The organism is Clostridium puniceum (assembly GCF_002006345.1).
In the GTDB taxonomy this organism is placed as follows: Bacteria; Bacillota; Clostridia; order Clostridiales; family Clostridiaceae; genus Clostridium; species Clostridium puniceum.
Genome location: NZ_LZZM01000153.1, coordinates 57,672 through 115,342, shown reverse-complemented (window position 1 = coordinate 115,342; position 57,671 = coordinate 57,672). Strand labels below are relative to the sequence as shown.

Sequence of the window (57,671 nt, the reverse complement as noted above, 5' to 3'; positions counted from 1 at the left end):
CAGATGGCTCACGAACCATTGCTCGTCCTAAAGCCACACGTTGTCTTTGTCCTCCTGAGAGTTCTTTAGGTTTACGATTTAATAAATGCTCAATATCTAAAATTTTAGCAACTTCTTTAGTTTTTTGATCTATCACTTTTTTATCTATTTTACGTAAATTCAATCCAAAACCTATATTTTTATATACAGTCATATGAGGGTATAGTGCATAATTTTGAAAAACCATTGCAATATCTCTATCCTTGGGTGAAACTTCGTTAACTAATCTGTCTCCAATATATAGTTCTCCACCAGTTATATCTTCCAGACCTGCTATCATTCTTAAAGTAGTAGATTTACCACATCCTGATGGTCCTACAAGAACAACAAACTCCTTATCCTCAATCTCTAAATCCAATCCTTTTACAACGGTTACATCTCCAGGATAAGTTTTTACTATATTTTTAAGTGAAATACCAGCCATAATAAGCCTCCTTATATTTAATATCATGTTTTTAGGTTAAAATATACTTGTCCTTCGTTATTTTTTAGGTTAACGTTAATCTTTACTCATATATAGAATATCATTTTTTATTAATAGTTACAATATTAAACAAAGAATTTATATTAAAACTTATCTATTTTTATATAAATATTCTCTTGATATTTTGCTATTATATGTATATTATTAATAATTTTATTTAAATTATTGTTTTATGGAAATTTTCACTTTAATTAATATTCTAAATTAATCATTACTTTTAAATTATTTCAATCTTTTAAAAGGTAACAAATTTTTAGTAACTTTAATATAATTCTGCTTAAACTTATATATTACAAATAATAAAAATACAAAAGGCAGAAAATCCTTTTGCTAATCCACAAAATTATTTTCTGCCTTTAAGTAGAATAAATTGCATTCTCTATTTTTTGTTTATCATAATCCAATATTTTAATGTAGCTTACATATAACTTATTTAATACCTAATTATATTTCATGTATAATGTTCTTACTTTTTAGTAATTTTATCGTATCTTGATTTAACAAAAATTGCAGCTGCTATACCAATTACAAAAATAATCATCATAAAATAAAATACATGTAAAATATCAGAATATCTCAGTATCAAACCTGTGAATGCTGGAATAACTGCTGATGCTATACCTCCTGCTGTTGAAACCATTGCCATTGTTGCACCTTTATTTTTCCAAAATAGCTCTCCCATTGCAGTTTGAGCCATTTGTAATACTCCTGCTGATGATAATCCTATAAAAATGAAACCTATTGTTGCAGCTGTTTCTGTCTTTAATAATAATAATAACACAAGAGAAATTATTCCTATTATCGGATAGATAACTAAAACTAATACAGGTTTTACGGTTTTTTGTAAAAGCTTTGCTAATATGAATACTGAAACAAGCGCTCCTATACTATAATAAGTTATTAATTTTAAAGAACTTATTTGAGTCATTCCTACAATTTTTTGGCCAAAAGTGGGCATCCATATTTGAAATCCAGTAAATATAGCATTAGATGTAAATCCTATTATTATAAGCGCTAAACCTTCTTTTATCAATACTGGTTCCACATTAAATTCTGTTCTAGTTATTTGCTTTCCATCATCAGATACTTCTATTTGATTTGCTTTAGGAAATTTTCTAGTAAGTAAAAACATACCATTTACCAAGTATATTGCAGCAACTAAGAAAAATGTATATCCATAAAACATTCCTCTATTCACAAAAAATCCTATTATTAATGGTAGTGTTATACCACCAATTGCTATGAATGCCTTTATTACAACAGTTGCTGTTCCTGGTGTTTTGGGAAAACACTCTATTAATGAAGGATAACTAGCTGAATCCACAAACGCATGAGATAAACCTGCAAATACTGATAATAGAATTGCAATTCCATAACCTGGTGCAAAAGGTATACCAATTAAAAATATTACTTCAAAAAATGGTGATAAGCATAGAATTGGTTTTCTTCCCAATCTGTCTGATAACCATCCACTAATATATACTGTTGCTGAACGCGTTAAACCTTCTATAGAAATTAAAAAAGTAATACCTGCTATATCTGTATTAAATTGTGTTGTTACAAAGCCCATATTTGATGAAAGTAAAATAAGAACCATTCCTAGCATCCAATAATTTATGTATATTCCTATTGCAGTTTTAAAGTAGTCATTCTTGAACATTTTACACTCCCCTAAATATATATTTTGATTAAAAAGTTTGCATATAACTGACTTATTTTTTTAACAGCAACTTTATTTCAATTAAAGTTTGTTTATTTATTAACATTCTTTTAAGTTATTATATCAAAAATTGTCGCTTTTAACCAATAGATTGTTTCTATTAATTCATTCATTTGTTCTATGCATTATAATAAAATTATATATTTTCTTAAAATTCAATATAATATAATTAATTTGCAAAACAAAAGAGTATCGAATTTTTTTAATCAATACTCTTTCATTACAAGATTTCTTCATTCTTTTATTAATTGTTATATATATTATTCCAGCCTTAAATTAAGGCTAGATTCAAATATTAGACTTTAAATTTATCAACTTCTTCAATCATTTCATTCATCATACTATTAAGTATTTGTGCTGCTGATGCTACTTCTTCTGTTGAAGCATTCATTTCTTCTGACGATGCTGAAATTTCCTCCGCTGATGCTGAAACTTCAACTGAAATAGAAGATAATCCATCTATTTTTGTCACAATAGAATTTTTATCACTTTCTATATTCTCTGCTGAATTTTTAACAATTTCAATTTTAGGAATTACTTCATCAACTGCTTCTATAATTTTTTTAAAAGATATTATTGAATTTTCTATAACATTAACTTGATTTATTAATTCTTGGTCCATATTAACAGAATCTTCAACTATAATATCAGTTTCTTTAGATATTCCACTTATTAGTTCACTAATATTTTCCGATGACTCTTTTGATTGTTCAGCAAGCTGCCTAATTTCATCTGCAACTACTGCAAAACCTTTTCCTGCTTCTCCTGCTCTTGCTGCTTCTATAGCTGCATTTAAGGCTAATAAATTTGTTTGATCTGCTACATCATTTATTAAATTAGTAATTTCATTTATTTTATTTACATTCTTTCCAAGTGCATTGATTTTACTATAAAATAATTTAAATGACTTACTCACATTTGTTACTGATTGATTTAATCCATTCATTTCGCTACTGCTTCCATTTGCCATTATACTTATCTCTCTAGAATTCGAATCTACTGCTTGTATTTCTTTAACCATTTTTGATAACTTATCACTAAATTCATTAAGAATTTCTGCTATATGTATTAACTCTTCTGATTGATCGCTTGTCCCTCTTGCAATTTCAGATATTGCTTCGGTAACATTTTGTGATACACTTGCTATTTCTTCTGATATAGTTGATAAATTCTCTGATTGCGTATTAATATTTGAAGAATTTTCTTTTACCCGCTTTATCATTGTTCCCAATGATTGCTGCATTAATTTCATTGAATTAGTCATTTCTCCAACTTCATCTTTTTGATTCAAGTATTTAATTGGAACTTCCTCACTCAAGTTTCCTTCTGCCAACAATTTCAAATGTTTTGAAGTTAATTTTACACCATTAGATATATTATTAGCAATTATATATACCATCCCACTTCCAATTAATATAAATATTATAGAAGATATTATAACTGAAAATTTTAAACTAGATAGTTCTGATAATATTTCACCTTGTGTTACTATAACACCTACAGACCATTCAGTTCCACCAACAGGTGCATAACCTACGTATTTGTCCACTCCACCAAAAGTATATTTACCTATTCCTGTTTCACCAGCTCCCATTTTTATTTCAATATCTGCTAACTCCTGTAATCTAGGATCTTTTTTAACTTCTTCAACTGGATTATACATATCAATAACCTTGCTCTTATCAGTGCTAGCAATATTTGTACCATCTTTTCTAATCATAAATGCATAACCAGTTTGTCCAACTTTAAGTTGATTGGTTAATTCACTTAAATAATTACCATCTCTCGTCTCTATCAATGCACCTATAATTTGATTATCATATTTGACGGGAACTGCATATACAACTACTAAATCTCCGCCAGTGTTACTTACTATTGGGTCAGATACATTACTTTTTCCCAACAATGCATTTTTTAAATACGCTCTTTCTTTAACATTAGCAATGGATCCATCGGTTTTTTTAATATCTCCGTTTAAATCTACAAATTCTAATCTAATACTTCCCATTCTTTTTGCTTCATTTGAAAGAATTGGTATCTTGCTTTCTGTTGCAATATTAGGATCACTTATTTCTGGTCTTTCTGCAATAGTTTCTAATGATTTTAACTGACCTTCAAGTCTTCCCGAAACATTGCTTGCAGTTTGTTCTGCAATCTTTGGTAAAGTCTTTCCTAAATTTGATCTTAATGCATTTGATGAATTCACAAATGAAATTACACCTAATCCTATACATATAATTCCTAATAATAAGCCTAAAAACACTATTAATTTTGTTTTTATACTTTTCATAATTTTCCCCCTATCACTATTTGCTACTCTCATAGTTCCTATAATTCTTTATTTTACTAAATTGTGATTTTTAAGTATTTTTTAATTTTTTTAATCTATTCATATCTTTTAAATTTTCTTATAAATAATCAGGAAATTTAGAAATGTATAGTGAAATTCATTATTTGAATAAAGTGTTTTATAAATCAGAATTTCTAACTTTAAATAAATAAAATATTATTTCTGCAATTCAACTTTCCTTAGTAACAAAAAAGTGCCCATATGATTATGGACACCAAAACAAAACACAAAATTTATTATAAATACATTCTGGCAACCTGACAATCATAGAAAATAAGATTTTCCTTAGACTCATAGCTTTGCGACCTTATCTTTCAATAAGTGTGCTATTAACATTATATTTTTACTTCTATTCTATCATTACATTTTTTTACAACATATTTAACACACTAGTATCCTAAGACTTAGTTCCACACACCTAAAATATATACTTTTAGCACATAAAAATATTGAATTTGTCTCAAAACAAGTGAATACTTAATTATGCCTTTAGCTAATAGATTTGCATTAAAGTTTCACAACATATACATTATTAAAATAATTGATATATTAATTATGCATAAATCAAAGAAAATATCAATTATTTAACACTATTGTGTAAAATATTAAGTACTGTACGTAAATCAGTCACTGCTATTTGTCCAGGTGCTGAGGCCTTATTAGCTGCTCCAAATGTTAATGCTGAACCAAATACTTCACCTGCTAAACGGCTTATAACCCCAGTACCAGCCATAGACATTGTAATTATTGGACCTTCAGCATAATTTTGAACCATTTCATTTGTAGCCGAAAGTAAAACTAATACATCACTTTGATTTTGAGGCATTACTGCAATTTTAGGTAAATCAGCTTTTAATTCTTGCATTTTTCTTAAACGTGATACAATTTCTTCTTGAGTTGGAGTTTTAAAGAAATCATGATTTGACATTATAACCTTAACTCCAGAAGCTCGTGCAGAAGCAACTATATCTTTAACCACTTCATCACCAGTGAAAAGTTCCACATCAATTAAATCAACTAATGTAGTTGATGCAATTTCTTTGTTTAATTGTGCATAATAGTCCACAGATACTTCTTTTTCTCCACCTTCTTTTTTACTACGGAATGTAAATAATATAGGTGTATTTAAAAGAAGTCTTCTTAAATCTTCAAGTACTTCTTTAACTCTTTCTATCTCTTCTACATTTTCATAAAAATCAACACGCCATTCAACAACATCTAAACTAATATTTTTTAATGAATTAACTTCTTCCATAAGTTCTTCCTTTGTTCTTCCAACTATTGGAACACAAATTTTAGGAATTCCTTCTCCAATTATAATATCTCTAACTTTTACTGTTTTTTTCATGATTATCCTCCTAATGTTTCTAAATATGCACATGCAAGTATTATAATTATGTATTAATTTTATAAATAACTCTAGTTTTTATAGCAACAAATAAATAAGAAATTAGTAGAATTTCTATTAATTCACTGTTTCATAATTTTTGTCAGCAACAAATATGTCAATAATAAATGACAATTTTTTATTATAAAATCTGATAATAAATCCAGAAATTATAGCTGTAATAATTGTTCCTTCTCGTACTCCTACAACTTTGTGAAAAAATACCAAAGATGCAATCATTGATAAAACAACAAGCAAAATATCAAATACAACTTTTATAGAACTAAAATCTTTTCCAGTCTTAATTGCAATTGCTTGTACAAATGCTTCACCAGAATTCATAATAACATCCGCTAAAACCGTAAAGCTTACACCCAATGCTAGTACGAAACATCCTAAAAACAATAATATAATACAAGATATATAGCTATATACCGAAATACCACTTAGAATATATCTTGTAAAATCAACAAAACTTCCAAATATGAATGATAAAGGAATCTGTAAAAGTTGAAATATTTGAAACTTTTTCCGTAAAATAAGTATTTGAGAAACTATTAAAATCATATTCCATAAAATAGTAAATACTCCCAAGGAAATATCTGTAAACTTTAAGTTTACTATATAAGGCATTGAGGATATTGGAGATGTTCCAAGTTGTGCTTTTACCATAAGGGTAATCCCCATTGCCATAATAAATAATCCTACAGTAAACAAAATATAACGTTTTATCAATTCTTTTCTAGACAAAATTATACACTTCCTATCTATTAGCAGTACCATTTCATATTGTGTACATTAAAACAAGTTTTATATGTCTTTCCATACAAATACTTTAAAATAACAAATTTTAAAACTTTACATGTTATATAAGCTGCAATAAATATTTTATTACTATATTATAATTCTAACTTAATTCCACTGCAATATAGCTTGATTATCGCAACTTATATGAGCTTTATTTATTTTATAAATCTGCTTTAAATATTATTTAATGTTTAAAAATTCTTTCATATGTTCTATAGGCATTTCTTTTCCAGTAAATAATTTAAACGCTTCTGCTCCTTGGTATAACATCATACCATCACCATTAATCCATTTACACCCTACTTTATCAGCTGTTTCTAATAATTTAGTTACGTGTGGTATATAAACTGTATCAGCTACAATTAAGTCAGGACGTAGATATGTTTCATCTGGAATTACCATTTGTCCTTCTAATGGTTTCATTCCAACTCCTGTAGCATTAACAAAAAGGTAACTTGATTCTATTTCTTTTCTTAAAGCATCAGTATCTGCTAAATCAAATAACTTAACTTTACAATTTGTTTTTTCATTTAATTTTTTAACTGTTTCTTCTGCTCTATCCCAGAATTTATCTTTTACATTGAATATAGACATTTCAACTACACCATCTAAAGCTGCTTGAACTTGAATTGCTGTTGCAGCTCCACCAGCTCCACCTATAGTCATCTTTTTACCAATAACATCAATACCGCTATCCTTTAATGAAGTCATAAATCCAATTCCATCTGTGATATGTCCAGTTAAAACACCATCATCATTAACAACAGTATTAACTGCACCTGCAAGTTCTGCTGCTGGAGAAAGCTTATCTAAATATTTGTGAATAACTGTTTTATTAGGCATTGAAACATTGCATCCACGTGCTTTTATAGCTTTTAATCCATTTACTGCTGTTTCTAGTTCATCATTTCCCACTTCAAAAGCAAGATATGCGTAATCAAGTCCTAAATATGAAAATGCTTCATTATGCATTTTAGGTGAATTAGTATGTTTTATGGGAGTTGCTAACAACCCTATTAATGTAGTATATCCTGTAATACGTCTTTCCATTTTTCATCTCTCCTTAAAATTCAAAATCTTATATATTTAATAAATTTATATTTATAATAATATCTGCATAATTATATAATATGTCTATTCATAACAATATTCCAATTAATTATTTTATTATTATCAATAGATATATTCTATGAATAAGTTATTCACAATTATGTAGCTTTAAAACATAAGTTAAATTAGTCAGAAATTTCAATGCGCTTAGGTTTTCCAATAATAAATATGTAGGAAAAAGCTCCTAAAATACCCATAGCAGAAACAAACACCAATGCTGAAGCATAGGACCCAGTTTTAGCAATTAAATAACCAACTATAGCAGGAGATAAGGCTCCTCCCATATTAGCCACAAAGTTATAAACCGAACCACATAATCCAACTAATTGTTTAGGCATTATTTCAGACAACAATGCCCAAGAGATAGTTGATGCCATTCCTTGTCCAAAGAAGGCTATACACATAAATACGATAACAAGTGCAATATCATCAGTATAGTTAGCAGCCATAATAACAGCAGACAGTAACAAACCAATAATAACAGGAAGTTTACGTGACATTCCCATTCCATATTCTTTAGAAATCATCCAATCCGACCATCTACCAGCGAATAAAACTCCCGCAATTGCTGCCATATATGGCAATGCTCCGTAAATTCCCATTTTTAACATAGCCATGTGTTTTTCTGTAACAAGATAAGATGGAAACCATGTCATAAAAAAGAATAATATAGCTGTATTAGCAAATCCACCTATATACATTCCCCATAACTGGCGGCTTGTAAAAAGGTATTTCACTTGACTCCATTTAACTTTATTTTTTTCTGCAATCGTATCAGAAAGACCACCACCATCTTTAATTAGATCAATCTCTGCTTGATTAACACCCTTTGATTTAGCTGGATCATTATAATGAGTAATCCAAAAAAATGTAAATACAATACCTATTAAACCAGTAGCTATAAAAATATATTTCCATCCAAAAGTTACTAGAAGCCATGTCAAAATCGGAGTACATAATGCAAGTCCTACATACTCAGCTCCAGTATAGGCACCAATTGCTAATCCACGTTCTTTAGACGGAAACCATGCAGTAACAATACGACCATTTGCCGGAAAAGCTGGAGCTTCAAAAAAACCAAGTCCAAGACGACAAAAAATCATACTGGCAAAATTATAGGTAAGAGACATAGCTCCTGTAAATGCAGACCATCCAAAAAGAGCAATTCCATATACTATTCTAGGTCCCAAACGCTCAAGAATCCAGCCACAAGGGATTTGAACGCAAGTATATGTCCAACTCATAGCTGAAAATATTAATCCCATTTTAGCAGCATCAAATCCTAAATCCTTAGATATGAATGGTGCAGCCACAGAAATATTAGCTCTATCTAAATAATTTATAAAAGTTATTATACAAACTAAAAATAATACAAACCATCGTCTGTTTGTTGGTTTATCTTCTAATTTACTTATGCTTGTTTGTTCCATTATTCTCCCCCCAATTTTAATTAAATCTATATTACCTTACTAATTTAAGATTTTGCGTTTATTGTAATATTTGGGCAATATTTTTTTACATCATATCTACTTTGTAATACGATTAAAACTGAAATATGATAAAGGTTAAATATTAATCTTTTAATCCCCTCTACATTTCTTCGCATAATCCTCGCATTATAATTAGATAATGGATTGTTCTTACTTCTTATCCATAATTAAAATATGAAAGCTTTTTACTCAAACCTTTGATAATTGAATTTCCAAATAATTTTTCTATTTTATGAAAATATTTAATATATGCAACAACTAGTCTGCAACTTAACATTTCTCTTTCAACCTTAAACTAAAAACAATTATCATTAAATTCAATTAAATTTATTTGAAGGATTATTTTATTATTATTGTATTGCTTCTTTTGTGAATTGTTTGTTCACAAACACTGCAAGTAAAATACCAATGACAGTAATTCCTACATTCAATAAAAGTACATATTTTGGTCCTTGTACCCCACCACTTTTTGTAAGCACGCTAGCAATATTTAAAATAACATAGTTTGCTACACTAGATGAAATCATAACTATAGAAGTAATCTTACCTTTATTTGTTGGGAATATAGCGTTTGCTGTTGCTGTTGCTAACTGAAGTACACCACCTGCTGCTGCGAATCCAAGTACAAATCCACCTACTAAAACCATTGTTGGCGATTGTACAAAATATAAAACTAATAACATAAGTGTAGAAATCGCAGGATAAATAACAAGAATTTTAACTGGTTTAATAAAGTTTTTAATAAGCGGTGCTGTTACTAATACTGCAGCCATTGATCCTATTGCATAATATGATTGAATTTGGCTTGGATTAGCTACACCGTATAATTTACCTAATTCTTGATTACAGTTTAACCATAATTGGAATGTAGATGTACATGTAAATCCGATAAGTATAATAGCAATACTTGTTGCTGTAAACTTCATTTTCTCTTGCTTGATTTCAGCCCCATTATTTCCATTCTTAGCTCCGCTGTTCATTTGTGGGAATGGCATAATTGCAATTAGAACAGCAGTTATAATAAGCAATACAGCAGTTACAAAGAAAATAGTTTTATATGACATCTGATTTGCTGCAACAAAACCTATCATAAATGGAAGTAAAAATTGCCCTACTGATATTGAAAATTTTGTAAACATAGTAGCTGCATTACCAGATTCCACAAAAATTTCTAAACATGATGGAACAATACATACATCTATAAATGAGTTCGCTGCTCCACCAAGTAGTGCAAATGCATAAGCAACATACATATTTGGCGCTAACGCAATACCTACAAAATATGCTACATAAAAAGCTATACCTATTAATCCAGAAATTCTTCTTCCGAATTTATCTGAAATAGGTCCTGAAAAAGGAAGTGTAATTAAACGACCTAATCCTAAGGCTGCAGTAACTGCAAGCACCATACTTACATCAAAACTACCATTAGCTAATTTGTCTGCACCCCATGCACCTGCAAAATTTTGTTTGTATTGTCCAAGGATAGATACACCAATACCGTGTATAAAGTATGTAAAATATAAAGCTAGGGCCGTTGGATAATATTTTTTATTATTCATTTCTTTTCTCCTCCCAATTTTTCATTTGATGAACATGTTTTATTAATTAACTCTAGATTTTATATATCTAGACAATAAACCTAACATTGCTTTTCTCGTTAATTTTTTAACTTTTTACTCCATAATAAATCAATTGAGTATTATACCTTAATAATAGGATTGAATCATAAATCCAATCCTATTATTAATATCCTTAAATTCATTATTAAGAATGTACTCAACTGTATTGTATAATATTATAATTTAGGCAGAAAATTATATACTTAATGCCACATCTAAAGCTTCTTTTGTTGCATCTAATGCTCTTCTTGCTCTTGTCGCATCACCAATAACATAAGTTTCTTTTACAATTTCTTTAACCTTCTCGCTTAATGGGTCATAATTACGTGCTCCCATTGCAAGAACTACTGAGTCAAAGCCTTCAATACGATGTTCTACACCATCTAGTGATGTGTACGATACACCATCTGCAAAAAATCCAGATACTTTTGCTTCAGTAATAGCTTTAATTTTATATTCTTCAAAATTCTTCATTAATAATTTACGATGTTCTGAAATTACATCAGCACCTACTTCATCACGAAGCTCAATTACAGTAACATCATGTCCGATTTCGCCTAAGAAATCTGCTGTTTCACAGCCAACCATTCCTCCACCAACAACAAGAACTTTTTTACCACATGATTCCCTTCCATCAAGAAGATCAACTGCATGAATTAATCCTGAATCTTCTATTCCTGGAATAGGAAGTACAAGTGGTATTGCTCCAGTAGCTAGGATTGCTACATCTGGCGCTTCATTAGCTATAATTTCAGGAGTCACTTTTGTATTTAATTTAATTTTTACGCCGTACTTTTCACATTTAGTAATATAACTACGTACAAGATTTGTGATATCTCCTTTTCCTGGAGGATAAGCAGCTAAACGCATTTGTCCACCAAGTGTGTCAGTTGCTTCAAGCAATGTTACATCGTGACCTCTATAAGCTGATAACCAAGCAGCGAGCATTCCACCAACTCCGCCACCAACTACTATTACTTTCTTAGGTTTTTCAGCTAATTTTAATTCTGCTTCACGACCAACTAATGGGTTAACAAGACAATTTATTGGTTCTCCTTTATACATATATGGAACACAACCTTGTAAACAAGCAATACATGGTGCCATCTCACTTAAACGATCTTCTCCCGCTTTTTTAGGCATATGTGGATCTGCTATACTTTGACGTCCAAATGCTACTAAATCACAACGTCCTTGACGAACTAATAATTCTGCATAATGTGGTTCTGTAAAACGTCCAATAGCAATAACAGGTATATTAACAGCACGCTTAATTTCTGTAACTAGTTCTGCACTAAATCCTCCATGTATTGCTGTAGGTGCCCACATATATTCATCGCGAATATGTACTGCACGCGATACATGAAGACAATCAACTCCGCAATCTTCTAAATAAGCTGCTATAGCTGCACTGTCATGGACATCAATTCCACCTTCAACTTCATCTGAACTATTTATACGGCAAATAATTGCTATTGAATCTCCTAATTTTTTACGAATATTTTCAATAATCAGACGAGGAAGACGCATTCTATTTTCAAAACAGCCTCCAAATTCATCTACACGTTTATTAGTTCTTGGCGAAAGAAAACTACTAATAAAATATCCATGTGCACAATGAACTTCTACTGCATCAGCTCCAGCTTTTTTAGCACGTACTGCTGCATCTCCAAAAGCTTCAATAACTTCATGGATTTCTTCAGTAGGCATAGGGATTGGAGTATCCTTTCCACATTTTGAAGGAATTGCCGAAGCAGCATTTATTGGATATCCAGCAGTTTTTGTATTACCATCTGGCCCTGCATGTTGAAGTTGGATAGATATTTTTGCTCCTTCTTCATGACAAGCATCTATAACGCGTTTGAAGCTGTCTATAGTACTATCATCAAATAAACATGGCTTACGTGCCCCGCCTTTTGCTTTCTTATAAGCTACAGTTGCTTCAAACGTTATTAATCCAAAACCACCAATTGCACGTTCTTTATAGTAAGCTAACGATCTATCACTCATAGTACCATCTGTATTTGCAAAGTTGTTACCCATTGGCGGAACTACAAAACGATTTGGAACCGTAATAGGACCAATTTTTATTGGTGTAAACATAGATTTAAATTTCATACAATAATTCATCCTTTCAGTGTTAGTTTAATTCACAGCAATTTTATCTTTTGTTTATTTCAAAATCTAAATAAATATCGTTTATTACTATTTTTCAGGCGATACTTCTGGCCATGCTTTATCCAATACTTTTTTAGTATTATCAAATGTGTATTTAGCTGCTTCTGCAACACCTTTTGCTAAAATAGCATCACTTATTACTTCAACGCCGATACATGCAGGTTTAATACCTTTTTCTTTTATCATGCGAACAAACCCTTCTGTTACGTTGATTCCAGTACCTGGTGCAAGTCTATCGTGCATTGATTCATCTCTTAAGATAGATTTTGCGTAAGGTCTTTCATAAACATCATTAATTTGGATAGATATAAATTTATCAGCTGGAATACCTTCCAATAATTTAACATCATTTGCCTGATTTGCTCTTACCCAATGCCATGTATCTAGAATAAGCTTAGCGTTATCACATCCAGATCCTTCAACTACAGCCCAACCCTTTTTAATATCTGGAATACCGCTGTATGGCATTGGTTCAACACCAATTATGTATTTGCCAGCTCTTTGACATAATTCCTTCAATTTTTGTGCAGTATGTTCTACACTGTAGTTTTCCATTAATCCAATGTTTATATGTTGAACATCAAATAATTCACACATATGGAAGCATAGCTGCTCTTTGTATTTTTGTTCATAAGAACGATTATCTTCAGCCCAAAGTGTAATGTATTCAACTTCAGTAACTTTCATATTATATTTTTCTAGAATATCAAGAATATCAGAATCGAATAAACCTTCGTTTAATGCATCTACATATGTCTCAGCACGAAGGCCTATTCCATCATAACCCGCTTCTTTTGCTGCCTTAACTCTTTCTTCAAATTTACATTGATCTCCTAATGTCCATGAGCTAATTGTAAGTGGTGGACATTTATCATTTTTTTCCTTGAAAGTGTTTTTTAAAGTTTCATTCTTCATCATATATACTCCCTTTCACCAGATAAATTGGTATTTATTTAAGAATTCGTTTTCATTACTATTCAGTTACATAACAATTTTTCTAAATATAAAGTTTATCTTATCAGTGGTTCCTTGCTATTTATTTAACGTTAAAAATCAATCTTATCTATAATTTTAAGTAATTATTGATTATTATCATTTATTTTATCAGTACTTCTATCTGCAGATTTCCTAATTCTACGTAATTTGAATCCAATTTCTTAATCGATTTTATTTGGAATTTATATATTAATTATATTATGTGAATTCTATAAAAACAAATTGATAATTTCCTAACAATCTATAGATTTTATATATATATCCTGCTATAATTTGAATCATCAACATAATATATTTATTATGAAAGGTGAGGTTTCAAATTGAATTTATATCATTTACGTTATTTTGTAACTCTAGCACATTTAGAACATTATACAAAAGCTGCAGAAAAATTAATGATTACTCAACCAAGCTTAAGTCATGCTATCTCAGTATTGGAAAAAGAATTAGGGGTTTCTTTATTTGAAAAAGAAGGAAGAAATGTTGTTTTAACAAAATGCGGAAAGATATTTTTATCTGATGTGGATAAGTCTTTAGAACTCCTTGATTCAAATATAAGGACCTTGAAAATGATAAGTACTGGTGAAGGAAGAATAGATTTAGCCTTTCTCCGTACATTAGGAACAGATTTTGTCCCATTTCTTACGAAAATATTCTTGCAAAATAATCCAGAAAAATCAATTAACTTTCACTTTTATACTGGAGTAACCGGAGATATTATTGACGGACTAAAAAATAAGAAATATGATCTTGCTTTTTGCTCCAAAATTAAAGAAGAACAGAGCATTGAGTTTATACCAATTGCCAAACAAGATTTAGTCTTAATTGTTCCTACTGATCATCCTCTTGCCCATCGAGACACAATAGATTTAGCTGAAACAATCCCCTATCCTCAGATTCTTTTCACAAAAAAAAGCGGACTCAGACCTGTAATTGACGACCTCTTTAGAAAAATTGGTAAAACACCAAAAATTGCTTATGAAGTTGAAGAAGATCAAGTAATTGCTGGATTAGTTTCTAATAATTTCGGTATTGCAATTTGTCCTAATATGACTATGCTTAATTCCATGAACTTGAAGATTATTCAAATTACAAACCCTATAATTGAAAGAGATTTTTATTTAGCAGTAATGAAAGATAAGTACCTGACACCTGTTGTTCAAAATTTCAAAAATTTTGTTCTTGAACATAAACAAATATAATTAAATTAACATAAGAAGTCCATAAAAACAAAAAACTATCACTAATTCTTATTTTTATTATAATTAAAGAACAGTGATAGTTTTTATGCATAATCTATTAATTTTAATACTTTCCCTAAAAAAGTAATAGTCGTCCATTATTTTCTCCTTTAGTAATTATACTGCTGCATCTCTACATGATATAGCCCAATATTCATGGCATCCTCGTTCTACTTCATGACACTTCATACAATCCTCAATAGTGCATCTACCTAAGCATTTAGCATATTTATTAACCTCATTCTTTAGATTTTCATTTTTTGTCACTTTAATTTTCACTATACTATTTTCCATTTTTTAATCCAGCTCCTTCTATTATTATTTATTCATGTAATTTATAAAAAATAAACCGTCCTTTGAAATCTCAAAGGACGGTTTTATTATAACCGTGTTACCACCTAATTTTATCAACAACTCACGCTGCAAAACTCTATAAGTATCTAAATAAATACTCTACATTTTTAACGGATGCTCCCGGCGCCTTCTACTTAGAAAAATCAGTTCAAAGGGCAGCTATAAGATGAATTCTGAAAAATCTTTCCACGCACCTCTCATTTAACGGTTGCTTTCTGTGAGGAATTTCTTATTTTCTTACTACTTCTTAATCATAGCTTTTAAATTATTTTGCTTTTTATCATAATATCCTTTTTTTATATTTTTGTCAATATTATCTATATGATTTTTTTATTTTATTTATAGATTAAATTTATAAATTTTGAAAAATCACAGAAAAATTGTCACCATCTAAATTAAATGGTGACATAATATACAGAGTTTCACTTTATCTAAAAGCACCCATTACTTCTAATGTTTTTAATACATTTCTACCTTCTTCTGTACCTGATATTATCCTTCTTGCTCTTACACTATCTCCTATATTAAGAAGTTTTACATTTTTTTCTTCAGCATATTCTTGAACTTTAGATAATTCAGATATTTCCGCTCTCATTCCAAGACATACAAATCCATAATCAAAGTCTATATCTTCAATACTACCATCAGAATTCTTTACTGTAAATGAACTTTCATTTACAACTTGAAGTGCAGTTCCTGTAAGCTGCTTAACATTATTTTCCTTCATCATGTGATATACATCAAGTTTTGTATTAGTATCAAGGTCCTTTCCTATTATAGGCATCATTTCAATATCTGAAATATCTGCACCTTTTTCAGCAAAAAATTCTACAACATCAAGACCTACTGCTCCACCACCTACTACTACAACCTTTTTACCAGAGCAATCTTCTTTGACAAAAGCATCCATATTTTCAATGAAACCAAATGTTGATTTAATTTTTCCACCTTCCTTATCTACATTATCCAATAATCCTGGAATTGGAGGGAGAAGTGGTTTTGAACCTGTTGCATTTACTATAAGATCAGGATTTACTGCCTCTATTGCTTCCTTTGTAGCTTTCGTGTTAAGTTTTATAGTTAAGTTCGGAAGTTCTTTTACTCTATCCTCTAAATATTCTACGAAATAATGGATTCTTCCCTTTGCAGGTACTGTTCCTATCATCCAAGCTAATCCACCCAATCTATCTTTCTCTTCAAATAATGTTACATTACATCCAACTTCTGCAGCAGAACATGCAGCTTCTAATCCAGCAGTACCTCCACCTATAACTACTACATTAACAGTTTTCTTTACTTGTTTCTCTTTATACGCATCTTCAAATAAAAGGTCTGGATTGATTGTGCAGCGTATTGGTTGTGATTTTGCTAAACGATGATCTGCGCATCCTATATTACAAGAAATACATCTTCTAAGAAGGTGTTCCTCGCCATTAGCAACTTTATTAGCCCAGTATGGTTCTGCAATTAAACCTCTACCCATAGCAATAAGATCTGCGTCGCCCACTGCTATTGTTTCTTCGCAGACCTCTGGCGAACGGAAATTTCCAGAAGTAATTACTGGCTTATTGAATTTTTCTTTTACAGCCTTAGCCATATAGCTTCTCCATCCTTCTGGAAGGCTCATCTTGTCATGTTGTAAGTATAAATTGTCATTTTGTCCTACAGAAATATTCAGAAAATCAATTTTTTCTTGTAAGTATTCAAGTAGTTCAAGAGAATCTTCAAGGGTATTTCCACCTTTAATCATATCATCAGCACTTATTCTCATTGAAATTGGGAATCTAGGTCCAACAGCTTCTCTTACTGCATCTATAACCATTCTTGGGAATCGCGCTCTGTTTTCAGCACTTCCACCAAATTCATCTTTTCTGTTATTAAACAAAGGTGAAAGGAACTGATTTAAAAGATATGAATGTCCAGCATGAATTTCAACTGAGTCAAATCCTGCTAACTGCGCTCTTACTGCAGCTTCTCCATATTTTTTAGCAATAACCTCCATTTCTTCTGGAGTCAATGGTCTTGGAATAGCTCCACCTGTTTTGGATGGAATGTTTGATGCTGAAACTGCTTGTGCTCCATTTAATCTTGCTGCATATGCTGATGCTCCCGCATGGTTAAGCTGAACAGAAGCCATTGCTCCGTAAGCATGTAGTCTTTCAACTAATGTGTAAAATCCAGGTACAAACTGATTATCATCAATTCTACATTGTTTTGTTCCATTGGTTCCCATAGGATAATCAACGCAAGCATTTTCTACAATAATAAGTCCTGTACCACCTTTTGCTCTCAACTCATAATACTTAATCATCTCTTCTGATACTTCTGCACTAACCGTTGCAAAGTTACTTCCAATAGGTGGCATAACTGTTCTATTCCTTAATGTCATTCCATTTATACTAATCGATGATAAAAGATTTGGATATTTGTTTCTCATAATTTTCCTCCTAGTATGTGCTAATATTTTATTGTAACTAAGGTTTCTCTTCTCATTACTTTTCACATTTTTCTATCTTAATTAAATTTTATTTAGCTATTATTGTTTAAAATTTAACTTGTTTGTTTAAAATTTAACTTATTTGATTAAAAATATGTTTCTTTCTTATACATTCATTTTAATATGTATTATTCTATTAAACAAATTCATTCTTTTCGCTTTATTAATAGATTTTTTCTATAGTTATTGTTATAATAAATTTAATACCACTTTAGAGAAAGGATTGATAAATTGTGAATTTAAATCATTTATACTACTTTAGAGTTTTGGCTAGACTTGAACATTATACTCAAGCTGCTAAAGAATTATCAATTACTCAGCCAAGTTTAAGTCATGCAATTTCAACTTTAGAAAAAGATTTAGGCACTTATCTTTTTGAAAAAGAAGGTAGGAATATACGTTTAACCAAATATGGTCGTTTTTTTTTACAATATGTTGATAATGCTCTTAATGAATTAGAAATCGGAGAAAAAAAATTAAATACTTTAACAAATCCTTCCATGGGTGTAATCGATTTGGGATTTATTTATACCTTAGGTGCTCATATTATGCCAAATCTAATCAAAGATTTTTTAAGCAATGAATCATATAAAAATATTTCATTTTCACTTTATCAGGGTACTACTCATAACATTATTACAGGACTAAAAAACGAAAAATTCGATATAGGTTTCTGTTCATTTGTAGACAATGAGCCAGATATTGATTTCATCCCTATATTAGAAGAACAGCTAGTTTTAATTGTTTCACAAAATCATGAATTAGCTTCGCTGGATAGCATTGATTTAAAAGATGTTGCAGAATATCCTTTTGTATACTTTAATAAAGAAAGTGGTATTCGACCTCTTATTGATGGTTTATTTAAAAAAGTTAATGTAAATCCTAAAATAATATGCGAAGTAGAAGAAGATACTGCCGTTTTAGGCTTAGTTGCTGTTGACTATGGTATTGCTATTATTCCTAATATCTCTTTAATCAAAAGTTTTGACGTAAAAGCCTTACCTATAAGCAATCCTATTATTAGAAGATATATTTATCTTGCTTCTATGAAAAATAAATATATTTCTCCATCTGCAAATCAATTTCGTAACTATATTCTCAAAAATTTGAGTCAAACTCTATAATATTTATATATATATTAAAAATAGCTACATGTGTATATTCTCAAAAGCATTTGAAACTTTCAAAACACACATGTAGCTAATTAATTCCTTAATTATTATACTTCTTTATATAAATTTACATCTCCTTTGCCTATTCTAAGTTCTCCTAACAAAGGAACTATTCTTTTAAAATGTTCGCTATTATTATGTATTTCAATTGCTTTCTGATCTTTCCATTCTTCTATAAAGGTAAATACAGACGCATTATTTATATCTTGAAATAACCCATATGAAATACATCCTTCTTCTTTTCTGCTCTTTTCAATTAATTCTTTTGCTAATTGTAGATATGTATCCTTTTTATCATCTTCAATTATACTTTTAGCTACTATTTTTATCACATTAATCCTTCTTTCTATATATTTATTAAAATTAGTATAACACTTAATAGCAAATACTTACCATATCAAATATAGTTAAAAATTTTAATTTACTAGTAACAAAAGAACTTTTCAATTATTATATTAATATTACACTTTTTATAACTTTTCGCGTCTTTTTGTGGATTTTATAAACAATTCTTTTAGGCATTCTTTATCATTATTTTCTATTCCATGTTTTATTTTGTCTAATTCATTTTCAAAGTCTTGTATACTTATAAGTAAATTTTCTTTATTTCCAAGAAAAAGTTCACTCCATAAGTCTTCATTAATATTTGCTATTCTAGTTAAGTCTCTATAACTATCACCAATAAAGCTTCCTGTATCTCTTCCTTCAACATCACTATTCACTAATGCAACAGCCAATGCATGTGGCAATTGACTTGTAAAACCTATCATTTCATCATGATATTCAGGTGTTATCCTTCTAACTCTCTTAAAACCTATCCGATATACTATATCCTCTATAAGTTTTAGATTTTCTTCTTTATTTCTATCCACTGGAGTTAAAATATAGTTAGCTCCCTTGAAAACTTGACTTGTTGCAAAGTCTATTCCCTTCTTTTCTCTACCTGCCATCGGATGTCCAAATACAAAATCAATATTATCTGGTAATATGTTCACTATATCCTCAATAAACATTTTTTTAATTCCAGTAGCATCTGTTATTACTGCTCCATCCTTAAAATTATCTTTGTTATCAGCAATAAACTGTTTAACTAACCTTGGATATAAAGATATAATTATTAAATCTGCACTTTTTACAATCTCTTCTCCACTAGTAAAACCTTCTTTAATCAGTCCTAACTTTATTGCCTTTTCTAATGTTTCTTTATTAATATCTATCCCACAAACATCGTCATATCCAGCTTCTTTTAAAGCCATAGTAAATGAACCACCAATTACGCCAAGGCCTACAACTACAATTTTCATATTTATAGCCTCCTAAAATTAAATTTCTTTTCCTTCTATGTTTGCTACAGCTTTGACTTTATCCATTAATGTATCAAATTGGTCTGGCGTAAGTGATTGCTGTCCATCACTTAATGCATTTTCTGGATCATTGTGTACTTCTATCATAAGTCCATCTGCACCTGACATAATTGCAGCTTTAGCCATAGGCTCAACTAAGTAAGCATATCCTCCTGCATGGCTTGGATCAACAATTATAGGTAGATGTGATAGCTTCTTAATTACTGGAACTGCTTGTAAATCTAATGTATTTCTAGTAATAGTTTCAAATGTTCTTATTCCTCTTTCACAAAGAATTACATTTTCATTTCCACCAGCCATAATATATTCTGCTGACATTAACCATTCTTCTATAGTTGCAGCTAAACCTCTCTTTAATAAAATTGGTTTATTAGTTTTCCCAATTTGCTTTAACAAATCAAAGTTCTGCATATTTCTTGCACCTATTTGGATAACATCAACTTCTTCAACAAATGTATCTATATAATTGGTTGACATAAGTTCTGTAACTATTGGTAATCCTGTTTCTTGTTTTGCTGTTTTTAAAAGTTTCAATCCATCTAATTCCAATCCTTGGAAACTATATGGAGAAGTTCTTGGCTTAAATGCTCCGCCTCTCAAAAAGTTTGCACCTGCTGCCTTTACTCTTTTTGCAATTTTAATTATTTGCTCTTCACTTTCAACTGAACATGGTCCTGCCATTATTCCCAAGCGATTACCACCAATTACTGATCCTTCAACATCAACCACAGTATTTTCAGGTTTAAATATTCTATTTGCTTTCTTAAATGGTTCTTGAACTTTCATAACTCTATCTACACCTTTGAGCACTTGCATTTTTTTAGGATCTATTACAGACGTATCTCCTACAATACCTATAATATAGTATGTGTCTCCTCTAGAAAGATTAACCTCTAATCCTTTTCCTTCAATTATTGCCTTAACTTTTCCTATTTCTTCTTCACTTGCTTTTGGTTTCATTATAATTATCATTATTTGTTTCCTCCTATACTACTACACTTTCTTATTTATTTAATCTACTATCCTACTATTCTACTAAATGTATATCAATATATTTTATATATAATTTCAATATTCATTGTGTATATTATATTTTGAATATCTATAAAACATCAACATTAAAATAGAAACTTAATTGCTTATTTCTACATTTTTATTAGACTTTATTATTTCTTTAATCTTATCTATCACTACTCGAATATCACTATCATTTTTAACTATTTCCTCAGCATATTCATTGTAAAGTGTGTATCTTTCATCATATAACTTTAATAATTTTTCTTTACCATCTTTAAGAAGTGGTCTAAATGAAACATCAACATCACCAAGAATATTATCAACTGGTCTATCAAGAAAAATTATCAATCCTTCTTTACTTAAAACATCAACATTCTTTTTTCTTTTTATAACTCCACCACCTGTAGAAATTAATATATTATCATATTCTGCTAGTTCTTTACATGTTTCTGATTCGATATCTCTAAAATATTCTTCCCCATTTTCAAAAAGCTTTACAGTTGTTTTTCCTGTTTTATTAACAATATATTCATCCATATCAAAGAATTTTATATTCAATTCCTTTGCTAATATTTTCCCAATCGTGGTTTTTCCACTTCCTGGCATTCCAATTATAACTATTTTATTTTTCATTATTTCTACTCCCCCTATTTGTTTATTAATACAATAACAAAGTTCTTCGCTTAATGCTTTTCCTATGGAATTTTTTTGTACTTCCTCTGCTTTAATTACCTTACACTTAATATTAAATTTTACTTAAAATATAATTCATTAACTTCTTCTGTAGGCATTTCTAATCCAGTATATAATTTAAATGCTTCTGCGCCTTGCCACAATAACATTCCTATACCACCTACTATGGTACAGCCAGCAGCTTCAGCATCTTCTAAAAATTTTGTTTTCTTAGGATTATATACTACGTCTGCTACAGCTAAGCCTTTTCTAAAATTACTTGTATCTTTTATTGGAGATTGTTCTTGATTTGGATGCATTCCTACACGTGTTGCATTAACCAAAATATCACTTTCTGAAATTTTCTCAGTAAGTTTTTGTGTATCTTCTAAATCACATAAATTTACAACGCATTTTGGTACTTCTTTCTTTATGTTTTCAATAGTTTCCTTAGCTTTTTCATAAAAAGCATCTTTTATGTTGAAAATGTTAATTTCTTTAGCCCCATCTAAAGCACATTGAACTTCAATCGCTGTTGCAGCACCACCAGCACCTAAAATAGTGATTTTTTTGCCTTTTACACCAACTCCATGTTCTTGCAAATTACGTACAAATCCAACACCATCTGTAATATGCCCAGTTAATTTTCCACCATTATTAACAATTGTATTGACTGCTCCAACAATACGCGCAGCAGGTGATAATTCATCCATATATTTAACAACTGCACTTTTACATGGCATAGTTACATTTGCGCCTCTTATATTTAATGTTTTAAAAGCATTAATAGCATCTGGTACTTTCTCTTCTGAAATATCAAAAGCTACATATGCAGAATCTATTTCCAATTTTTTAAAACTGTAGTTATACATAGCTGGTGATCCTGAATGGCCTACCGGTGAACCTATCAGGCAATATAATCCTGTAGTTCCTGAAATTCTTTTCTCCATCATATATCCCTCCTAAAACTAATTTCACTCTTTGATTCTATATATTAAATTATTTTCTATGAATCATTTGTGAAATAGTATGGTTTTAATCTTCTTATTATAATTCCATATAAATCCATCTTATCCCTCCTTATCTTTCCTAATCTATATTTTTTTCATAAGCTCCTAACAATTTGAAATAAGGACTACTTTTTTGAATTAATGATAGAGCTTTTGTTACCTTGTCAGAATATAAATCTCCTTCAAAATCTATATATAAGAAATATTTCCAAGGTCCATGTTTCATAGGTCTTGATTCTATCTTAATCATATTTATATTATTTTCTGCAAAATGACTTAATAGCTTATATAATGTTCCTGCTTCATCATCAAGTGAAAATACTACACTAACTTTATTTGCTTTTGAGCTTCTTTCGAGTGTTTTGCCTATAACTATAAATCTTGTAAAATTCTCTGATTGATTATTAATGTTTTCTTCTATAATTTCTAGATTATATATACTTGCCACTCTCTTACTTGCAATTGCTGCTTTTGAATTATCATTCAAATCATTAACTAACTTAGCACTAGTAGCAGTACTATGAAACGGTATTTTCTTCCATTTATCATGTACTTTTAAAAATTCTGTACTTTGTCCAAAACCTTGTGGATGAGAATATATTTCCGTTATAGTTTCTAATGTAGTTCCCTTTATTCCAACTAAGTTTTGATTTATTCTTATACAAACTTCTCCAAGTATGTAAAATCCATATTTATACAAAAGATCATATACATCTGAAATAGCACCTGTTGAAGAATTTTCTATTGGAAGTACGCCATAATCAAGCTCACCATTTTTAATTGCTACAAAAACATTTTCGAATTCTTCATAAGCCTTTGCTTCTTTATTCTCTCCAAAATATTTAATCATCGCTTCTTCTGTAAAAGATCCTCTTACTCCATAAAATCCAATTCTATCTTTACTAACAGAACTTTGATCCAACAGTGATGTACTAGTAGTTACTTTGCTTTTTCTATATTCAAGCTCTCTCGCTATTTCCATTAATCTTATAAAAAACTTTCTCGTTTCTTTTGTATAATCCTTATTTTTAAGATATCCTAAATTTTTTTCAATAACTTCATTTTCTCTATTTCTATCAAAAATAGGTACTCCATTTTTATTTTTATATTTTGCGACCTTAAGTACTATATCCATTCTTTTTTCAAATAGCTCAGTAATTTTTTTATCTAATTCATCAATGTTCTTTCTATAATAGTCTAAGCTTTCCATTTTTTCATTTCCCCTCTTCTTAAATAAAGTAATTTAAACTTTAAATAAAATCCTTTATTAAATCTATGCAAATTTTATTCTTTGTAATAAATATTTTATACAACTCCTAATTGTAACCTACCAAAATAAAATATACTTATCTTATTTTTACAAAACTAAATCTAATATTCCAATAGCAGTTACCGCTTCAATTACAGGTACTGCTCTTTGTACTATACAAGGATCATGTCTTCCTTCAATTACAAGTTCTGCTTCTTTATTTTCATCAATATCTATTGTTCTTTGCTTTTTTATAATTGATGGTGTTGGTTTCATTGCAACTTTAAAAAGTATTGGCATTCCATTAGTTATTCCACCTGTAATTCCACCATTATTATTTGTGTAAGTTTTAACGACATCCCCATCATAATAATATTCATCATTACATTCAGAACCTCTAAGCGTAGTCATTTCAAAGCCTTTTCCAAATTCTATTCCTTTAACTGCTGGAACAGAAAAAATTAAATGTGCTAATGTAGATTCAACTGAATCAAAAAATGGATTTCCTATCCCAGCATTTATACCAAGAACAGTACATTCAATAGTTCCTCCTGTAGAATCTTGTTCTTTCTTTGCCTTGAGAATAGTATTTCTCATTTCCTCTTCTTTTTCTGGAATTATAAGTGGTAATTCTTTTGTTTTAAGATTTTCTAAAAGTTCCTTACTTAATTCAACATCATAAAAACTCTTATCTTCAATATCTCCTATACTCTTAACATGAGCTCCTACAACTATTCCTTTTCCTTCTAAAACCTGCTTACATACAGCTCCTGCAAATACTAATGGTGCAGTTATTCTCCCTGAGAAATGACCTCCACCTCTGTAATCATTAAATCCATTATATCGAATAAATCCTGGATAATCAGCATGACCAGGTCTCATTAAATCCTTAAGCTTTCCATAATCTTTAGAATGCATATCTGCATTTCTAATTACTGCACAAAGTGGCGTCCCTGTAGTCTTTCCTTCAAAGAAACCACTTAATATTTCTGGTGCATCAGCTTCTTTTCTTGCAGTAGATAGATTACTTTTCCCTGGCGCACGTCTAGCCATTTCCCTTATCACTTCATCCATATTTATTTCAAATCCAGAAGGTAGACCATCAATTGTTATTCCTATTCCAACTCCATGAGACTCACCAAATATAGAAACCTTTAGTTTATTCCCCCACATTCCACTCATCAAACACACCTCCTACATTCTTAAAATCTTCCCAAAATTGTGGATAAGATTTTGAAACACATTCATAGCCTTTTAGAATTATAGGTTTCTTACACATAGTAGATGCTATAGCTATAGTCATTGCAATTCTATGATCCTTATGACTCCATACTTCTACTCCACCTTTAAGTTTTTTAACACCTTCAATTATTAATCCATCTTCTTTTTCTGTAATCTTAGCACCTAATTTACTAAGTTCAGAAGTTACTGCTGCTAATCTATCACATTCTTTAATTCTAAGTCTTCCCGCATTTATTATCTCTGTTGTTCCTTCACTTAAAGCTGCAACTAAAGATACTACTGGAATTATATCTGGACATTGAGAACCATCAATAACTGTTGCTTTTAATTCTCCTCTTACATTTCCTACCAATCCACTATTTTTATTGCTTATTTTAAGTCCCATTCTTGTTAAAATATCTATTACTTCTTTATCTCCTTGAAGAGAATCCAATTTTAAATCATTAAGAATTACATCATTTGAAAGTGCATCTGCACAGAAGAAAAATGCTGCTTGGGAATAATCACCTTCAACTCTATAATCTTTGCTCTTGTAATTTTGATTTCCTTTTATTGTAAATTCTTTATAATTATTATTTATAATTTCTATATCAAAATCTTTCATAGCACTTAAAGTTAAATCAATATATCCTTTTGATTCCATTTCTGTTGTTATTATAATTTTTGAATCTCCATCTAAAAGAGGTAGTGTAAATAGTAATCCAGTTATAAATTGTGAACTAATATTGCCTTTAATCTTAAATTCTCCAGCTTTTAATTTTCCTTCTGTCTTTAAATCTAAAATTCCTTCTTCATAAGTATATTTAATATTTTGTTCATCAAATATATTGTAATATGTATCTAAAGGTCTTTTTCCTAAATTACCTCTTCCAACAAATCTATTTATCCCATCAAATAATGCTGCTATAGGCACCAAAAATCTTAAAGTGGAACCTGATTCATTACAATCTATGATTCTTTCATTTTTTAATTCATTAGCTTTAATGTTTTCTGGACTTTTGATTCCATAGACTTCAAGATAATTTTCTTTTTTTGTTATTTTTGCACCTAATGCTGACATAGCCTCAATAGTAGCTACAATATCATCTGAATAATCTATATTTGTAACCTTGCTCATTCCATCTCCAAGTGCTGCACAAATTACTGCTCTATGTGCCATGCTCTTAGATGGAGGTATTTTAACTTCGCCACTTAACTTATTTGGATAAATTTTATAATTTCCCATCATATCACCCCTTAAATTCAGTTGAAATTTAGCACTTATAACAGTTAATGAGAAAAACTTTCACTGAATTTTCATATTATTTCTCAAGCTCTAGAGAAATTTACTCCTTAATTATGCATTATTAATTGTTAATTCTCATTGCTTTTAACTATCTATTGCCTTTAGTTGTTCAATCTTAAAAATTATTTACTAATTAAAAAATTTAACGTTAGTTTTTTCTAAATAAGATTCTCCAATATTCTTTAACAATACTACTTTAAGAACATTATCAATATTCTTCTTATCTAAAGCTATAGTATCTAAAATTAATGAACCATCTTCAATTTCTGCTTCATAAGGAAGACTATATTGCATTAATATTTTTTTTATATTTTCCGATGCACCTTTTTCAGTAAGTCCTTTATTTTCTGCAATTTTACTTATTTCATACATTCCTATGGCAACAGCTTCTCCATGAGTAAACTTTTTAAAATTATAATAAGTTTCTATAGCATGGCCTAAAGTATGACCGAAATTTAATAGCATTCTTTCACCAGTATCTTTTTCATCATTTTCTACAACACATTTTTTTATAAAACAACATTTGTAGATAATCTTTTCAATGTTGTTCATAACTTCAGTTTTACTTTTTAAGTTCTTTAAGAAATTGAAAAATCCTTTGTCTTTTATACATCCATATTTAATAACTTCAGCCATTCCATCTTTAAAGAATCTTTCACTTAAAGTTTCTAGAACATTTGGATCAATTAAAACCATTTTAGGATGATAAAAGCTTCCAACTAGGTTTTTCCCGCTTTCTAAATCTACTGCAACTTTTCCCCCAACACTACTATCAACTTGTGCAAGCAGAGAAGTTGGCATTTGCACAAAATCTACACCTCTTAAAAAAGTAGATGCTACAAAACCACCAAGATCTCCAATTACACCTCCACCTAAAGTTATAATTAAATCACTTCTTGTAAGTTTAAAATCTAAAAGTTCATTATAAATTGAAGGAAGAGTTGTAAAAGCTTTTGTTTCTTCACCTGGTTCTAATACCATTATCTTAACTTCATATCCTGCATTAATTAAACACATTTTAACTCTATTTCCGTAATGACAATCTACATTTTTATCTGTCAATATAAATATTTTTTTACCTTTGTATATTTTTTCAATTTCCAAATTAATTTCATCAATTAATCCTTTTTTAATTATAATAGGATAGCTTCTTTCTCCTAAATCAACAACTAAATCTTCCATTTTTCAAATGCCCCTTTTTTATATATTAAATTTTGCTTTTTTCAAGTTTAAGTTTAAAAACAAAAATGGAACTCACATATAATGAGTTCCATAAAATATCAATATTATTTGCCTATTCTAAAAAAGATTATATAAATATTAAACACTCATTAAAAAGGTATTATTCAGTTTTTTGCAAAATAAATAGCCAGCGCCATAATAAAAGCCCCAGAACATAAAATAAAAAAAGCTATAAAATTTTTGCATAACTGATTTTTTAATATCCTTTTTCATGATTTTCTCCATTTCTAAATTAATACTTATAGTTTTATACAACATTAATATAATACTAATCTTTAAAATTTATCTTTTTATCATTATAACAAATCACAAAAAATTGTCAATATCAATTGACTATTTTTCATATTTTTAGTTAATCAGATAACTATTTAATAATATTATTTTGTATTATTATCATAATTTCAAGTAATATTATAAATATTTTTTAATTTATTAAAATCAAAAAAATTAATTATGTATTGCAAAACCTTGTTATAATCATTAACAAGCTTTTGCAATACATAACAAATTAAATTCAGTAACCTTCCTTATAAAACAAAAGGGGATCTTATGAGGATACCCCTATGTCATTAATTCATATTCAACTGAGCCATTGCATGAACAAGTGATGAGTTCCAATAAGTATCTACTTCATTAGTTGAATAACTTTCTGAATTGTCAAGATAACATTTAGCAGAAGGCTGTCCTTGCAAACTATTTTTTACAACTGGATCTTCTAGATTTTTATTTGGTCCACCTGCAATCATACCTGGTATTGCTTTACCTTGTACAATAGATGGTCTATGATGTGGATTTTTTACATCATCTGACCCATAACCTGTAATATAACATTTACCTAATGAGTTTTTACCGAAACAATAATTAATATGTTCTTTTGCATATTCTAAGTATTCTTCATTAGGCATAATTTTATATGCTTCTGTAAGCAATGCAGCATTATTAGCTACTTGCATATTACTACCCCAATGGTAATCTGTTCCATTAGAAATGTTATATCCATCATTTTTAGCTAAAGCTATAATGTTTTGCGCTTCATTTAAAATGTAATTTTGGATGTTACCAGTTACATTTTTATCAGCATCTTTTGCTGATAAATATGCAATATTACCATAGTTACCTACACTAATCCAATCATAGCCAGTTTGAATTTTTGTATTAGCCATTTTTTTAAATGCTTCATCATACTTACTGTTGCCTGTTGCCTTAAACAACTGAGCAGCTGCCCAATATCTTTCATCGCTATCATCAGTATCACCATATTCTCCAGTTATGATACCTGCTGGATTTTTAACGATACTATTTGGTGTTTTTTCAAGATATGTCCAAGCTTTTTCTCCTGCTGATAAATATTTTTCAGCAATTGCTGGATTTGTATCTTTAAGGTTTTCATAACCCATTGCCATAATTGCTGCAAAGTCTGCTGTTGCAGTTGTTGAAATAGGAGTTACAATAAGTTCTTCTTTTTCGTCTTGTGGCATAACATAGCCTGGGAAGTTAGCACAAGTTACTTTATGATGAACGCCACCACTTGTTGGTTCTTGCATTTTTAACAGCCAATCTAATTGATATTTTGCTTCATCTAAAATATCTGGAATTCCATTTCCACTTTCAGGAATATTAAAATTATCTCCAAAAGCTGCTTTGTTATTTTCATAAGCCGATAATAAATCAGCAAGAGTCTTTGAACTAGCAACTACATAACGTCCATAGTCACCTGCATCATGCCAGCCACCAGATACATCAATTTTTTGATTTGTATCATAAATTGTAGCAAGATCTGTATGACAAGCTGGATGAGACCATAAACCACCTAAATTTTCTGGAACTTCTTGTCCACATCTTTGTAAATAGAAAAATCTAACTAAATCCTTAAATACGTTACTATAGACATCTTGTCCTATAGTGAATTCAAAAGAATTACCTAAACTATCTGTTTCAATCCTATAAGCACCTGGTGTTCTAACAGAAGAAAAATCACCAAAGCTATCTATTTCTTTAGCTGCTTCATTGTAAGCCTGACCATTAATTTCACCTTCATAAACAACCTCTTTTGTACCAGCTGAAACAACTCTAAATTTACGATCTTCAGTTTCTGCTCTAAACACAACTTTTTTCTTATCATCTGGCTTGTAACCTACTTGATTTAAAACAATTTTTTCTTCTACTTTTGGTTTTTCTTCATCAATTTGTACTCCAGTATCATCAATAAGAATTAACTTAACATTATCAAATTTAATAGAGTGCGATTCAAGCTTTTCTCCTGTTACATTTCCAATATTAAAAGCAAGTCTTGGAGATGTATCATTTTCTTCTGTCATCACAAAATCTTGTGACACTTTCTGAACTTCTTTAGTTGCATTTACTCTTCCTTCAACATAAGCACTATAATCTCCACGATTAAGTTGAATTCTATAATCAATTTTTCTATCAATTGTAGAGCTTACATCAAATTCTAAACGGTATTTTCCATTTTTATAGATTTTAAAACCATCATTGTAGATTTGCATACTATGTGCTACATTTCCACAATTAGTTACTTGTGCCTTAATTGCTCCATCTTCTAGGCCCACCTCACCAATACCACCATCAGTTATAAAATTCCCCCAACCCGCTAAATCTTTATTAAAGTTACCGTTTTCAATTAAATTAATATTTAATTCAGCAGCTTGTACTGTTTTTTGAAATCTGCCATTGCATGTAAGCATACCTACACATAAAACTGCACTTGCAATTAATGCAACTATTTTTTTAATTTTCATAATTAGTTCCTCCTGTTTTCATATTTATTTTGTGTTTTGCAAAACTAAAAATCTTTTATTTTATAATTTTTTCACTTTTTTTATTTTGTCCGCTAAAAATAGAATTCATATATATGCAAACAAAGCTTTATTTAATCAATGAGGAAGTATTGTTAATTAGTTTAAAACACCTAACAATATGATTTCATAATCTCATAATATTCAATATTTTGGAATACTTATTCCGTCAATTCCACAAAATCATTCATAAAAAAACAAACATACTATATGCTTACTAAATTTTACTTCTTTGTTCATTACAATATATATTTTACGATAAAAATATTGATTTTTTTCAATACTAGGATATAATATTTATTTACTTAAATTAGTATTCATAATGATTTAAATTTGCTTGATATAATTGGTTTCTATAAAAAAACTTTCTATTGTCAATTAGTTTTTAATATTATATATCTTCTCCTGTAATATTAGTATTTGAAACGCTTTAATAAAAGTGGTTGTACTTTTATAACTATATTTAAATTTAACAAACTTTCTTCTAACAATAAATAATAAAAAAAATATAAATGTAAATAATAAAGAAAATATACTCTACAGAATAAGGTGGACAATGATAATGATTAAAAAAAAGTTTATTTACATTTTATTAACTCTTTTTATATTTTCTTTGCTAAGCTGTACTAATGAAAAGATTATTAAAAATAAATATAAAGAGAATATACCAAATGAAATTTCAAATAATGATACAAATGTAAATCGCATAGCTTTGACGAATATTCATATGACTAAAGATAATGTAAAATTTAAAATTGATGGTAAGGCTCTAAATCTTAAATCACCAATATATTTAGATAAAAATAGATATTATATTTGTTTAAATGACTTCACTGCTCAGCTTCAAGGAACTATTGAAAAAGTTGATACTATTTTAAATATAAAAATCAAGGATCAAAATTATTCTATTAATTTACATGATAATGTAGTTAATTGTTCTGATAAAATTTTTCATCTAAAAAAAACAATGTTAAATGAGAATGATATATATTATATAAGTTTTTCTGATTTATCACATATGCTTAACCTATATACTAGCTGGAATAAAGATACTAAAACAATTAATTGTAAAATAAATGGTTATAATATAGATGATGTTACCATATATAACCCAAAAATAGATCAAATAGGTCTTATACGTTTTGAAGATGTAGGCTTAAATTCACAACCTTACTCCAAATATTATTTTGAAAAACTTCGTATAATAGCTAATTACATGAATATAAAGAAAATACCATATCATATAGCATGGATACCAAGATATGTGATTCCAAGTCTTAGCGTTGATAATGATCCTTTAGTTAAAAATAATTTTGAAATCGCAGAAATGGTATATAGTCTAGACTTTTTTTCTAATAATAACGGAATAATTGGACTTCATGGTTATACTCATCAATTGGGTAATGATGAATCAGGTATAGGCTTTGAATTTGGAAGATATGAGCCTTCTCCAACTATTTTTAGGGAAAAAATCAAAAAAGCTACTGAAACAGCTCTCTTTTTAGATATTCCAATTAATTTTTTTGAAGTTCCCCATTATGAAATTACACCAGAACAAAATAAAATTGCTGAAGAATATTTCAAGATATTGTATTATCCATTTAATGATTATGGACCTAAAAAGGCTGATTTAACTAAACCACAGCTTAGTCCTTATAACAAATCTTCCTATTATATATCAACTCCTCTTAATTATATTCCCGAAGGTAAAGAGGATATTACTTTAAATAAACTTAAAAATATCAATATTAATAATATGGGTAGTGTATTTTTTCATCCAAATTTAGAAGATAAATATATTTCTATAACTGAGGATTCTAATGGTTTCCCTACTTTCACTTATGAAAATAATTCAACTTTGAAAAAACTAGTAAGCATATTAGAAGAAAAAGGCTTTCGAATGATTAAAGTTACAGATATTTAGAAAACTCCTAACAAAAGCCTTAAACATTTCACAACTGAAATGTTTAAAGCTCTTTGATTAGAATCCATATTCTCAGCTTAATGTATTAGTCTTTCTACTCATATATTGCTTGTATAAAGTTTTAGAAATTTTGTTACTTAAACTATTAAGTCTATTGAGCTTTAATTTCTTGCTTGCTATTAGGAAGAATTTTAGCTGCAATTAAGGAACTAATTAATATAATAAAAAATCCTACTAAATACATAATAGTATATCCAAATTTTCCTTGAATTGTGCTAAAAATTTGAGGATATACAAAATTAGCGCCAGCTGACCCTAATACAGTTACAAATGCATATGTACCTGCAACTAATTCATCTTTAACAACTTCTCTAATATATTTAAATAAAAATGTTAAATAGCATGCATACATTAATCCATGTAATTGGTCACCTAAAACAATTAGCGGTATATATCCTGTTGAAAATAATAATATTCTAGCAGCTGCTATAAGAAACGCTATAATTAAATATTTCTTTGGATTTTTTCCCCTTAAAAATCTTCCTACAAGCATAAATGATATAAATTCAACAAAAACTCTAAAGAATATAGATTTGCTATATATGTAATTAGCCAATGTAGTGCTTCCTGTTATTTCAATTAAATAAGTTGAATATGCAAATTCAATTGCATTATAAACTCCAATAATTAAAATACTAGTAAATCCGAGGATTATTGAATTTTTGTTTTTTAATATGTAGCTTAATTTTATTTTGTTTCTTTTGGATTTTGCTTCAATATTTTTGAATTTAGTGATTATTATAAATACAACTATAAATGCCATTATAATACCTAAAATATGAATAGCTTTAAAACCATATTGTGAAATTATAGTACCACTTAAAAGCACTATAACTCCAAATCCTATAGATCCCCATTTTCTTATTTGAGAGTATTCCATTCTTTGTTTAACACATAAACCTTCAATATAAACATCATATATTGTTCCAACTGTTTGTATAATTACCCCATACAATACTGCAAATAAACATATAATATTTTCATTAACAAACATTAAAAATATTATCATACAAATTAATCCACATAAATGTATAACAATAAATTTTTTCTTGCTTTCATTTACAGAAAATTTACCAACTAAAAATTGTTGTGAAAGAATTGCAAATAGTGCACCTATGGATACTACTTTTGAGACTTGACTTAGAGATAATCCAACAGTTTGATTTAAATATGGAACGTAAAAAGTTGTTACTATACTAATTACCCCATAATGGATAAATGTAGCTAATGAATAATAAAATTTAACTTTGTCTTTCATCTGATACTCCCCATGTGAAAATTAAAATTAACAATCACCTATAAATTATAATATAGGTGATAATAATCTAATTATTGATTCTTTAATTCTAATATTAATGCTTCTATTATTATAAGTTTCTTTTGTCATTTCTTTTGATGCTTCCACATCCTTCATGAATTGTGCTTCACCTTCTTTAGCAATTCTATCATCAAAAATAAAAGCATTAACTTCAAAATTCAATTTAAAACTTCTAATATCCATATTAGCTGTACCTATACTCATTACTGTACTATCTGCAACTATTGTCTTTGCATGAATAAAACCTTTTTGATAATTGTATATTTTTATTCCTGCTTCTAATAATTCTCCTATATAAGAACTTGCTGCCAATTGCATAAAGAAATGATCTGGTTTCCCTGGTATTATTATTCTAACATCAACTCCAGACAGTGCAGATATTTTCAAAGATTCTAATATAGGTGAATCTGGTATTAAATATGGTGTTTCAAGATAAACATTTTCTTTTGCATTATTTATAAGCTTTATATAAGCATTTCTAATGTACTGCTCCTTGTGGTCAGGTCCACTAGTTACAATTTGTATTCCAACATCACCTACACCTGCATTATTATTTGATGAGTATCTATTATAATCTTCAATTTCTTCATCTGCCGCATAACACCAATCCAGTAAAAATCTTTCGTTTAAATCATCTACTGCATCTCCTTCAATTCTCACATGAGTATCTCTCCAAAATCCTACTTCTGGATCTTTATTTATATATTCGGCACCGACATTGAATCCTCCAACATAGCCATATTCTCCATCTATTACAACTATCTTTCTGTGATTTCTATAATTTATACGCGTATTTATGTGAGGTACAATACCCGGGAAAAATATTGAGAACTTTCCTCCTGCTGCAAGATATTTTTTAATTGCTTTCTTTGTTAACTTTCTAGATCCCATACTATCTACTAATAATCTAACTTCCAATCCAGATTCCGCCTTTTTTGTAAGTTCTTTAATTATTTCTTTTCCAAGTATGTCATTTTTAAATATATAATATTCTATATGTATATATCGTTTTGCGTTTTTTATATCTTCTATTAGCTGCCTAAATTTATCGTCTCCATTAACATATACGTTAACATTATTATTAGTCGTGTACTTTGCACCTGAGTGATTAAAATTCATATTCCTTAAATCTAAAAATCGCTCTCCACCATCATGAATCGGAATATCGCCTTCATATTTTTCATTTGTATTTTTTCTTTTATGCTCATCCACACGTATCTTTTCTTTAAAAATCTTTTGCCTACTTAAATTTTGACCAAGTATAATATATATCATAAATCCAAGACCTGGTAAAACTAACAATATTAAAAGCCATGCCCAAGTTGTCGTTGGATCTTTTCTCTCTATGAATATTAATGATAGAGAAAAAAGTATATTCAAAAATAAAATCACGACAATTAAAATTAATAGTATATTCATGTTATATCACTTCCTTTATCCTAAGAAACAATCGCTAATAAATAGGCTCATTTAATCATGCCATTATTAACAACATCTATCTTATTGTATCATGATTACACAAGTTATATTAATTATTTTTCAATTTATCCCTAATTTATTACTTAAAAATAATCATTTGTAGAAAAGCCTTTAAATAATTACAGCATTAATATCACTAAGTTTATAATAAATAATTCCAACACATTATTTTAAAACATAATTTATAGAATTAAATGATATGTACAGTTTTCATTTAGCGAACTCATTTTTCTATATTATTCCAATATAAAAGAAGAGCTGTTAATTAAATTTTTTTCATAACAATTCCTCTTTATGTTTAAATATTAATTCATATTGGACAACTTGGTTTATATAAAAAGATTTTCTTTAATTATTAAATTCATTTCTTACTTATGTTCTGTATTACATAATATTATTCCACCAGTTATTGGCACTTGCCTCCCAAAGCATATAAACTTATTAATCTCATAGTTTTTTTCTAAAAACATTACATGTTCCTCTAGATATTTCTTTACACTTTTATTTGTCACACTTCTGACATAACAAGAATATATATTAATATTATAGTTAAAACATTATTATTACCCCTTAAATAATAATTTGAATCGTATTTAGAATGGCTTACGAATATGTAAGTCATTCTTTTTATGTGAATTATTATATAAATCTTATCATTAATTATTTTACTTAATCTAAAATTTCATTAGCATTTCTTAATTATTCGGTTTTTGCTTCATAAGCTTCTTCACAAGCTTTCATTAGGAATATTCCTGACGCTAAAACGGATGCTATATTTACAATTGCTAAAATATCATAATATTTAATTAAATCTATTAAAATTCCAAATAATAATGATCCTATTGGAACTGCTCCTTGAGCAAACATTCCAAGTATCGAAAAGAATCTAGAACGCATTTCATCTGGAACTAGATTTTGAAGATTCGTTGAAATTGGAGTATTTAGAAATGCATTACAAACCCCCATTAAAAGGCAACAGGCTGACATTGATATAAACAAAATTGCTTTAGCCCCACCAAAAGCACTTATTATTTGAGGGAAAAACAAAGCAGAAAATACAACTATTATAGTTGTTTCAAGAATAAGTCCCGTTTTCATAAGCTTTTTTAATCCTAATTTTTTAAAATGTGCTGAAATACTAACATTCCCAAATAAAATACCTACAGTAAAAAATCCCAATAAATATCCATACAGCTCCGAACCAAATCCTAATTCTTTTCTTAATGCATAAGGAATTAAAATATCTAACATAGGTACTAATAAGAAATTAGAAACCATAGCAAATGTGGATAATTGTAGTAATCCTTTCTTGCTTTTAATAAATTTTAGCGTTTCAAAATTTTCATTAAAAATAATTTTCATATCTATTTGTTCTTTTAATTCCGCTTTTTTATTATAACCAATAAACATTGAAAATACTGCAGAAATTATAAATGAAATTCCATTTATATAAAGTATCATTTTAATTCCAAATACTCCATAAATTATTCCTCCAAGTGCTGGTCCTAAAATTGCTGAAGCTGCATCAAATACACCTTTAGTAGAATTAGCTTCTATTAGTTTATCCTTAGATATTAATTGTGGCATCAATGCATTTGAAGATGAATTAAACAAACTATCCATTATTGATATAAATACTTGAGCTATAAATAAAATGTAAATATTAAAACTTCCTATCATTGAAAGAACTCCTAAAAAGCAAAGGAGAATTCCTCTTCCAAAGTCCGTAACTATCATTATGTTCTTTCTATTTTTTCTATCACCAAGAATTCCTGAAAAAGGTGCTACTAAAAGTGCAGGTGCAAGGGTTAATATTGAAAAAATCCCCATTAATGTTCCTGAACCTGTTACATCTAATATATAAAGTGGAAGTGCTATAGTTTGAATACCACTCCCTATTAAAGATACAAATCTCCCTCCCATAAACATAAAAAAGCTTTTATTATCTTTCCTCATTTAACATTTACTCCTCTCAAATTAACATTATCACTCATTTCTCTTCTTATTTAATTGTAATTATAAGAAATTTTTAGTGTCTTAAAATCTTTACTATTTTATTTGAATTTTACATATAAATTGTGACTTTAACCATTATAATACGAATATTCTTGTTCATAAGCTGTGAGCTCTAGTTGCTATTTAACTTATATTTACCTTCCCTCCAGCATCAATACTTCCACTTATATGCTTACAATTTATACTACTTCCACATTTTACAGATCCTTCAATATCACCACAAGTAACTGAATGACCTGCATCAACGTTACCTCCAATATCTTTGCAGTTAACAGAATGCCCTGAATTTACATTTCCATGAATATCATAGCACTCAACTGACGCTCCAGCATCTACATTATTTAAAACATCTCCACATTTTAAATTTCCATAACATTCAACATTAAGTGCTTCACCTTTATATTCAACACTTAAATTGTATGTACCTGCTTCACTTTTTTTAAGCAGTTTTGTACCTCTAAATGCAACAATTCTTATTTTCCCATCATCAGCCCAGCCAACACTTGGAACTTCAGCTCCATTTTCAGTTTTAAAACTTCTATTAGAAGCAATTGAAATCATTTCTTCTGCTTCTTCCACATTTATTTTTCCACTCTTATATAATTCAAGTATTTTTATTATACTAGCATTTGCCATATTATCAGCTCCTTCAATTTGTTTATTGGGAATATTTCCTATTTTACAGGTATCATCAATAATAGTCTGTCCTGCACATTCTAAATTTTCAATAATACAGTCATTAGAAAGTCTTACATTTTGAGCTTTTACTATCTTAGCTTTTAAGCCACTAGCTTCTAAATCAGTACATTCAATTACATCTACTAAAGAATGACTTAAAGATAACTTTCGACCTAAATATATGTTGGTAAGCATTAAAAACTTAGTTGGAATTTTTGAATTCGTTAATCCATCATTCTTATTTCTTATAGTTATTTTATCCCCATACATCTTTGAAATTGAACATACACCATCTATATAAATTTCATCAGCGGATACTTCATGAGTACAAGTAATAACTCCATCGCAAGTAATATTATCGGCTTCAAGCTTGGCTCTTCTAATCTTCAAAACACCACTTATTTTTGCTTTCTTTACCTTAACATTTTTTAAAATTCTTCCTAATCCATCACATACAAATTCATTTGCAATGATTTCTCCATTGCTTTTAAACATTCCATTAATAATAACTTTTTCCGCTTCAATATTTCCTTTTAATTTACCCATGCCGCCTATAGAGACATCCTTGTATTCTCCGCCATATATGGTTCCCATGCCATCAATTTTTGCATCTTGCACCTTAACTCACTCCCTCTAATAAAAAACAATATTACAATTTTATAACTTCATTTACTACTGCTTTTTCAGATATCTTTATGCTATTTTTATATTCAACTTTTTCAATAATACATAAATCCCCGATTACAACATCTATTCCACTTATATAATCAGCTTTAACATACTCAACTTCAATCTTATCTCCTTCAATTTCTTTAACACTCATAATAGATCCCTTTTTTTTATTATTCCTTCTATATGAGTTTAGTGACATTGTCATTGGAAGCATTTCAAATTCCTTATCTCCTTTAAAATTATTGCTTATAATAATTTTACTTCCAAAAATACTAGCTATATTTATTTTTTTACTTGGCTTTATATATATAAATTCTGCATTAACTCCTTCTGCTTGAATTTCTTCAAAGCTATAAAATCTTTCGCATTCTAACATCCCATTATATTGAAGCAATGTAGCAGATATTATATTATTAAATTGAAATTCGCAACTCATATTAAATGGATATAGATTTTCAAAAGTTTTAGCTTTAAAGAATCCTTTATATGCTAAAATATTACTACTCTTCGCTACAACTCCCCTTATAGAATTTCTAAGAACGTCACATTCTAAGAATTCTGCCTTTAATATTCCAGTGAGCATGAATGTTAAAGCCTTACTATGACCTTTTATTTCAATATTTCCTACAGCTTTAAAATCACCAAAATTACTGTTAACACTGTCTATATTACCTACTACATTAAGCTTATTAATATAGGAATCATTAATATTAATTTCTCCTGCTACTCTCATTTTTTTTATATTAGCCTCATTAATCTCTAGATTTCCTGCTGCATATACCCTGTCTACTTCTCCACTTATAGTCCTATTTCCTAAAGCCCATACATTTTTCTTCATTAATTATTCGCCCCTTAATATGAAAATTGCATCTTTCCATTGTTTTCCTCTTCATTTTCAGTATCAAATTTAAAGTTAAAGCTTTTTCTATATTTTAGTTTCATATTACTACTAATATCATCTAATCTAAATTGCTTTATAATATTTAACCTGCTATCTAAAAACACTTGAGTTTGCTCTTGATATATAGTTGCATAATAATCTTCAGCCTTATCAAATAAAACAAATATATATCCTGTAGACTTTATGTTTGTACAATAGCCCTTTATTCCAGAAATTAAACCAATGACTGCGCCTATTGATATATCATTACTTTTCTTTAATTCAGATATAGCAATCATAATTAACACTTCAATATAAGTAAAATTATTTTTTTCAAAGCCCTTAATAAAAGCAGGAATTAATCCTTTATTTATTTCTTCAATAATCTTTAAGTCATCTGTTGTAAAATTTCTTTCTGAAACCTCTGGTGAAAGAATTTTAGCAAGTTCTTCAAGCGAATATTTATCTTTTAACTCCTGTATTGCTTTAATTCTATTTAAAATTTTATTTTTAGGGAAAAAAGTTTCTTGCCCTGTAAAAGACGGCTGCTTAATAAACCATTCCTCTGGAATTAATCCTTCTCTTTTCCAACGATAAAGCTGACCATAAGAAATCTTAGTCTCACTTAATAAATCTTTTTTAGATATTAACATAATTTACCTCCTTCGTAACAATGTTTTATTGTAACTAGTGTAACAATGTTTTGTTCTATTGTCAAATAATTCTAACGAAACATTTTATTATAATTTTAAAATTATAATTATTTAAATACTTCTTACTAATAAGACAAAGTGCATATAACTATATTTTATCAATTATTAGCTCCTCTCATTTCTATTTTCTATTGAGCAATAACCTTAAAATCTATATTTAGATAAATCTTTCAAGCTTCAATAATCCTATTGCTTTCTTATATAACAAAAAGAGGTATCGCAAAATGATTAAAATTTAATCATTTTGCGATACCCTACTATATTTAACTTATCTATCCCACTTATAAATATATACATCCTAACTTGATGAATTTTATAAATATCCCTTTTATATAGAATATTCTATAACTGCATGTCCCTTTGAATTGGGTTTATTTGAATGTATATAAATTTTAATCGTGGTTTGATGCCAAAAGCTTGTATTTATGATACAAGAGACTTCTTCATTAGCTTTAATACTATCCCATTGACCTCCACCACCATCTGAAGATTTTATTTTAACAGAATAAATACCATCTTCTGGCACTATAATCTTTCCAGAAATATTTACGCTTTTACCAAAGCCATGTTCACTTCCTGTATAACTATAATCTCCATTATCATCAAAAATAAAATCAAAAACTAATGAATTTCTATTATTATCAATATTGTTTTTTGACATAGTAACTAGACCTTTTTCAATTAAATTTTGCTCACATTCTTCGTTTAATTCCCTAAATATCTTTTCAAATACTATCTTCACTAAAATCAAACTCCTATAATTTTTATAGTTAATTTATATGAAACATGATATGATTTTAGAATTTATAATAATTTTTAATTTTAATGTCTAACATAATATTTTATTTCTATGTTATTAAAAAATTAATATTTTCTATAAAAAAAGCTATCCATATATACAGATAGCTTTTTAATTTCTTATAGTTTACAATTCTAAAATTATGATCAATATAGTATATATATCAATCATAATTCAATTTATTTAACTTCTATTTTATTATAATTTTTCTTTCCTCTCTTGATTAAAGCTGATCCATCTTGTAAATCTTCTTCATTTAAAGTTCTATTTACATCCTCAACTTTAACACCGTTAATGGTAAGCCCACCTTGTTCAATTAATCTTCTACCTTCTTTTTTAGATTGTAAAATCTTAGTAGATGCCATAATATCTATTATTGGTAACCCAATTTCTTCTTTAGTTATCGTCACTGTTGGTACATTTGACATGTCAGCACCACCTGCAAATAAAGCTGTTGCAGCTTCTTCTGCTTTTTTAGCTTCTTCTTCACCATGAACAAGCTTTGTTATTTCATATGCAAGAACCTTCTTAGCATTGTTTATTTCAGAACCTTCTAAGCTTCCAAGTCTTCTTACTTCATCCATTGGTACAAATGTTAATAATGCTAAACATTTTTGCACGTCTGCATCATCTACATTTCTCCAGTATTGATAGAAATCATATGGTGAAGTTTTTTCTGGGTCAAGCCACAATGCTCCTCCAACAGTTTTACCCATCTTTTGACCTTGGCTGTTAGTTAATAACGTACATGTCATAGCCATAGCTTCACCTTGAGCTTTTCTTCTTACAAGTTCAACTCCAGCTATCATATTAGACCATTGGTCATCTCCACCAAGCTGCATTTTGCAGTTATATTTCTGATTTAGTTCATAAAAATCATATCCTTGCATTAACATATAGTTAAATTCTAAGAATGATAATCCTTTTTCTAATCTTTGCTTAAAACATTCAGCTGTAAGCATTCTATTTACAGAAAAATGAACTCCTACTTCTCTTAGGAAATCAACATAATTAAGATTTAATAACCAATCTGCATTATTGGCTAATATTGCCTTATCATCAGAAAAATCTATAAACCTTTCCATTTGTTTCTTAATAGATGCAACATTATGTTCAATATCCTCTTTTGTAAGCATTTTTCTCATATCAGTCTTACCACTTGGATCTCCAACCATAGCTGTCCCGCCACCAATTAACGCTATTGGTCTGTGTCCTGCTTTTTGCATATGTGCCATGAACATCATAGCTATAAAATGTCCTACATGCAAACTATCTGCTGTTGGATCAAAGCCTATATAAAAAGTTATTTTCTCATTTTCTAATAACTTTCTTGTTTCTTCTTCATGAGTAAATTGTTTTATGTATCCTCTTTCTAATAACTCATCTAATACACTTGCCATTATGGTCCCTCCTAAAAATCTTGTTATTTAAAATAAATTATAATTAAACTTATATAATAACAAATACTTTAAATTTAATAACTTTCTATTATTTAAATCACTTATTATAGTATATCCTCAACCTTAAGTTTTGGCAACAATTCATACAATTCTAGGCTCATAATAAAATAATATAAAAAAAGAGATCCCATAGAATAATTTAAGAAAATTATTCTATGGGATCTCTTAATTAAATTTTATTCTATAATTCCTTTTTCCCACTTACCATTTTGTAAATCTGAAGCAATATTTCTATACTTATCATCTGGTAAATTATGCAATATACCAACTACAATAGCAGCTATTGCTAATGCAACGGCTGGATATAATGTCATTGCACCTTTAATCCCTAATAAAGTTGTAGGACTTTGCTGAGCATTTGAAATATATCCTGTCAACCCTAATACTCCTGCACTAACAAGAGCAGCTATAGATTGAGCAATTTTTCTTGAAAAGTTAAATGCAGCATAAGTTATACCTTCTTTTCTTATTCCAGTATGCCAATGACCATAATCTATAGCATCTGACACAAATGCCCAAGTAACCCCATTGGGAATAGCTAAAGCTGCATATCCAATAGTAACAAGAACTATGAAAGTATTAGCATTTGTTGGGATTATGAAGTTTAACCCATTAGAAATAATTCCAATTAAAAATCCCATCATTGCAGTTTTCTTTTTACCAAACTTCTTAACTAAAAATGGAATAGCAAATATTCCAATTACAGAAAATCCAATCATTATACCATTTACTTTCGGCTGAAGATTAATATCTCCTAAGTTATATTGACAAAAGAAAATCATCATTTGGTTATTTGTATTCATTGCCGATATTGTAAATAATTGCATAAGAATTAAGCATAATAATGGTCTATTTGTAAATACAACTCTAAAATAATCTTTAGCTGTAGCTTTTTCTGACTTGCCTTCTCTATTAACTACTACATGCTCTTTTGTATTTTTGAAACAAATGAAAAATGAAGTAACTCCAATAACAGCCATAATTGCAGCCGCAACTGGATAACCAATTCTAGGATCTGCAAACATAATAAGAATAGGTACAAAAGTTACACCCGTTATTAATTGTGCTCCTAATGAACCCGCTTGTCTAAATGTTGCTAATTGACTTCTTTCTTCTACATCTCTTGTCATAACAGATGCCAATGATCCATACGGAACATTAACAAATGAGTAAACAAGTCCCCAAGTCATATATACTGCATAACCATATATAATCTTAGTTGAAAGTGATACCTCTGGCATTATAAATGTAACTATTGTAAGTATTGCAAGAATTATACTTGAAATCATCATCACAGGTCTAAACTTCCCTGATTTACTTGGTTTCCTACGATCTATTGTTGATCCTGCTATTGGATCAACAAATGCATCAAATATTTTAGTAATTGAGAAAATACCTGCAACAGCACCTGCACCAATACCACATGCATCAATAAAAAACTTTGTGAGATATGATTGTCCTAAATCAAACATAAAACCATTACCAAAGTCTCCAAAACCATATGATATTTTTTCTTTTAAACTTAATTTAACACTTTGATTCTTTTCCATGTTATTACTAATTTCATTATTATTTTTTATTTGTTCCATAACTTTTGCCTCCATTATATATACTCCAATTAACAATGTATAATTGCAAATTAATAATGAATTATAAAACCAAAAGAGAATATCGAAAAAACAAATGTAAAATTGTGATTCTCACTTTTTATTCTAAATTTTAAAATCCATTTTTTGTAAAAATTATAGACATTTAATTGAAATTTATATATTTAATTTGTATAATGACTATGTTCACGTTAACAATTAGTTGCAACTTATAATCAACATTCAACTATGATTATAATCCTAGCTATTAAATTCTGCAACTTTTAGATATTAATTTTAGTGAAAAGTATTTATATATATATTCTTAAAATTAAAATTCAAACATATATATTAGACTAAAAAAGTGTGAAAAAACTATTTAAATACGGTAAGTTTTTCACACTTTTTCTTTCAAATGAATAATATTACATCAATCATTTATTACTTATGCCTGGTAATATTACTTTAAAACTATGTTCAGTTCTAGAATTAACAAATTTAACCCTTCTTCTTCGATCAAACGAATTTCTAATAATTGTAAACCCTCTTCCACCGCTTAAAAATCTTTTTTTATCATCCAAGGAAATTAATTTTTCATAAAGCCAAATATTTCTTTTGTTATACTTAGTTCGTTCCCCCTTAGCATTTTCACCAATAAATTCACCTGGACTTGAAATTATAATATGATTTTCATCTATAATTATTTCAATTATTTTGTTTAAATCGAAATATTCTCTATACAAAACTGCATTTTTTACAGCTTCAACTACCGCTTCAACTGGATATTCTTTGGGTAAAATTTCCTTTATTTTTTCCTCTGTTCTATCAACCATAGACAAAAGACTTCCTTGAATTATATATAGTTCTCCATGAACATGATTTAATTTATTAATAATTTTTATCATATTATTAGGAATATATATGTAGTTTTTATCTGAAAATACAAGCAATCCTCCATATGTGCATTTAAGAAGGGAATTCTCCTTATGTTCAAAAGCTATTCCTGCACTAATCAATAGAAATTTTCTATTTTCATCATTAACTTCAATTCCCTTATTATTAAAGTATTTATTAACTAAATCCATGTTTAACATACTAATATCACTTCTTATTAATGGACAGGTTTCAATTGTTAAACTTAAGTTTACTTCAAATAAAGCAATTAATTCCTGTTTTCTCATTACATCTGTAGTAGAACCTCTTCTTATGTAAAAAGCCCCATTTTCTCTAACTTGATACGGTTTTTGATCTCCATCGTAAATAGATATAATTCCTATTCTCTTTTGCTGAATATCCACAAAATCCACTTCTATTGGTATTGGTGGTTCACATCTTGTTGCTACTATTTGTTGTATCTGTTCTTCATGAAACATATCATCTTCTTGTATACCTATGACTTCCCTTGTTTTATCTTCAATTCCAACAATTATGTATCCTCTTCCACCATTAGAATTAGCTATTGCACATATATCCTTGGTTAATTCCTTCTTTCCAGTTTCATTATAAAGTTCTAACCTCAATTTAAAATCTAATTTTGTGCCTTCTTGCTTTTTTACCAAAGCCAGTAACTTTTTACTATCCATAATCCACACCTACTTTATATAATAAAAAATACATAGTAACCTTTGCATTTTCCTCCAACACATATATATTAGAATCAAAAAAGCACCCTCATTAATTTAATAAGTTTGCTTTATAATAATATTATTATATTTTAAATATATGTCCGCTTAAAACTCTATTTTTTCCACTCTTCTTAGATTTATATAATAAATCATCTGCTTTATTTATAAGTTCATTTATGTCTGTACCATTTAAAGGGAAAAATGAAATTCCAAAACTAGCTGTCACTGATTTATTTTCTTTATTAAAACTAACTTTGCTTCTCTCTAAAGTACGTCTTATTATTTCAATTTTATTATATACACTATCTTCAGTTGTAAAATCTGAAATATATAAGATGAATTCTTCACCTCCATATCTAGCAAATATATCTTTTGAATCTATGCAGCTTGCTACAATATTTGCTGTATTAATTAATATTTTATCCCCAAATTGGTGACCATAAGTATCATTTACTTTTTTAAAATCATCTATATCTATCATTACTATTGCAAATTTCTTCTCTTCTTTTCCTGTATTTTTATCTAAAAGTTCAAAAAAGTACTTTCTGTTATATATCCCTAGCAACGAATCTGTTTGATTTATTTTTTCCAGTTCTTTATATAATAAAAAATTTTCTATTGCTATAGCAATTTGATTTGCAATTGATCTAAGAAAAATCTTCATTTCTATATTCAAAAATTTGTATAAATTATGTTCTACTACTATATATCCAATAAATTTATCCCTAAGTTTAATTGGACATCCCATAATCGAGTGTATATTTATTTTATGTTTTTCATCTATTTTCAATGGTTTCTCTGAATTAATCAAGAATTCTTCTCCATTATTTATATGTGTGAATTCTTTAGACGTTAAGTTTATATCCATCTCTTCAATGTTACTAGCTTTAACTCTTAATTCTCCATCTTCAATCAAAAATATAGTTGAACATGTAACTCCTAGTATTCCAATTATCATATCGTTAATCATTGACATTAAATTATCACTACTAAAAAAAGTATTTATATATTTACTTACTTCTATGATATTAGACATAGAATCTATACTCTTCTCTAATTTCATATTTTTTTGATTCAATTCTTGTCTATGTTGTTCTGAAAATCTTTGATAGTTTTCATATTCCGTTTTTAAAGAATTATATAGTTTCTCATAATCCTGCATTTATTTGCACCATCCTCTAAACATAAACACTCATGATTATTTAACAACTCTTCCTCACCATTAGTTTTTCACTTATTACTATTATACTATACTAACTAAAATAATTGAATACAATTATAATACGCTAAAAAAATAAAATTATTAATTTAAATATATATGTTGCAATAATGATATTATAATAAAACTATATTATCATATGTAACTAACTTTACTGTATAAACTTAATTGCAACATATATACTAATTCTTAATTTTATGAATCCTATTTTTTTATTTAGGATAAACTATATTAGAAAATAAATTTATCAAGGAGATGAAATAATGATGAAATTTATACAATTACTTTTAAGCATTTTTATATTCTTATTTCTCTGTGTGCTATTTTCAAAATTTAGTAATTCAGTGTTAAATATAATATTACTAATTTCATTAATTATATTCTTTTTCAACTTCTTAATCGAAAAATACACGAAGCATTATTAATTATACTTATCATTTCAATTTATAAGTTAATGAATCCTAAAAATTTTCGTTCTTTTTAGGATTCACTTTGCTCTATTTTTATTATTTTTCCCAAGGTTTAGTATTTAAATACTCTATAAATTCACTCTTTAATTCTTCTTTCTTTAACGCAAATTCTATAGTTGCTTCTAAAAATCCAAGTTTATCTCCTACATCATATCTTTTACCTTCAAAGTTATATGCATACATAGCTTCTTTACTTATTAAAGTCTTTAATGCATCTGTTAATTGGATTTCTCCACCTTTTCCTGGTTTAGTATTCTCTAATATATTAAATATTTCTGGTGTTATAATATATCTTCCAAGTATAGCAACATTGCTAGGTGCTTCTTCTATAGAAGGCTTTTCAACTAAATCCTTAACCTTATAAACTCTATCTTCTATATGAATTCCATCTATTATTCCATATTTAGAAACATTTTCTTTAGAAACAGTTTGAACACCTAAAATAGTAGTTTTATATTCAGAATAACAATCAATTAATTGTTTTAAGCAAGGAGTTTCACTGTCAACCACATCATCACCTAATAAAACTGCAAAGGGTTCATTTCCAACAAAAGTTTTTGCACAATGAATCGCATGACCTAGCCCTCTAGGCTCTTTTTGTCTTATATAGTGTATATCAACCATGCCTGAAATATCTCTTACTAATTCAAGCAGTTCTGATTTTCCTGCCCTTTCTAATTCCAATTCTAATTCTATTGATTTATCAAAATGATCTTCTATGCATTTTTTATTTCTACCTGTAATAATAAGAATTTCTTCAATTCCAGAAGCAATTGCTTCTTCTATTATATATTGAATAGTTGGTTTATCAACAATTGGAAGCATTTCTTTAGGTTGTGCTTTAGTTGCTGGTAAAAATCTTGTTCCAAGTCCTGCTGCTGGTATAATAGCCTTCTTAACTTTCATGACATATCATCCTTTCACTTTATAGATTTTATTTTCTTCCTTTAAAATCTGCTTTCATATCTAATGTCTTAAAATCTGTTAATGGAAATTGCACTGGTAATCCTGTTTTTCTTGATTTATATGCTGCAAGTATTATTGACATTGCCTTGCTTCCTTCTTCTCCAGACACTAAAGGAGCTCTGTCTTCATTAATAGCATCAATAACATCCTTAAATAAAGGTGTATGTCCTTCACCATATACATTATCAATTTTAACATTTACTTGGTTCTTAGCAGCTTCTTCATCTTCCCCGTCAAATCTCCAAGTTTCAAGTTCATTGACTGCAAGACCTCCAATTGATACTGCTCCAGTTTCTCCAAAAATGCTTAATGTTTCCTCTAAATTTGTAGGATACACACAAGCTGATCCTTCAATAATTCCAATAGCACCATTCTTAAATCTTATTATTATTGCTCCAAAATCTTCTGCTTCAATGTCTCTTAAATAAGTATCACATTCTGCATATACTCTTTCAATTTCTCCGCCCATCATCCATTGTAATAAATCAATATTATGTATACATTGGTTCATAAGCGTGCCACCATCTAAATCCCAAGTTCCTCTCCAAGGTGCTTGTTCATAATACCCCATATTTCTATTCCAAAGTATTCTTGCTGTACCATTAATTAATCTGCCAAATTTATTTTCATCTACCGCTTCCCTTAATTTTTGTATTGGCTTATTAAATCTATTTTGATGACAAACTCCAAGTTTAACATTGTTTTCTTTAGCTACCTTAATCATTTCATTAGCATCTTCAATAGACATAGCCATTGGTTTTTCAACTAAAGCGCTTGATCCTTTTTTCATAGAATAGATTGCGATTTCTGCATGGTATCCACTTTCAGTAGCTATTGTAACCACATCAATATCTTCTTTTTCTAACATTTCTTTATAATCTGTGTATACATGAACAGAGTTTTCTACTACTCCAGTTTTTTCTATGTATTCTTTTTTCTTTGCTTCTGCTCTTTCTAAAACAACATCACAAGTTGCAACTAATTCTGCTTTTTCATTATTTTTAGCTAATGCTTCAACATGTTTATAAGATATTCTTCCACATCCAATAATGGCAAACTTCAATTTTTTCATAATGTTTTCAACCCTTTTCTTATTATTCTTTTTAAATTCTTGATTATGCTTCGCACTTTTTTTTAGGTGTATATTCTTATATTTTTATATTCTAAGAATTTTAAATTATTCATATTAATAGTTTAATATTTATATTTTACTAAAGACATTTTATTATAGTTTTAAGTATTATATAAATATCAAAAAATATATTATTTCTATTTATATACTGTAAATTTAATGCTAGCTTATCTGGCATAATTGTATTTATGTAAAATTCCTCTGGATTTTCTACTCCACCAAGCAAATCATTTTCATCTCTGTATCTAATAGAAGCTAAATCTGTTATTCCTGGTTTAACCCCTAGTACTTTCCTTTGTTCTTCGTTATAAAGCTGAACATATCTTGGCACTTCTGGTCTTGGTCCAACCAAACTCATATCACCTTTGAACACATTTATTAATTGAGGCAACTCATCTAATTTATATTTTCTCAAAATTGCGCCTATTTTAGTAATTCTATTATCATTTCCTACAGTGATTTGTTTCCCCAATTTTTCGGCATTTACAACCATAGTTCTGAACTTAAGAATTTCAAATTCCTTATTACTTTTCCCTACTCTTACCTGCTTAAAAAACACTGGGCCATCAGAACCAGTTTTTATTTTAATTGCAATTCCAATCAAAACCGGACTTAACACTATAAGTCCTAAAGTAGAGCATATTAAATCAAATATTCTTTTGAGTAACTTATTAAATTTATCCATGTATCTACTCCCAATAAAATTATTTCAAACTTTATGACATTATATATTAGTATTTTATAACATTTTAATCATTTCTGCTCGCATTAACAAATTTCTTCATAAATATTTAAGGAAACTCGACTCACACTCGTTCGCTGAGTAAGTGACTCACACCAGACCATAGATTCTAACTTATTTTAATGCATCTAAAAATTTTTCTGCTAATCCATGGTAGGTATGGTTTGATAATACATAATCTTTCCCATTTTGGCCCATCTTATTCTTTTCTTCTTGACTTAACTTCTTGATCTTCATAACTGCCTCTACTACTGCTTCTGGATTTTCTGCTGGAACAGTAATACCACAATTTGAATCTTTCACTGGATCATTTGATGCTTCTACCGCATATATTACTGGCCTTCCTGCCATCATATAATCAAACAATTTATTTGGACTTACTCCATAGTTAAATAAGTTTTGTTTTTTTAAACCAATATAACATATATCTAATAATTGTAATATATTATCCATATTATCTTTTAAAACTGGATCTAAAAACTCCACATTAACTGCATTATTTGCTTTAGCATATTCAATTAACTGATCTTTTACATTTCCATTTCCAACCATTACATACTTAACCTTTTCATCAATAGTCTTCTTAGCTGCATCAATCATTGTGTTCAAAACATTCGCTGGTGAATGATTTCCTGTGTATCCTACTAAGAAATAACCTTGTTCTTTTAACTCTTGTAATTTTTCGATAGTTTTTTCTATAGGTGCACTTTTCTTTTCTCCAACAATTATTCCATTAGGAACATGCACATAATTATCCGTCTTAAATCCTCTATCTTTCATATGTTTATCTGCATTTGGTAAAATTGAAATAATCTTATCACAGTTTTTAAATGCAAAATCTTCTGCTCTTTGAAGAGCTACTATAGCAGGATTATTTTTAGAATATCCTCCTATTTCCATTGGAGTTAAAGGCCATAAATCATGTATTTCAAAGAAAACCTTACCTCCAGTCCTTTTTGCAATTCTATAAGCTGGATATATATCCAATGGATAAGTAGAAGAGGCTATAACAGCATTGGGTTTGTACTTATCTGCAATCTTTTTATAATTCATTCTTAATTTAAGCATAAAAGTAGAAATATTTTTTATTCTTCCAATCCCATTTCCATAGTATGCAGGAGTTTTAACCCATATATATGTAATTCCATCTATTACTTCTTCTTGAAAATCTTCTTGTATTTCAGGATTTTTCTTTCTTAAATGAGAAAAATCAGCAGCAAGTATAGTTACTTTATGCCCCATTTTAACCCATTCTCTTCCCATATAATAAGGTCTAAATTCCATTCCATGATAATCAGACCCTGCATAGTGATTTATAAGTAAGATATTCATCTTAATTTTCTCCTTTTCTCATCATAGTCCTAAATATATTCGTGAGGATTAATATTATTTAAGTGCTTTTATTTCTTGTGCAAAACGTTCAAAATTAATATCTGCACAAAAATCTTTTATCCATAATTTACGACACCTTTTACGAAAATCATCCTTTTCCACTTTAGATAACTTAACCATATACTTAATCTTTTCTCCAAGTTCTTCTACTTTAAAGTCTGCTGCTAACAATAATCCTGTTTCTTTGTCTCTTACTATTTCCGATGTTCCACCTACATCAGTAGCTATAATTGGAATTCCAAATGAGCAAGCTTCCATAATACTAACTGGCAAACCTTCTGAACTACTTGTATTTATAAATAAGTCTACTGGTTCCTTTTGATAATATTCCATTAATTCTGTATTTTTAATACTACCAGCAAAATCAACTTCCATAAATTTCAAATTTTCTTTTGAATACTCTTTAAGTTCCCCTAATCCATCTCCTGCACCAAAATGTGTCCATTTAAGCTTTAATCCAGAATTCCTCAATGTTGCCAATGATTTTGCTAATAAATCCATACGTTTTACAGGGCTAATATGACAGCAGCTTACTATATGAAATATGTGTTCTTCTTCAACTGATTTTACACCATGGTCTCTGCTTCCTAAATATCCCACTTCAACTTTATCTTCATATCCAGGGCAAAGATTTTTTAGATAATTGCTTCCGTTTTTAGAACATGTATATACTTTATTAATATTCTTGAGAAGATATTCCCTAAGAGGTAGGTAATTCATTGAATTTCTATATGTATAAATATCATAACCATGAGCACGACTCACAGCAAATTTCTCATTAACTTTACAATAATCTTTAAGTTTAATTGCAGCTAAGGCTGTATCATAAAACCAATAACTATAAAAAATAATCTTATCATATTTTGATATACTACATTGATTTAAAATTTTCTTTGCTTCTTCAAATACAATATTAGACTTAGCTGCAAAGTATGTTAAATAAGCTCTTTTTTTCAATGACCCTTTTATTGCTAAACGCTCCGTATCTGTCATATAATCATTATAATTTAAAAAAGGAAATATTCTCATAGCTTTCATAGGAAGTTTACGTTTAACTTCAGATGCTTTAATTCTATATATTTCAAAATTTTCAGGTGTAGTTCGTGTTTGAATCGCGCCATCTAAAGTGCTCGTTGCTATCACTATAACTTTTTTAAAGTTTTTTGAAAGCATTAAAATCTCATCTTCTATAAATTCTTCACCTTTGTCAAAAGGAAAAACTTTAGTTAAAAATACTAGACAATCGTTCATTGTTGCCTCCTAATTATTTTTAAATATGATTTCAAGCCAAATAAAATTATCACTAACTGATAGAACTCATTTGGCATTTATTTATTATTTATATCCATTTGGATTTTTAACTTGCCATGCCCAAGAGTCTTTGCACATTTCTTCAAGACTCCTTTTTGCTTTCCAATTTAATTCTTTGTTGGCTTTAGAAGAATCTGCATAACATATTGCAACATCTCCAACACGTCTTTCAACTATTTTATATGGAATCTCAACACCTGCTACTTTTTCAAATGTTGCTATTAATTCAAGTACACTATATCCTGTTCCTGTGCCTAAATTATAAGTAATCAATCCTGGATTTTTCTTTAACATCTCAAGAGCTTTAACATGTCCTTCTGCAATATCAACTACATGTATATAATCTCTTACGCCAGTACCATCTGGAGTATCATAATCACTTCCAAATATAGATACTTCTTTTAATGTTCCAATTGCCACTTCAGTTATATAAGGCATAATATTACTTGGTATTCCAGATGGATCTTCTCCAATAATTCCACTTTCATGTGCACCTATTGGATTAAAATATCTTAAAATTGCAATATTCCACCAATCATTTGATGCGCTTAAATCTCTTAATATATCTTCTGCAATTAATTTTGTTCTTCCATAAGGATTTGTTACTGACAGAGGTAAATATTCCTCATTAACAGGCATAATATTGGCATCACCATACACTGTTGCTGATGAACTAAACACCAAATTTCTTACCGAATATTTTTTCATAAGTTCCAATACTATTAAAATACTTGTCAAATTATTATTATAATATTCTAATGGATTTGATACAGATTCTCCAACCGCTTTTAGAGCTGCAAAATCCATGACTGCATCTATTTTATTTTCCTTAAATACATTTTCTACGGCATTTTTATCTGTTAAATCTATTTTATATAATTTTATATTTTTTCCTGTTATTTGTTCAATTTTTTCTTTAACTGTTTCTTTACTATTAACTAAATTATCTATAATTATAACATCTTCCCCAGCATTAAGTAATTCAACAGAAGTATGACTTCCTATATATCCCATTCCGCCTGTAACTAGTATCGACATCATTTACCTCCTGAATTGGTAATTTAAATTATTTGAACTATTAATATTTTACATTATAACTCATTTAACCTAAAATAGTTTTTTCTACTATTGAATTATACTAATATTCATCAATATATGCAATGTTTACTGGTCTTTAATATTACGAAGTACATATATCATTTCATTTATACTCCTTATATGCTAAAATGATTATACTATATAATATAATCATTTTAATTAATTAAATACTGATTAATTGGTTAATTAGTTTTATGCAAAATTTAAGGAGGAACAGTACATGAAGGTACTAACTGTTATTGGAGCTAGACCCCAATTTATAAAAGCTGCAACAGTATCAAATAAAATTAGGTTAAATGGAAATAGTGAAATTTTAGTACATACTGGGCAACATTATGATAATAATATGTCAGAAATATTTTTTGAAGAGCTTGGAATTCCAAAACCTAATTATAATCTAAGTATTGGTTCATCAAATCACGGTCATCAAACAGGAAGCATGCTGATAGCTCTTGAGGAAATCTACTTAAAAGAAAAACCAGATATGGTTTTAGTATATGGAGATACAAATTCAACACTAGCTGGAAGTCTTTGTGCTAGCAAATTATTAATACCAGTAGCTCACGTAGAAGCTGGACTTAGAAGTTTTAATAAAGCTATGCCAGAAGAACAAAACAGAATACTTACAGATCACATATCCGATTTGCTTTTTACTCCAACATTAACAGCAGTAAATAATTTAAAAAATGAAAATATAACAAAAGGTGTTCATAATGTTGGTGATGTAATGTATGATGCTATAAATCTTTTTAAAGAAAGAGCTAAAGAAGTATCAACAATAACTGAAAAATTTGATTTAGCACCAAATAGCTACATACTTTCAACAATACATAGAGCTGAAAACACAAACAGCATTGAAAGATTAACTTCAATATTAGATGCTTTAAGTAATTCCGGTAAAAAAATCATACTTCCACTACATCCAAGAACAAAAAAGTTTATTGAAGAATATAACTTACACATTGGAAATAATATCAAAATAATTGATCCTGTAGGATATCTAGACATGATTTCACTTCAAGAAAATTCTCAAAAAATAGTGACGGATAGTGGTGGAGTTCAAAAAGAAGCTTATTTCTTAAAGAAACCATGTATAACGATGAGAGATGAAACTGAATGGATTGAAACAGTACAAAATGGCTGGAATGTTATAGTTGGAAGTAATTCTAACAAGATTGCTAATGCCTTAGAAAACTTTAACCCAACAGGTACTCCTGCTTTAGCTTTTGGGAATGGAGATTCATCTTCAATAATTACAAAAATCCTTGAAAAATACTTATCATAGTATGTAGATAAATATTCAAAAGGCGAATTAAAGCTTCATTGCTTTAATTCGCCTAATTTAATCTTTAAATTTCTTATTATACCATTCTATATTCTTTCATTGATGATGTATTTCCATAATTGTCATTTTCATTTTTATAAACTTGTATGCATGATACAGCAAACCCCATAAGAATCCAGTAGGAAAATACATAAGTTATTGAACTTGGTCCAAAGCTTGCTGGTGCAAAAGCTATAAGTCCTGATGCTGCTACAAAACACATTATCTTTTTCTTCTTTATTCCAATGATTATATTTCCTATAAGTAAATATAAATAGTAAACACCATACAATATAACGCCAGGCACTCCAAAATCTCCAAGGATTTCTATAGCATAGCAATGAGGGCTAAATATATTCCCTGTATTCCCTTGATTCTGAATATACTGTGTAACATTCCCTACTCCATAACCAAGATAATTTTTTTCTTGCAAGGTTCCTTTTATTAATACATCTTTTATTATTGTCATTCTAACACTAAGTGAACCTTCTCCGCCTTCTTGTACTTCCTCATCTTCTAAGGCATTCATTTTGTCAACAAGACCATTTTTCATTTGATTTGAACCTGTTGACTTAACATTCATAAGCATATAACTATAATTAAATGTTACAAAAAGTGAAATCAATAATATTATTGGACACACTATTGACTTTAATCCAATTTTCTTAATATTGAAAATTGAGTATATCGCATAGACAACAACTCCAGAACTAATTGCTACAAATCCAGTTCTTGATGTTGTTATTGCAACAAGTGCAAATGCTATAATCGAAATTAACATGCAAAATATTTTTACAATTATATTTTTTGTTTTATTGATTGTATAGAAAAACAATGGACATAACAGTGCAAGCGTTGCAGATAAGTTGTTTGGATTAAACGAAAATGCCATCGGTCTTGCATTTATTAAATTTTGTTGATCTACTGGTAAAAATTCTATAAATTTATCAGCATAATGTCTTATTGGCAATTGTTTTCCTATAGTAGTTTCTATGAAAGCAACTACTATAATAAGTGAAACTAAAAACAATAATAAATTAATTGTCTTTTGAATTCTTTCTTTATTTATATTGTAGATCATGATATTAACAATAAATGCAAACATCATTAAATATATAGCTATATACTTAATTGATAAACTTCTATTTAATGTCCATGCTATACTTAAACACGCATAAACAAACCAAATCCCATATATAACTAAAATTTTTCTGTCTAAACTTAATAATAAATTTCTTTCTTTAAATACCTTATATAATGATATAAGTGTAAATACACCTAGAACTATATGAAACATATATATACTTTCTATTCTTGGAACATACAAGGCATAATCATAAAATGCAGAAACTAATAGAATAGCATAAAGAATATTGTAAATATCCTTATCCTTTATTATAAAAACTGCTATTATCACTGTCGTTATATACATTGCTGTTATTAAGTAACTTCCATTTGCTACT

General features: G+C 28.7%; 44 protein-coding genes and 1 riboswitch (2 of these 45 cut by a window edge). Of the genes, 4 read left to right on the top strand and 40 right to left on the bottom strand.

The window, feature by feature from the left end; all coding sequences use genetic code 11:
- The 10 genes from CLPUN_RS12130 to CLPUN_RS12085 form a co-directional block, all read right to left on the bottom strand.
- Positions 1-463, bottom strand: the 5' end (the start) of a protein-coding gene (locus CLPUN_RS12130) for an ABC transporter ATP-binding protein (protein ID WP_077847540.1). It extends 650 nt beyond the left edge of the window; the window shows 463 of its 1,113 coding nt (coding positions 1-463); it begins with the start codon at positions 461-463; the stop codon falls past the left edge of the window.
- A gap of 526 nt (positions 464-989) precedes the next feature.
- Positions 990-2,183 carry an MFS transporter gene (locus CLPUN_RS12125; RefSeq protein WP_077847539.1) on the bottom strand — a complete coding sequence of 398 codons (1,194 nt, stop codon included), beginning with the start codon at positions 2,181-2,183 and terminating at the stop codon, positions 990-992.
- 355 nt (positions 2,184-2,538) lie between these two features.
- Positions 2,539-4,533: a methyl-accepting chemotaxis protein gene (locus tag CLPUN_RS12120; RefSeq protein ID WP_077847538.1), complete on the bottom strand. Its 1,995-nt coding sequence runs from the start codon at positions 4,531-4,533 to the stop codon at positions 2,539-2,541.
- A gap of 308 nt (positions 4,534-4,841) precedes the next feature.
- Positions 4,842-4,931, bottom strand: a riboswitch (cyclic di-GMP riboswitch).
- Between the two features lie 242 nt (positions 4,932-5,173).
- The gene (aroD, locus tag CLPUN_RS12115; RefSeq protein ID WP_077847537.1) at positions 5,174-5,941 is read right to left on the bottom strand and encodes a type I 3-dehydroquinate dehydratase; all 768 of its coding nucleotides are present in this window, start codon (positions 5,939-5,941) and stop codon (positions 5,174-5,176) included.
- Between the two features lie 117 nt (positions 5,942-6,058).
- Positions 6,059-6,730, bottom strand: a complete 672-nt coding sequence (locus CLPUN_RS12110) for a YczE/YyaS/YitT family protein (protein WP_077847536.1) — start codon at positions 6,728-6,730, stop codon at positions 6,059-6,061.
- 237 nt (positions 6,731-6,967) lie between these two features.
- Positions 6,968-7,837 carry a shikimate dehydrogenase gene (locus tag CLPUN_RS12105; RefSeq protein WP_077847535.1) on the bottom strand — a complete coding sequence of 290 codons (870 nt, stop codon included), beginning with the start codon at positions 7,835-7,837 and terminating at the stop codon, positions 6,968-6,970.
- Between the two features lie 185 nt (positions 7,838-8,022).
- The gene (locus CLPUN_RS12100) at positions 8,023-9,327 is read right to left on the bottom strand and encodes an MFS transporter (protein ID WP_077847534.1); all 1,305 of its coding nucleotides are present in this window, start codon (positions 9,325-9,327) and stop codon (positions 8,023-8,025) included.
- Between the two features lie 410 nt (positions 9,328-9,737).
- The gene (locus CLPUN_RS12095; RefSeq protein WP_077847533.1) at positions 9,738-10,949 is read right to left on the bottom strand and encodes an MFS transporter; all 1,212 of its coding nucleotides are present in this window, start codon (positions 10,947-10,949) and stop codon (positions 9,738-9,740) included.
- A gap of 255 nt (positions 10,950-11,204) precedes the next feature.
- Positions 11,205-13,127 (bottom strand): oxidoreductase, encoded by a 1,923-nt coding sequence (locus tag CLPUN_RS12090; RefSeq protein WP_077847532.1) that lies wholly within the window; start codon positions 13,125-13,127, stop codon positions 11,205-11,207.
- A gap of 87 nt (positions 13,128-13,214) precedes the next feature.
- On the bottom strand, positions 13,215-14,102 hold the full coding sequence (locus CLPUN_RS12085) for a sugar phosphate isomerase/epimerase family protein (RefSeq protein ID WP_077847531.1): 888 nt from the start codon (positions 14,100-14,102) through the stop codon (positions 13,215-13,217).
- 401 nt (positions 14,103-14,503) lie between these two features.
- On the opposite strand from CLPUN_RS12085, the gene CLPUN_RS12080 reads away from it, so the two are divergent.
- Complete coding sequence (locus tag CLPUN_RS12080; RefSeq protein WP_077847530.1) at positions 14,504-15,385, top strand: LysR family transcriptional regulator; 882 nt, start codon at positions 14,504-14,506, stop codon at positions 15,383-15,385.
- 156 nt (positions 15,386-15,541) lie between these two features.
- On the opposite strand, the gene CLPUN_RS28060 is transcribed toward CLPUN_RS12080, so the two are convergent.
- Both CLPUN_RS28060 and CLPUN_RS12075 read right to left on the bottom strand, forming a co-directional pair.
- On the bottom strand, positions 15,542-15,718 hold the full coding sequence (locus tag CLPUN_RS28060) for a hypothetical protein (protein ID WP_198944325.1): 177 nt from the start codon (positions 15,716-15,718) through the stop codon (positions 15,542-15,544).
- Between the two features lie 487 nt (positions 15,719-16,205).
- Positions 16,206-18,215, bottom strand: a complete 2,010-nt coding sequence (locus tag CLPUN_RS12075) for an oxidoreductase (protein WP_077847529.1) — start codon at positions 18,213-18,215, stop codon at positions 16,206-16,208.
- A gap of 293 nt (positions 18,216-18,508) precedes the next feature.
- Here CLPUN_RS12075 and CLPUN_RS12070 point away from each other — a divergent pair, with 293 nt between their 5' ends.
- Positions 18,509-19,399 (top strand): LysR family transcriptional regulator, encoded by an 891-nt coding sequence (locus CLPUN_RS12070; RefSeq protein ID WP_077847528.1) that lies wholly within the window; start codon positions 18,509-18,511, stop codon positions 19,397-19,399.
- A gap of 95 nt (positions 19,400-19,494) precedes the next feature.
- Here CLPUN_RS12070 and CLPUN_RS12065 read toward each other — a convergent pair whose 3' ends face one another.
- The 10 genes from CLPUN_RS12065 to CLPUN_RS12020 form a co-directional block, all read right to left on the bottom strand.
- Positions 19,495-19,779 carry a putative quinol monooxygenase gene (locus CLPUN_RS12065; protein ID WP_077847527.1) on the bottom strand — a complete coding sequence of 95 codons (285 nt, stop codon included), beginning with the start codon at positions 19,777-19,779 and terminating at the stop codon, positions 19,495-19,497.
- Positions 19,780-19,917: 138 nt separating this feature from the next.
- Positions 19,918-20,751, bottom strand: a complete 834-nt coding sequence (locus CLPUN_RS12060) for a prephenate dehydrogenase (protein ID WP_077847526.1) — start codon at positions 20,749-20,751, stop codon at positions 19,918-19,920.
- Between the two features lie 18 nt (positions 20,752-20,769).
- Positions 20,770-21,783: a 3-deoxy-7-phosphoheptulonate synthase gene (aroF, locus tag CLPUN_RS12055; protein ID WP_077847525.1), complete on the bottom strand. Its 1,014-nt coding sequence runs from the start codon at positions 21,781-21,783 to the stop codon at positions 20,770-20,772.
- A 159-nt stretch (positions 21,784-21,942) separates the two neighbouring features.
- Positions 21,943-22,461, bottom strand: coding sequence for a shikimate kinase (locus CLPUN_RS12050; protein ID WP_077847524.1), 519 nt, complete (start codon positions 22,459-22,461; stop codon positions 21,943-21,945).
- Between the two features lie 119 nt (positions 22,462-22,580).
- The gene (locus CLPUN_RS12045) at positions 22,581-23,450 is read right to left on the bottom strand and encodes a shikimate dehydrogenase (RefSeq protein WP_077847523.1); all 870 of its coding nucleotides are present in this window, start codon (positions 23,448-23,450) and stop codon (positions 22,581-22,583) included.
- Between the two features lie 139 nt (positions 23,451-23,589).
- Positions 23,590-24,720, bottom strand: a complete 1,131-nt coding sequence (gene pheA / locus CLPUN_RS12040) for a prephenate dehydratase (protein WP_077847522.1) — start codon at positions 24,718-24,720, stop codon at positions 23,590-23,592.
- 147 nt (positions 24,721-24,867) lie between these two features.
- Positions 24,868-25,941, bottom strand: a complete 1,074-nt coding sequence (aroC, locus tag CLPUN_RS12035; protein ID WP_077847521.1) for a chorismate synthase — start codon at positions 25,939-25,941, stop codon at positions 24,868-24,870.
- A complete protein-coding gene (aroA, locus tag CLPUN_RS12030) occupies positions 25,919-27,226 on the bottom strand; it encodes a 3-phosphoshikimate 1-carboxyvinyltransferase (RefSeq protein ID WP_077847520.1) in 1,308 nt (435 codons plus the stop codon). The genes aroC and aroA overlap by 23 nt, the downstream gene beginning before the upstream one ends.
- A 189-nt stretch (positions 27,227-27,415) precedes the next feature.
- Positions 27,416-28,468: a 3-dehydroquinate synthase gene (aroB, locus tag CLPUN_RS12025; protein ID WP_077847519.1), complete on the bottom strand. Its 1,053-nt coding sequence runs from the start codon at positions 28,466-28,468 to the stop codon at positions 27,416-27,418.
- 629 nt (positions 28,469-29,097) lie between these two features.
- Positions 29,098-31,287 carry a glycoside hydrolase family 9 protein gene (locus tag CLPUN_RS12020; RefSeq protein ID WP_077847518.1) on the bottom strand — a complete coding sequence of 730 codons (2,190 nt, stop codon included), beginning with the start codon at positions 31,285-31,287 and terminating at the stop codon, positions 29,098-29,100.
- Positions 31,288-31,906: 619 nt separating this feature from the next.
- On the opposite strand from CLPUN_RS12020, the gene CLPUN_RS12015 reads away from it, so the two are divergent.
- On the top strand, positions 31,907-33,268 hold the full coding sequence (locus tag CLPUN_RS12015; protein ID WP_077847517.1) for a DUF2334 domain-containing protein: 1,362 nt from the start codon (positions 31,907-31,909) through the stop codon (positions 33,266-33,268).
- A gap of 151 nt (positions 33,269-33,419) precedes the next feature.
- On the opposite strand, the gene CLPUN_RS12010 is transcribed toward CLPUN_RS12015, so the two are convergent.
- The 17 genes from CLPUN_RS12010 to galE all read right to left on the bottom strand — a co-directional run bounded on the left by CLPUN_RS12010 (position 33,420) and on the right by galE (position 54,824).
- Entirely contained in the window at positions 33,420-34,586 is a 1,167-nt protein-coding gene (locus CLPUN_RS12010) for an MFS transporter (protein ID WP_077847516.1), read from the bottom strand.
- Between the two features lie 45 nt (positions 34,587-34,631).
- Positions 34,632-36,065, bottom strand: a complete 1,434-nt coding sequence (gene cls, locus CLPUN_RS12005) for a cardiolipin synthase (protein WP_077847515.1) — start codon at positions 36,063-36,065, stop codon at positions 34,632-34,634.
- A gap of 759 nt (positions 36,066-36,824) precedes the next feature.
- Positions 36,825-38,081, bottom strand: a complete 1,257-nt coding sequence (locus tag CLPUN_RS11995; RefSeq protein WP_077847514.1) for an MFS transporter — start codon at positions 38,079-38,081, stop codon at positions 36,825-36,827.
- Between the two features lie 183 nt (positions 38,082-38,264).
- The gene (locus CLPUN_RS11990) at positions 38,265-39,437 is read right to left on the bottom strand and encodes a polymer-forming cytoskeletal protein (protein WP_077847513.1); all 1,173 of its coding nucleotides are present in this window, start codon (positions 39,435-39,437) and stop codon (positions 38,265-38,267) included.
- A 31-nt stretch (positions 39,438-39,468) separates the two neighbouring features.
- A complete protein-coding gene (locus CLPUN_RS11985) occupies positions 39,469-40,329 on the bottom strand; it encodes a hypothetical protein (protein ID WP_077847512.1) in 861 nt (286 codons plus the stop codon).
- 14 nt (positions 40,330-40,343) lie between these two features.
- Positions 40,344-41,024, bottom strand: a complete 681-nt coding sequence (locus CLPUN_RS11980) for a DUF4004 family protein (RefSeq protein WP_077847511.1) — start codon at positions 41,022-41,024, stop codon at positions 40,344-40,346.
- Positions 41,025-41,412: 388 nt separating this feature from the next.
- Positions 41,413-41,826, bottom strand: coding sequence for a hypothetical protein (locus tag CLPUN_RS11975; RefSeq protein WP_077847510.1), 414 nt, complete (start codon positions 41,824-41,826; stop codon positions 41,413-41,415).
- 236 nt (positions 41,827-42,062) lie between these two features.
- On the bottom strand, positions 42,063-43,283 hold the full coding sequence (gene tyrS, locus CLPUN_RS11970) for a tyrosine--tRNA ligase (RefSeq protein ID WP_077847509.1): 1,221 nt from the start codon (positions 43,281-43,283) through the stop codon (positions 42,063-42,065).
- A 236-nt stretch (positions 43,284-43,519) separates the two neighbouring features.
- Positions 43,520-44,932, bottom strand: a complete 1,413-nt coding sequence (locus tag CLPUN_RS11965) for a glycoside-pentoside-hexuronide (GPH):cation symporter (RefSeq protein ID WP_077847565.1) — start codon at positions 44,930-44,932, stop codon at positions 43,520-43,522.
- Between the two features lie 431 nt (positions 44,933-45,363).
- Positions 45,364-46,512, bottom strand: a complete 1,149-nt coding sequence (locus tag CLPUN_RS11960; RefSeq protein WP_077847508.1) for an AlbA family DNA-binding domain-containing protein — start codon at positions 46,510-46,512, stop codon at positions 45,364-45,366.
- A gap of 124 nt (positions 46,513-46,636) precedes the next feature.
- Entirely contained in the window at positions 46,637-47,716 is a 1,080-nt protein-coding gene (locus tag CLPUN_RS11955) for a sensor domain-containing diguanylate cyclase (RefSeq protein ID WP_077847507.1), read from the bottom strand.
- A gap of 563 nt (positions 47,717-48,279) precedes the next feature.
- A complete protein-coding gene (galU, locus tag CLPUN_RS11950) occupies positions 48,280-49,149 on the bottom strand; it encodes a UTP--glucose-1-phosphate uridylyltransferase GalU (protein ID WP_077847506.1) in 870 nt (289 codons plus the stop codon).
- 28 nt (positions 49,150-49,177) lie between these two features.
- The gene (locus CLPUN_RS11945; protein ID WP_077847505.1) at positions 49,178-50,281 is read right to left on the bottom strand and encodes a Gfo/Idh/MocA family protein; all 1,104 of its coding nucleotides are present in this window, start codon (positions 50,279-50,281) and stop codon (positions 49,178-49,180) included.
- Between the two features lie 139 nt (positions 50,282-50,420).
- Positions 50,421-51,026 (bottom strand): sugar transferase, encoded by a 606-nt coding sequence (locus CLPUN_RS11940; protein ID WP_077847504.1) that lies wholly within the window; start codon positions 51,024-51,026, stop codon positions 50,421-50,423.
- A 171-nt stretch (positions 51,027-51,197) separates the two neighbouring features.
- A complete protein-coding gene (locus CLPUN_RS11935; protein ID WP_077847503.1) occupies positions 51,198-52,415 on the bottom strand; it encodes a glycosyltransferase family 4 protein in 1,218 nt (405 codons plus the stop codon).
- 54 nt (positions 52,416-52,469) lie between these two features.
- Positions 52,470-53,726 carry a glycosyltransferase gene (locus CLPUN_RS11930; RefSeq protein ID WP_077847502.1) on the bottom strand — a complete coding sequence of 419 codons (1,257 nt, stop codon included), beginning with the start codon at positions 53,724-53,726 and terminating at the stop codon, positions 52,470-52,472.
- An 84-nt stretch (positions 53,727-53,810) separates the two neighbouring features.
- Positions 53,811-54,824, bottom strand: a complete 1,014-nt coding sequence (gene galE, locus CLPUN_RS11925) for a UDP-glucose 4-epimerase GalE (RefSeq protein ID WP_077847501.1) — start codon at positions 54,822-54,824, stop codon at positions 53,811-53,813.
- Positions 54,825-55,104: 280 nt separating this feature from the next.
- Between galE and wecB the strand changes: the two genes are divergently transcribed.
- A complete protein-coding gene (wecB, locus tag CLPUN_RS11920) occupies positions 55,105-56,169 on the top strand; it encodes a non-hydrolyzing UDP-N-acetylglucosamine 2-epimerase (RefSeq protein ID WP_077847500.1) in 1,065 nt (354 codons plus the stop codon).
- A 76-nt stretch (positions 56,170-56,245) separates the two neighbouring features.
- On the opposite strand, the gene CLPUN_RS11915 is transcribed toward wecB, so the two are convergent.
- Positions 56,246-57,671: the 3' portion of an O-antigen ligase family protein gene (locus tag CLPUN_RS11915; protein ID WP_077847499.1), read on the bottom strand. It continues 68 nt past the right edge of the window; 1,426 of the gene's 1,494 nt are visible here — the last part of the coding sequence; its start codon lies off the right edge, out of view — the gene reads right to left on this strand; its stop codon occupies positions 56,246-56,248.

Coding starts and splice junctions, on each gene's coding strand:
- CLPUN_RS11930 (WP_077847502.1), bottom strand. CDS start 53,726: ATGAACGATTGTCTAGTATTTTTAACTAAAGTTTTTCCTTTTGACAAA.
- CLPUN_RS11935 (WP_077847503.1), bottom strand. CDS start 52,415: ATGAATATCTTACTTATAAATCACTATGCAGGGTCTGATTATCATGGA.
- CLPUN_RS12095 (WP_077847533.1), bottom strand. CDS start 10,949: ATGAATAATAAAAAATATTATCCAACGGCCCTAGCTTTATATTTTACA.
- CLPUN_RS12020 (WP_077847518.1), bottom strand. CDS start 31,287: ATGAAAATTAAAAAAATAGTTGCATTAATTGCAAGTGCAGTTTTATGT.
- CLPUN_RS11940 (WP_077847504.1), bottom strand. CDS start 51,026: ATGGATAAATTTAATAAGTTACTCAAAAGAATATTTGATTTAATATGC.
- CLPUN_RS11985 (WP_077847512.1), bottom strand. CDS start 40,329: ATGAAGAAAAATGTATGGGCTTTAGGAAATAGGACTATAAGTGGAGAA.
- CLPUN_RS11995 (WP_077847514.1), bottom strand. CDS start 38,081: ATGAGGAAAGATAATAAAAGCTTTTTTATGTTTATGGGAGGGAGATTT.
- CLPUN_RS12060 (WP_077847526.1), bottom strand. CDS start 20,751: ATGAAAATTGTAGTTGTAGGCCTTGGCGTAATTGGTGGTTCATTTACT.
- wecB (WP_077847500.1), top strand. CDS start 55,105: ATGAAGGTACTAACTGTTATTGGAGCTAGACCCCAATTTATAAAAGCT.
- CLPUN_RS11960 (WP_077847508.1), bottom strand. CDS start 46,512: ATGGATAGTAAAAAGTTACTGGCTTTGGTAAAAAAGCAAGAAGGCACA.
- CLPUN_RS12085 (WP_077847531.1), bottom strand. CDS start 14,102: ATGAAGAATGAAACTTTAAAAAACACTTTCAAGGAAAAAAATGATAAA.
- CLPUN_RS11965 (WP_077847565.1), bottom strand. CDS start 44,932: ATGGAACAAATAAAAAATAATAATGAAATTAGTAATAACATGGAAAAG.
- tyrS (WP_077847509.1), bottom strand. CDS start 43,283: ATGGCAAGTGTATTAGATGAGTTATTAGAAAGAGGATACATAAAACAA.
- galU (WP_077847506.1), bottom strand. CDS start 49,149: ATGAAAGTTAAGAAGGCTATTATACCAGCAGCAGGACTTGGAACAAGA.
- CLPUN_RS12090 (WP_077847532.1), bottom strand. CDS start 13,127: ATGAAATTTAAATCTATGTTTACACCAATAAAAATTGGTCCTATTACG.
- CLPUN_RS12120 (WP_077847538.1), bottom strand. CDS start 4,533: ATGAAAAGTATAAAAACAAAATTAATAGTGTTTTTAGGCTTATTATTA.
- CLPUN_RS12050 (WP_077847524.1), bottom strand. CDS start 22,461: ATGAAAAATAAAATAGTTATAATTGGAATGCCAGGAAGTGGAAAAACC.
- CLPUN_RS12045 (WP_077847523.1), bottom strand. CDS start 23,450: ATGGAGAAAAGAATTTCAGGAACTACAGGATTATATTGCCTGATAGGT.
- CLPUN_RS12100 (WP_077847534.1), bottom strand. CDS start 9,327: ATGGAACAAACAAGCATAAGTAAATTAGAAGATAAACCAACAAACAGA.
- CLPUN_RS11945 (WP_077847505.1), bottom strand. CDS start 50,281: ATGAAAAAATTGAAGTTTGCCATTATTGGATGTGGAAGAATATCTTAT.
- CLPUN_RS11955 (WP_077847507.1), bottom strand. CDS start 47,716: ATGCAGGATTATGAGAAACTATATAATTCTTTAAAAACGGAATATGAA.
- aroC (WP_077847521.1), bottom strand. CDS start 25,941: ATGAGTGGAATGTGGGGGAATAAACTAAAGGTTTCTATATTTGGTGAG.
- pheA (WP_077847522.1), bottom strand. CDS start 24,720: ATGGAAAGCTTAGACTATTATAGAAAGAACATTGATGAATTAGATAAA.
- CLPUN_RS12075 (WP_077847529.1), bottom strand. CDS start 18,215: ATGAGAAACAAATATCCAAATCTTTTATCATCGATTAGTATAAATGGA.
- CLPUN_RS11980 (WP_077847511.1), bottom strand. CDS start 41,024: ATGTTAATATCTAAAAAAGATTTATTAAGTGAGACTAAGATTTCTTAT.
- CLPUN_RS12015 (WP_077847517.1), top strand. CDS start 31,907: ATGATTAAAAAAAAGTTTATTTACATTTTATTAACTCTTTTTATATTT.
- CLPUN_RS12105 (WP_077847535.1), bottom strand. CDS start 7,837: ATGGAAAGACGTATTACAGGATATACTACATTAATAGGGTTGTTAGCA.
- aroD (WP_077847537.1), bottom strand. CDS start 5,941: ATGAAAAAAACAGTAAAAGTTAGAGATATTATAATTGGAGAAGGAATT.
- CLPUN_RS12010 (WP_077847516.1), bottom strand. CDS start 34,586: ATGAAAGACAAAGTTAAATTTTATTATTCATTAGCTACATTTATCCAT.
- galE (WP_077847501.1), bottom strand. CDS start 54,824: ATGTCGATACTAGTTACAGGCGGAATGGGATATATAGGAAGTCATACT.
- aroB (WP_077847519.1), bottom strand. CDS start 28,468: ATGGAAGATTTAGTTGTTGATTTAGGAGAAAGAAGCTATCCTATTATA.
- CLPUN_RS28060 (WP_198944325.1), bottom strand. CDS start 15,718: ATGGAAAATAGTATAGTGAAAATTAAAGTGACAAAAAATGAAAATCTA.
- aroF (WP_077847525.1), bottom strand. CDS start 21,783: ATGATAATTATAATGAAACCAAAAGCAAGTGAAGAAGAAATAGGAAAA.
- cls (WP_077847515.1), bottom strand. CDS start 36,065: ATGAATATACTATTAATTTTAATTGTCGTGATTTTATTTTTGAATATA.
- CLPUN_RS12125 (WP_077847539.1), bottom strand. CDS start 2,183: ATGTTCAAGAATGACTACTTTAAAACTGCAATAGGAATATACATAAAT.
- aroA (WP_077847520.1), bottom strand. CDS start 27,226: ATGGGAAATTATAAAATTTATCCAAATAAGTTAAGTGGCGAAGTTAAA.